Annotated in this window: 53 protein-coding genes, 1 pseudogene and 1 riboswitch (1 of these 55 cut by a window edge); of the genes and pseudogenes, 32 read left to right on the top strand and 22 right to left on the bottom strand. The window is 71.8% G+C overall.

Annotated features, from left to right (window positions below):
• From ABZW11_RS18160 to ABZW11_RS18080, 17 genes are all read left to right on the top strand, one after another.
• A protein-coding gene (locus ABZW11_RS18160; protein WP_355418363.1) for an MFS transporter crosses the window boundary here: on the top strand, positions 1-107 show its end. Its footprint begins 427 nt before the window's first position; 107 of the gene's 534 nt are visible here — the last part of the coding sequence; its start codon lies off the left edge, out of view; its stop codon occupies positions 105-107.
• A 76-nt stretch (positions 108-183) separates the two neighbouring features.
• Positions 184-861: a sigma-70 family RNA polymerase sigma factor gene (locus ABZW11_RS18155; protein WP_355418361.1), complete on the top strand. Its 678-nt coding sequence runs from the start codon at positions 184-186 to the stop codon at positions 859-861.
• A 140-nt stretch (positions 862-1,001) separates the two neighbouring features.
• Entirely contained in the window at positions 1,002-2,525 is a 1,524-nt protein-coding gene (locus ABZW11_RS18150; RefSeq protein ID WP_355418359.1) for an ABC transporter substrate-binding protein, read from the top strand.
• Between the two features lie 19 nt (positions 2,526-2,544).
• Complete coding sequence (locus ABZW11_RS18145; RefSeq protein WP_355418357.1) at positions 2,545-3,468, top strand: ABC transporter permease; 924 nt, start codon at positions 2,545-2,547, stop codon at positions 3,466-3,468.
• Positions 3,465-4,346, top strand: a complete 882-nt coding sequence (locus ABZW11_RS18140) for an ABC transporter permease (protein WP_355418355.1) — start codon at positions 3,465-3,467, stop codon at positions 4,344-4,346. Before ABZW11_RS18145 ends, ABZW11_RS18140 begins: the two co-directional genes overlap by 4 nt.
• Positions 4,343-5,803, top strand: a complete 1,461-nt coding sequence (locus ABZW11_RS18135; RefSeq protein WP_355418353.1) for an ATP-binding cassette domain-containing protein — start codon at positions 4,343-4,345, stop codon at positions 5,801-5,803. Before ABZW11_RS18140 ends, ABZW11_RS18135 begins: the two co-directional genes overlap by 4 nt.
• A gap of 24 nt (positions 5,804-5,827) precedes the next feature.
• Positions 5,828-8,140, top strand: a complete 2,313-nt coding sequence (locus ABZW11_RS18130; RefSeq protein WP_355418351.1) for a heavy metal translocating P-type ATPase — start codon at positions 5,828-5,830, stop codon at positions 8,138-8,140.
• Positions 8,141-8,588: 448 nt separating this feature from the next.
• On the top strand, positions 8,589-9,773 hold the full coding sequence (locus ABZW11_RS18125; protein WP_355418349.1) for a SagB/ThcOx family dehydrogenase: 1,185 nt from the start codon (positions 8,589-8,591) through the stop codon (positions 9,771-9,773).
• Complete coding sequence (locus ABZW11_RS18120; protein ID WP_355418347.1) at positions 9,770-11,005, top strand: MFS transporter; 1,236 nt, start codon at positions 9,770-9,772, stop codon at positions 11,003-11,005. The genes ABZW11_RS18125 and ABZW11_RS18120 overlap by 4 nt, the downstream gene beginning before the upstream one ends.
• A 14-nt stretch (positions 11,006-11,019) precedes the next feature.
• Positions 11,020-12,060 (top strand): ABC transporter substrate-binding protein, encoded by a 1,041-nt coding sequence (locus ABZW11_RS18115; RefSeq protein ID WP_355418345.1) that lies wholly within the window; start codon positions 11,020-11,022, stop codon positions 12,058-12,060.
• On the top strand, positions 12,057-13,145 hold the full coding sequence (locus ABZW11_RS18110) for an iron ABC transporter permease (protein WP_355418343.1): 1,089 nt from the start codon (positions 12,057-12,059) through the stop codon (positions 13,143-13,145). Before ABZW11_RS18115 ends, ABZW11_RS18110 begins: the two co-directional genes overlap by 4 nt.
• A gap of 5 nt (positions 13,146-13,150) precedes the next feature.
• The gene (locus tag ABZW11_RS18105) at positions 13,151-13,921 is read left to right on the top strand and encodes an ABC transporter ATP-binding protein (RefSeq protein ID WP_355418341.1); all 771 of its coding nucleotides are present in this window, start codon (positions 13,151-13,153) and stop codon (positions 13,919-13,921) included.
• Positions 13,922-13,993: 72 nt separating this feature from the next.
• A riboswitch (cobalamin riboswitch) is annotated at positions 13,994-14,114 on the top strand.
• A gap of 40 nt (positions 14,115-14,154) precedes the next feature.
• Complete coding sequence (locus ABZW11_RS18100) at positions 14,155-14,520, top strand: hypothetical protein (protein ID WP_355418339.1); 366 nt, start codon at positions 14,155-14,157, stop codon at positions 14,518-14,520.
• 119 nt (positions 14,521-14,639) lie between these two features.
• Positions 14,640-15,314: a DUF998 domain-containing protein gene (locus ABZW11_RS18095; protein WP_355418337.1), complete on the top strand. Its 675-nt coding sequence runs from the start codon at positions 14,640-14,642 to the stop codon at positions 15,312-15,314.
• 332 nt (positions 15,315-15,646) lie between these two features.
• Complete coding sequence (locus tag ABZW11_RS18090; RefSeq protein ID WP_355418335.1) at positions 15,647-16,741, top strand: hypothetical protein; 1,095 nt, start codon at positions 15,647-15,649, stop codon at positions 16,739-16,741.
• A gap of 103 nt (positions 16,742-16,844) precedes the next feature.
• Positions 16,845-17,795 (top strand): histidine kinase, encoded by a 951-nt coding sequence (locus ABZW11_RS18085; protein ID WP_355418333.1) that lies wholly within the window; start codon positions 16,845-16,847, stop codon positions 17,793-17,795.
• Between the two features lie 32 nt (positions 17,796-17,827).
• Positions 17,828-18,454, top strand: coding sequence for a response regulator transcription factor (locus tag ABZW11_RS18080; RefSeq protein ID WP_355418331.1), 627 nt, complete (start codon positions 17,828-17,830; stop codon positions 18,452-18,454).
• 271 nt (positions 18,455-18,725) lie between these two features.
• Here the strand turns inward: ABZW11_RS18080 and ABZW11_RS18075 are convergent, their stop codons facing one another.
• Positions 18,726-19,106: a DUF6223 family protein gene (locus ABZW11_RS18075; RefSeq protein ID WP_355418329.1), complete on the bottom strand. Its 381-nt coding sequence runs from the start codon at positions 19,104-19,106 to the stop codon at positions 18,726-18,728.
• Between the two features lie 89 nt (positions 19,107-19,195).
• Complete coding sequence (locus ABZW11_RS18070) at positions 19,196-19,567, bottom strand: DUF6223 family protein (RefSeq protein ID WP_355418327.1); 372 nt, start codon at positions 19,565-19,567, stop codon at positions 19,196-19,198.
• A 191-nt stretch (positions 19,568-19,758) separates the two neighbouring features.
• On the opposite strand from ABZW11_RS18070, the gene ABZW11_RS18065 reads away from it, so the two are divergent.
• Entirely contained in the window at positions 19,759-20,946 is a 1,188-nt protein-coding gene (locus tag ABZW11_RS18065) for a sensor histidine kinase (protein WP_355418325.1), read from the top strand.
• Positions 20,943-21,605 carry a response regulator transcription factor gene (locus ABZW11_RS18060; protein WP_355418323.1) on the top strand — a complete coding sequence of 221 codons (663 nt, stop codon included), beginning with the start codon at positions 20,943-20,945 and terminating at the stop codon, positions 21,603-21,605. The genes ABZW11_RS18065 and ABZW11_RS18060 overlap by 4 nt, the downstream gene beginning before the upstream one ends.
• Here ABZW11_RS18060 and ABZW11_RS18055 read toward each other — a convergent pair.
• The 5 genes from ABZW11_RS18055 to chrA all read right to left on the bottom strand — a co-directional run bounded on the left by ABZW11_RS18055 (position 21,589) and on the right by chrA (position 24,796).
• Entirely contained in the window at positions 21,589-21,783 is a 195-nt protein-coding gene (locus ABZW11_RS18055; protein ID WP_355418321.1) for a hypothetical protein, read from the bottom strand. The genes ABZW11_RS18060 and ABZW11_RS18055 overlap by 17 nt on opposite strands.
• 183 nt (positions 21,784-21,966) lie before the next feature.
• A complete protein-coding gene (locus tag ABZW11_RS18050) occupies positions 21,967-22,449 on the bottom strand; it encodes a carboxymuconolactone decarboxylase family protein (RefSeq protein ID WP_355418319.1) in 483 nt (160 codons plus the stop codon).
• The gene (locus ABZW11_RS18045) at positions 22,446-22,862 is read right to left on the bottom strand and encodes a MerR family transcriptional regulator (RefSeq protein WP_355418317.1); all 417 of its coding nucleotides are present in this window, start codon (positions 22,860-22,862) and stop codon (positions 22,446-22,448) included. The genes ABZW11_RS18050 and ABZW11_RS18045 overlap by 4 nt, the downstream gene beginning before the upstream one ends.
• 44 nt (positions 22,863-22,906) lie before the next feature.
• Entirely contained in the window at positions 22,907-23,647 is a 741-nt protein-coding gene (locus ABZW11_RS18040; RefSeq protein ID WP_355418315.1) for a MarR family transcriptional regulator, read from the bottom strand.
• A gap of 15 nt (positions 23,648-23,662) precedes the next feature.
• Complete coding sequence (gene chrA / locus ABZW11_RS18035) at positions 23,663-24,796, bottom strand: chromate efflux transporter (protein ID WP_355418313.1); 1,134 nt, start codon at positions 24,794-24,796, stop codon at positions 23,663-23,665.
• A 221-nt stretch (positions 24,797-25,017) separates the two neighbouring features.
• Between chrA and ABZW11_RS18030 the strand changes: the two genes are divergently transcribed.
• Entirely contained in the window at positions 25,018-26,397 is a 1,380-nt protein-coding gene (locus ABZW11_RS18030) for a pyridoxal-dependent decarboxylase (protein WP_355418311.1), read from the top strand.
• Between the two features lie 14 nt (positions 26,398-26,411).
• Here ABZW11_RS18030 and nhaA read toward each other — a convergent pair whose 3' ends face one another.
• Complete coding sequence (gene nhaA, locus ABZW11_RS18025; protein WP_355418564.1) at positions 26,412-27,650, bottom strand: Na+/H+ antiporter NhaA; 1,239 nt, start codon at positions 27,648-27,650, stop codon at positions 26,412-26,414.
• A gap of 95 nt (positions 27,651-27,745) precedes the next feature.
• Positions 27,746-28,336, bottom strand: a complete 591-nt coding sequence (locus ABZW11_RS18020; RefSeq protein ID WP_355418309.1) for a TetR/AcrR family transcriptional regulator — start codon at positions 28,334-28,336, stop codon at positions 27,746-27,748.
• Between the two features lie 71 nt (positions 28,337-28,407).
• Between ABZW11_RS18020 and ABZW11_RS18015 the strand changes: the two genes are divergently transcribed.
• Positions 28,408-29,055, top strand: coding sequence for a class I SAM-dependent methyltransferase (locus tag ABZW11_RS18015; RefSeq protein ID WP_355418307.1), 648 nt, complete (start codon positions 28,408-28,410; stop codon positions 29,053-29,055).
• 195 nt (positions 29,056-29,250) lie between these two features.
• Here ABZW11_RS18015 and ABZW11_RS18010 read toward each other — a convergent pair whose 3' ends face one another.
• From ABZW11_RS18010 to uppS, 7 genes and pseudogenes are all read right to left on the bottom strand, one after another.
• Positions 29,251-29,919, bottom strand: a complete 669-nt coding sequence (locus ABZW11_RS18010; RefSeq protein WP_355418305.1) for a response regulator — start codon at positions 29,917-29,919, stop codon at positions 29,251-29,253.
• Positions 29,916-32,453, bottom strand: coding sequence for a DUF4118 domain-containing protein (locus tag ABZW11_RS18005; RefSeq protein WP_355418303.1), 2,538 nt, complete (start codon positions 32,451-32,453; stop codon positions 29,916-29,918). The genes ABZW11_RS18010 and ABZW11_RS18005 overlap by 4 nt, the downstream gene beginning before the upstream one ends.
• A 1-nt stretch (position 32,454) precedes the next feature.
• A complete protein-coding gene (locus tag ABZW11_RS18000; RefSeq protein WP_355418301.1) occupies positions 32,455-32,745 on the bottom strand; it encodes a potassium-transporting ATPase subunit C in 291 nt (96 codons plus the stop codon).
• A 9-nt stretch (positions 32,746-32,754) separates the two neighbouring features.
• A pseudogene (locus tag ABZW11_RS17995) lies at positions 32,755-33,207 on the bottom strand (potassium-transporting ATPase subunit B); the annotation flags it as partial.
• Positions 33,208-33,242: 35 nt separating this feature from the next.
• Entirely contained in the window at positions 33,243-33,332 is a 90-nt protein-coding gene (locus tag ABZW11_RS17990; protein WP_355418299.1) for a K(+)-transporting ATPase subunit F, read from the bottom strand.
• A gap of 257 nt (positions 33,333-33,589) precedes the next feature.
• Positions 33,590-34,999 (bottom strand): oxygenase MpaB family protein, encoded by a 1,410-nt coding sequence (locus tag ABZW11_RS17985; protein ID WP_355418297.1) that lies wholly within the window; start codon positions 34,997-34,999, stop codon positions 33,590-33,592.
• On the bottom strand, positions 34,996-35,718 hold the full coding sequence (uppS, locus tag ABZW11_RS17980) for a polyprenyl diphosphate synthase (protein WP_355418295.1): 723 nt from the start codon (positions 35,716-35,718) through the stop codon (positions 34,996-34,998). Before uppS ends, ABZW11_RS17985 begins: the two co-directional genes overlap by 4 nt.
• 487 nt (positions 35,719-36,205) lie before the next feature.
• Between uppS and ABZW11_RS17975 the strand changes: the two genes are divergently transcribed.
• Positions 36,206-39,400 (top strand): BTAD domain-containing putative transcriptional regulator, encoded by a 3,195-nt coding sequence (locus ABZW11_RS17975; protein WP_355418293.1) that lies wholly within the window; start codon positions 36,206-36,208, stop codon positions 39,398-39,400.
• On the opposite strand, the gene ABZW11_RS17970 is transcribed toward ABZW11_RS17975, so the two are convergent.
• The 4 genes from ABZW11_RS17970 to ABZW11_RS17955 all read right to left on the bottom strand — a co-directional run bounded on the left by ABZW11_RS17970 (position 39,401) and on the right by ABZW11_RS17955 (position 43,068).
• Complete coding sequence (locus ABZW11_RS17970; RefSeq protein WP_355418291.1) at positions 39,401-39,658, bottom strand: hypothetical protein; 258 nt, start codon at positions 39,656-39,658, stop codon at positions 39,401-39,403.
• Positions 39,637-41,520, bottom strand: coding sequence for an ABC transporter ATP-binding protein (locus ABZW11_RS17965; protein ID WP_355418289.1), 1,884 nt, complete (start codon positions 41,518-41,520; stop codon positions 39,637-39,639). The genes ABZW11_RS17970 and ABZW11_RS17965 overlap by 22 nt, the downstream gene beginning before the upstream one ends.
• A gap of 91 nt (positions 41,521-41,611) precedes the next feature.
• On the bottom strand, positions 41,612-41,755 hold the full coding sequence (locus ABZW11_RS17960; RefSeq protein ID WP_355418287.1) for a hypothetical protein: 144 nt from the start codon (positions 41,753-41,755) through the stop codon (positions 41,612-41,614).
• 116 nt (positions 41,756-41,871) lie between these two features.
• Positions 41,872-43,068 (bottom strand): lanthionine synthetase LanC family protein, encoded by a 1,197-nt coding sequence (locus ABZW11_RS17955; RefSeq protein ID WP_355418285.1) that lies wholly within the window; start codon positions 43,066-43,068, stop codon positions 41,872-41,874.
• Between the two features lie 70 nt (positions 43,069-43,138).
• Here ABZW11_RS17955 and ABZW11_RS17950 point away from each other — a divergent pair, with 70 nt between their 5' ends.
• Positions 43,139-44,026: an MsnO8 family LLM class oxidoreductase gene (locus ABZW11_RS17950; protein WP_355418283.1), complete on the top strand. Its 888-nt coding sequence runs from the start codon at positions 43,139-43,141 to the stop codon at positions 44,024-44,026.
• Here the strand turns inward: ABZW11_RS17950 and ABZW11_RS17945 are convergent.
• Positions 44,016-45,323: a lanthionine synthetase C family protein gene (locus ABZW11_RS17945; protein WP_355418281.1), complete on the bottom strand. Its 1,308-nt coding sequence runs from the start codon at positions 45,321-45,323 to the stop codon at positions 44,016-44,018. The genes ABZW11_RS17950 and ABZW11_RS17945 overlap by 11 nt on opposite strands.
• Before the next feature lie 52 nt (positions 45,324-45,375).
• Positions 45,376-48,441, bottom strand: coding sequence for a lantibiotic dehydratase (locus tag ABZW11_RS17940; RefSeq protein ID WP_355418279.1), 3,066 nt, complete (start codon positions 48,439-48,441; stop codon positions 45,376-45,378).
• Between the two features lie 115 nt (positions 48,442-48,556).
• On the opposite strand from ABZW11_RS17940, the gene ABZW11_RS17935 reads away from it, so the two are divergent.
• From ABZW11_RS17935 to ABZW11_RS17895, 9 genes are all read left to right on the top strand, one after another.
• Positions 48,557-48,766: a hypothetical protein gene (locus ABZW11_RS17935; RefSeq protein WP_355418277.1), complete on the top strand. Its 210-nt coding sequence runs from the start codon at positions 48,557-48,559 to the stop codon at positions 48,764-48,766.
• A gap of 114 nt (positions 48,767-48,880) precedes the next feature.
• Complete coding sequence (locus ABZW11_RS17930; RefSeq protein WP_355418275.1) at positions 48,881-49,711, top strand: AfsR/SARP family transcriptional regulator; 831 nt, start codon at positions 48,881-48,883, stop codon at positions 49,709-49,711.
• A 319-nt stretch (positions 49,712-50,030) separates the two neighbouring features.
• The gene (locus ABZW11_RS17925; protein ID WP_355418273.1) at positions 50,031-51,746 is read left to right on the top strand and encodes a hypothetical protein; all 1,716 of its coding nucleotides are present in this window, start codon (positions 50,031-50,033) and stop codon (positions 51,744-51,746) included.
• Between the two features lie 7 nt (positions 51,747-51,753).
• Positions 51,754-52,206 (top strand): roadblock/LC7 domain-containing protein, encoded by a 453-nt coding sequence (locus tag ABZW11_RS17920; protein WP_345405362.1) that lies wholly within the window; start codon positions 51,754-51,756, stop codon positions 52,204-52,206.
• The gene (locus tag ABZW11_RS17915; RefSeq protein ID WP_355418271.1) at positions 52,203-52,553 is read left to right on the top strand and encodes a DUF742 domain-containing protein; all 351 of its coding nucleotides are present in this window, start codon (positions 52,203-52,205) and stop codon (positions 52,551-52,553) included. Before ABZW11_RS17920 ends, ABZW11_RS17915 begins: the two co-directional genes overlap by 4 nt.
• The gene (locus ABZW11_RS17910) at positions 52,534-53,112 is read left to right on the top strand and encodes an ATP/GTP-binding protein (protein ID WP_355418269.1); all 579 of its coding nucleotides are present in this window, start codon (positions 52,534-52,536) and stop codon (positions 53,110-53,112) included. The genes ABZW11_RS17915 and ABZW11_RS17910 overlap by 20 nt, the downstream gene beginning before the upstream one ends.
• Positions 53,109-54,434 carry a cytochrome P450 gene (locus ABZW11_RS17905; RefSeq protein ID WP_355418267.1) on the top strand — a complete coding sequence of 442 codons (1,326 nt, stop codon included), beginning with the start codon at positions 53,109-53,111 and terminating at the stop codon, positions 54,432-54,434. The genes ABZW11_RS17910 and ABZW11_RS17905 overlap by 4 nt, the downstream gene beginning before the upstream one ends.
• The gene (locus tag ABZW11_RS17900; protein WP_355418265.1) at positions 54,338-55,564 is read left to right on the top strand and encodes a cytochrome P450; all 1,227 of its coding nucleotides are present in this window, start codon (positions 54,338-54,340) and stop codon (positions 55,562-55,564) included. The genes ABZW11_RS17905 and ABZW11_RS17900 overlap by 97 nt, the downstream gene beginning before the upstream one ends.
• A gap of 112 nt (positions 55,565-55,676) precedes the next feature.
• The gene (locus ABZW11_RS17895) at positions 55,677-56,633 is read left to right on the top strand and encodes a D-alanine--D-alanine ligase family protein (protein ID WP_355418263.1); all 957 of its coding nucleotides are present in this window, start codon (positions 55,677-55,679) and stop codon (positions 56,631-56,633) included.
• The last annotated feature ends 155 nt before the right edge of the window (positions 56,634-56,788 follow it).

Here is a 56,788-nt window from a genome sequence, read left to right as displayed (position 1 = left end):
ACCGCACGCCGTACTGGCCGGTGATCGCAGGCACCGTCGAGCCGGTCTCTCTCCGCTCCGCTCTGCTGGAGCACTCGCTGAGCGGGCGCGCACCGCCGACCGCCTGAACCCCCTGTTTCCCCTCTTCACCGGACGGATCAGCTCCGTCCGGCAGTCGTCGTACGCCCGAAACGGGAGTTCTCCATGCCAGAACCTGTTCCCGCAGCATCACGCCTGTCCGAGGTGAACTGCCGGCACGGCAGGCTGCTCGCCGCCGATCGCGTGTGCCCCGACCTGGGGCCGGGCGAGCAGTTCGCCGTCAGCGACGCCAATGCTGCCGTCACCGACGAGGACCAGCACCTGACCTCGCTCGCCCTGGCCGCCCGCGACGGCGCGCCGGCGGACGTGGCGGCCTTCACCGAGGCGGTGTACGGAGATGTGCGCCGATTCCTGGCCTATCTGACCGACGCGCAGTCGGCCGATGACCTCACGCAGGAGACATTCGTCCGGGTCCTGCGCAGTCTGCCGCGCTTCGCCGGGAGATCGTCGGCCAGAGCATGGTTGTTGTCCATCGCCCGTCGGGTGGTGATCGACCGGTTCCGGGCCGCGCGGGCGCGGCCCTTGGTGGCGGACTTGGTGGACTGGCAGGCCGCCGCGGAGCGGTGCCAGCCACATGATGTGCCCGGACCGCAGGATGCGGTGGAGCTCGCCGAACTGTTGGCCGAGGTGCCACCGGAGCGCCGCCGCGCCTTCGTGCTGACCCAAGTCGTGGGCCTGCAGTACGCCGAGGCCGCCGAAGTGCTGGGCTGCCCGGTGGGCACGGTGCGCTCCAGGGTGGCCAGGGCTCGGCACCAGCTGTCGGCGTCCTGGCTGGCCGCCTGAGTCGTGGCGAGGGCTTAGTTATCTTGCTGTGATCATGTCGGGGGAACCGGCGGGTCGATGCAGCCGACCTGTCGGTCATGAGAAGTTGCTGGTCGAGTTTGGGTTCCATGCGACACCGGAGGCTGGGAGCCGCATGCGCCATGGCAGTGCTCCTTCTGGTGACCGCGTGCGCCACGACGGCCGAGAAACCTGCCGGCGCCGCTGCGGACAAGAGGCTGACCATCGCGACGCCATATGCGATCGACGACCTCGACCCCATCACCAGCGGCTACTGGGGCGTCGAGTTCGGTTATGTCGAGCTGCTGATGCGGGCGTCGGCGAACGGTGTGCCGACGCCGTGGGTGCTGTCCGAGCTCGCGGCGGTGGACGACCGTACCTGGCGGCTCAAGCTGAACGACGGGGTGACCTTCGTCAACGGCAAGCCCTTCGACGCGAAGGCGCTCGCGGCGACGCTGGCGTGGAGCGCCGAGAACCAGCCTAGTTTCTCCCGGTCGGCGAACTTCGCCTCGGCCAAGGTCACCGGTCCGCTCGAGGTGACGATGAAGACGACCGCACCGACCCCGACGATGCCCAACCTGCTCGCGGACGAGTCGAACGTGCTCGTCATGGACGTCGATGCGTACAAGGAGCACGTGGCCGCCAAGAAGGGCGCCGAGGCACTGCTGAGCGCTGGTCTGTACACGGGGCCGTACAAGGTGACGAGCCTGGACGTCCAAGGCGCGGAACTGGCTCCCGTGGAGAAGTACTGGCAAGGACGACCCGCGCTCGACGGGGTCAGCGTCCGCTTCGTCGCCGAGGCGACGTCGCGGGTCCAGGCGGTTCAGGCGGGCGAGGTCGATCTGGCCCTGTACATGCCGGTGAGCGCCGCCCGCACCCTGCGGGGGCGTTCCGACGCGTACTTCCTCAAGGGCGAACCGACCGGCCTGGTGTTCGGGCTCATCTCACGCGTGGCGTCGCCGCTGATGCGGGACGAGGCCGTGCGCCGCGCGATCTACCTGGCCACGGACTATCGCGCGATCGCCGACGAGGTGCTGCTGGGACATGCCGGGCATGCCAAGGCGGTGTTCCCGCCCGGCTATCCGTACACGATCGAAACCCAGACAACCGACCTGAACCGCGCGGCGAGCGAGCTGGACGCCGCCGGCTGGGCCGTCGGCGAGGACGGCATCCGCGAGAAGGACGGCCGCCGCCTGGTCATCCGCATCATCTGCACGCCCTCCATGCCCGATGGCGTCACCATCGCCACGGCGATGCAGAGCCAGCTCAAGAGGGCCGGCATCGAGGTCAAGGTCGTCCAGGTCGACGACCACAGCGCGGCGCGGGACGGTGCGGACTGGGAGGTCTCGCTCTCCTCGTCGTTGTTGTCCTTCGGCGGGAGCCCGGACCAGGCCCTGGCGGAGCTGCTCGCCTCCAGCGGCACGAACAACTACGCCAAGATCGCCGACGATGAGTTGGACGCGCACATCGCCGAGTTGGGCAAGACGTCGGACGAGAAGCGGCGTACGGAGCTGCTTGGACAGATCCAGAAACTGGTCTGGGACCGCGGCTACTACGCGGTCGCGGCGCAACGGCTGCTGACCGTCGTCGTCAGCCCTGGATGGCAGGGGTACCGGGTGCCGGTGCCCAATCTCTGGGTCGACCACAAGACCGCGCCGGCGATCTGACGTCGTGCTACGGATCGCGTTGCGGCGTGCCGGTCAGGCGGCGCTGAGCGCTCTGGGCGGAGGCGTCATCGTCTTCGCCCTGCTCATCGCCGCCCCTGGTGATCCGGCACGGCGCATTCTCAACGTCAGGGGCATCGAGGAACCCGATCCTTCGCAGGTCGCGGCGGTTCGCACCGAACTGGGGCTGGATCAGCCTGTTCCGGTCCGGTTCCTGGACTGGTTCGCCGGGTTGTTCCGCGGCGAGCTCGGGTTCTCCTGGCGCACAGGGAACCCGGTGGCGAGCGAGTTCGCCGCACGCCTGCCCGCGACGATCATCCTCACGGCCGCGGCCTTGCTGATAGCCGTCGTTCTCGCGCTCACGCTCGGCATCCTCGCCGGATGGCGGCCACGCGGCTGGGCCGACCACTTTTCGCGGGCACTCAGCACCGTCGCGCTGGCGTTTCCCACGTACCTCATCGGGGTGCTGCTGCTGGACCTGGTGGCGGTGCGGCTGGGGTGGGGACGGGTGATCGCCGACGGTACCTGGGACACCGTGTTCCTGCCCGCGTTCACGCTCGCCCTCGCCTCCGCGGCGGTGTGGTCCAGGGTGCTGCGCTCCGCCCTGCTCGACCTCGACGCCGCGGGCTTTCTCCGTGTCTCCACCGCCCGGGGCGCGAGCGCGCTCCGGAACATGTTCGTGCACCGGCTGCCCAACGCCCTCCCGCCGTTCCTGACGGTCGTCGGGCTCGGCGCGGCCACGCTCGTCGGCGGCGCGCCCATCGCAGAGACCGTCTTCAGCTGGCCCGGCGTCGGCAAGTACACCATCGAGGCGATCACCGCGCGGGACATGCCCGTGGTGACGGCGTTCACGATGATCGCCGTCCTGGCCTACGTCGGAATGAGCCTGCTGGTGGATCTCCTGGTCATGATCATCGACCCGAGGCAGCAGGCGGGACGCCCATGACCGTGCTCTCGGCGATCCTCCGTCCCGGGCAGAAGACGGCAGCGATCGACACGGCCGGTGCCTTCTCCCGCTTGCTGGGGCGCTGGGATGCCCGGATCGCGATCCTGATCCTCGCTCTCGTGGGTGCCGCGGCGACCATCGCGCCCCTGATCACGATGGATCCGGACCTGCCGGACTACCCGAAGTCCCTCATGCCGCCCGACTCCGTACATCTCCTCGGCACCGATGAAGCCGGCCGCGATCTGCTCGCCCGCACCTTGTGGGGAGCCCAGCTCTCGCTGGGCTCCGCGTTGCTCGTGACAGTCATCACCGCTGCCACCGGCCTTGTCCTGGGAGTGATCAGCGGATGCGTCGGCGGAGTGCTGGACACCGTCGTGTCCCGCCTCGTCGACGTCCTGCTCGGCCTTCCGGGGCTGATCGTCACGCTGGGAATCGTCGGGCTACTCGGTCCCGGCTTCCTCAATCTGATCATCGCGATGTCCGCGACCGGATGGGCGGTCATGGCCCGGCTGGCGCGAGCCACGAGCCGGCAGACGATGCACCAAGGTCACGTCAGGGCCGCGCGGATGGCCGGTGCCTCACTGGGACGGGTCGCGTTCGAGCACGTGCTCCCGGCCGCCGCGAGCGGAGTCGCGGTGGTGGCCACCCTGGGGATCGGCGAGGTGGTCATCGCCCTGGCCGGCCTGTCGTTCCTCGGGCTCGGCGCGCAGCCTCCCACCGCCGAATGGGGCACGATGCTCGCGGACGCCAGGCAGACCCTCGCCTACGCCCCCTGGCAGATCCTCGGGCCCGGAACGGGCCTGGTCGCCACGGTGCTGGCCGCGACCATGCTGAGCGAGGCGCTCCGAGACGTGACGAGCCCGGGAGCCGGACAGTGAGCGATCCCGCGCTGCGCATCGAGAGTCTGAGCGTTCGCTATCCGAACGGATTCGAGGCGCTCCACGACATCTCCTTCTCCGTGCCGGTCGACGCCGCGGTAGGCATCGTCGGAGCCTCGGGGAGTGGCAAGTCGACGCTCATCCGCGCGATCCTAGGACTGCTTCCGAGCGGAAGCCACGTCAGCGGAGAGATCACCGTCGGCGGCCACGACGTCCTCCACGCCGACACGGCGACCATGCGCACGTGGCGGGGCCGCCTCATCGGCTACGTGGGCCAAGACCCGTTCGCCGCGTGCGACCCGCTGCGCAGCGTGCGCCACCACATCGAGGAGGCCTGGCACGCGCACCGGCTCCGCCCACCGGCGGACGCGGTCGCGCAAGGACTGGCGGCACTGGCCGTCGCCGATCCGGACAGGCGCGCCGGCCAGCGCCCGCACCAGTGGTCAGGGGGCATGCTGCAGCGCGCGACGACGGTCGCGGCGGCGGCCCATCGCCCGCTTGTCACACTCGCGGACGAGCCGACCAGCGCGCTCGACACCGACCTCGCCGACGGCTCGCTCACCCTGCTCAGGAAGAGCTGCCGTTCCCTCCTGCTGGTCAGCCACGATCTCGCCTCCGTCGGGCGGCACACCGATCATGTCGTGGTGCTCGATCGCGGACGAGTCGTCGAAGCGGGCGAGGCCGCCGTGCTGCTCTCCTCGCCGCGCAGCACGGTGACGAGCTCGCTGCTCGAAGCCTCCGCGCCCCGGCCGCTGCAGCGTCCGCCGGTCAACGGCTCCACGGCCGTAGAGCTTCGCTCGGTCTCGAAAGCGTACGACGAGCGGACGCCGGTCATCACCGGCACGGATCTCAGCCTCCACCGCCACGAGATCGTCGGTGTCGTCGGCCCCTCAGGATCGGGCAAGTCGACCTTGCTCAGGCTGCTGTCCGGCCAGGAACGACCTGACAGTGGCGACGTCCTTGCCGATGGCATGCCGCTGTGGACCAGAGGCAGGCAAGGCTCGCCACGACTTCCCCGGCGAGGCTGGATCATGCCGGTGTTCCAGGACCCCGTCACCAGCCTGAACCCGCGATGGGCCCTGTGGCGGACGATCAGCGAGCCACTCGTGCTGAGAGGCGAGCGGCTCAGCCGTCGCCAGCGGCAGGAACGTGCTCGTGCCGCGCTCGATGGGGTCGGACTCGGACACATCGACATCTCCCGGAGACCCGGTTCGCTCTCCGTGGGGGAATGCCAGCGGGCGGCGATCGTGCGGGCCGTGATCGCCGACCCCGGCGTCATCGTCGCGGACGAACCGACGGCGAGCCTCGACGCCGAGGCCGCGGCCACCGTCGCGGCCCTGTTTCGCCGGCTCGCTGACGAAGGCGCCGCGGTACTCGTGGTGAGCCACGACGAGCGGCGGCTGCGTTCCTACGCCGACCGCGTGCTCCGCATGCACCAGGGGCGGGCGACGCCTTGACCATGACAGCGTTGGGAGGTTTGAATGACCCGCATATCACCAGGTGAGGCCGTTCTTGGAGCCGATGGAGAGCCCGTCCAGCTCCTCATCGGCGGCATGACGTGCGCCTCGTGCGCCGCCCGGGTGGAGCGCAAGCTCAACCGGATGGACGGCGTGAGCGCCAGCGTCAACTACGCGACCGAGAAGGCGACCGTTCAAGCCGGCGGTGTCCCGGTGGAGGAGCTGATCCGGACGGTCGAGCGGACCGGCTACAGCGCCGAGGTGGTCACCCCGCAGGCGTCGGCCGTGCCAGAGGACACCGACGACCGGCGCGTGCGGATGCTGGGACGGCGCATGATCGTCGCCGTCGGGCTGGCCTTCGTGCTGATGGACTTGTCGATGGGGACGGCGTTCGTCCCGGAGTGGCGGTTCGCGGGCTGGCAGTGGGTGCTGATCGGTCTCACGCTGCCGATGGTCACCTGGTGCGCCTGGCCGTTCCACCGCAACGCGTTCCGCGCCGCCCGGCACGGCACCACCTCCATGGACACCCTGATCTCGACCGGGGTCATCACATCCACCCTGTGGTCGGTGTACGTCATCCTGTTCCCGATCGACGCCGGACCTGCCGCGCCGGGCCTGTGGGCGGTGCTGTCGGCGCCGGACAGCGCGTTCTATCTGGACGTGGCCGCAGGGGTGACGATGTTCGCGCTGGCCGGCCGGTATCTGGAGGCGCGGGCACGGCGTTCCTCCGGCGCGGTGCTGCGCCGCCTGGCCGAACTGGGCGCCAAGGACGTCAGCGTGCTGCGCGCCGACGGCAACGAGTACCGCATCGACGTGGCCGACCTGCGCGTGGACGACCTGTTCGTGGTCCGGCCGGGGGAGAGCATCGCCGCTGACGGCCGGATCGAGTCCGGGCAGAGCACGATCGACACCAGCGCCATGACCGGCGAGCCGGTGCCCATCGAGGTCACCGAGGGCGACACGGTGACCGGCGCGACCGTCAACCTCAGCGGGCGCCTCGTCGTCCGCGCCACCCAGGTGGGCTCCGGCACCCAGCTCGCCGCGCTGATCCGGCTCGTCGAGCACGCCCAGGCCGACAAGGCCGCCGTGCAACGGCTCGCGGATCGGATCTGCGGCTGGTTCGTCCCCGCCGTCTTCGTCCTGTCGGCGCTGACCCTGGCCGCGTGGCTGCTCGCCGGCGGCCAGACGCACCAAGCGGTCACCGCCGCGCTGGCCGTGCTCATCATCGCCTGCCCGTGCGCGCTCGGCCTGGCCATCCCCACCGCGCTGCAGGTCGCCTCCGGCACCGGCGCCAAGCTCGGCGTCTTCATCAAAGGCCACCAGGCCATGGAGTCCGCGCGGGTCATCGACACCGTCGTGCTGGACAAGACCGGCACTCTTACCCAGGGCCGCATGAGCGTGGTGGAACTCCTCGGCGAGGACACTCTGCGCTACGCCGGAGCCGTCGAGAACGCGTCCGAGCACGTCATCGCCGGCGCCATCGCCGCCCACGCCCGCGCCGAGCTCGGTGATCTGCCCGAGGTGAGCGACTTCGCCGCGCTGGCCGGACTGGGCGCGAAGGGAACCGTCGAGGGCCGGGAGATTCTCATCGGCTCGGCCCGGCTGCTGACCCAGCAGAACATCCCCATCCCAGCCTCTTTGGAGGAGGCGCGGACTCAGTGGGAAGGTCAGGGTCGCACCGTCGTCCTGGTAGCGGCCGACGGCACGGCCATCGGCGCGCTCGCGCTCGCCGACGCCGTCAAGCCCTCCGCTCCGGCCGCGATCGCCCGGCTGCACGTCATGGGGCTGCGCACCCTGCTGCTGACCGGAGACAACGCCACCACGGCCCGGGCCGTCGCCGCCCAGGCCGGCATCACCGAGGTCATCGCCGAAGTGCTGCCCGCCGACAAGGAGGCCACCATCGCCCGGCTCCAGGGCGAGGGCCATCGCGTGGCCATGGTCGGCGACGGCATCAACGACGCCCCGGCCCTGGCCCGCGCCGACCTCGGGCTGGCCGTGGTGGACGGCACGGACGTCGCACTGGCCGCCGCCGACCTCATCCTGATCCGCGACGACCTCGACGTCGTCCCCACGGCGCTCACCCTGGCCCGCGCCACTCTGCGCACCATCCGCGGCAACCTCGTCTGGGCGTTCGGCTACAACGTCGCCGCCCTTCCGCTGGCCGCCACCGGGCTGCTCAACCCACTCATCGCCGGTGGTGCCATGGCGCTGTCGTCGGTGTTCGTGGTCACCAACAGCCTGCGGCTACGCCGCTTCGCCCCGCCTCCCGCGCGCGACGACTTCCTCACCGAGCACCTGAACGACGACGAGGAGAAGGCGGTGAGCGAACAGGCCTGACCTGTCAGCGGGCGGCGTCCTCCATCTACGGGGAGGGCTGGAGCACGCGGTCGAACTCGCCCGACTGCGCCTTCTCGACGAGGCCGGCGAACTGCTCGGCGCCCATCTGGATCTGCTGGTTCCTGCCGGGGGATCTCTCCGGCCGCGTTCCCGGCGATCGACCTGCTGCTCGGCAGGCGCGTGCAAGTCTGGAATCTCCGGGAACTTCCCGGGTTCGCCAGCCGACTACTGGACTGTCCGCAACCCAGGACCGGAAGCCCTTGAGTCGCTTCCGGGAGAGGAGGATCGTTCATGAGTAAGTCGCTCAAGATCGTCGTGCGGAGGAAGAAGACCCGTAGCCGCCTGCTCAACAACCACGGCTAACGGTTCCGTCAGTAGGCAAGACGGTCGCCGCCGGGCATTCCCGGCGGCGACCGGCCGGGTCAGGTTGCCGTTGCAGGGAGCGCGCGTGACGCAGACGGAGTTCCGACGGGCACAGACGTTGATGATCTACTGGCACGACGGGGAGCTGACGGCCGAGAACTACCTGGAGAGCCGTTCCACCGACGAGGAGACCGACAACGCGGTCGCCGTGGACGCGCAGGCGGTGGCGTTACTGGAGCACTTCACCGACTGGTCGACCGCCGAGAAGGCAGCCGCCCGGCTCGGTGCGTACGACACCGAGTCCGTCCTGGAAGCCGTCCTCGCGCTGGCCGACGCGGGGCTGCTGGTCGACCGGGCCGGCGCTGGGCGCGAGGAGCGGTTCCTGGAGGCGTGGAGCCACTGGGGGGAGGAGGCCCGCTTCTTCCACTTCGGGACGCGCAACACCATCTACACCGGCGACAGCCTGGAACAACGCCGCAGCGACGCCCGCTGGGTGCGGGAGACCGGCGGGACGCCACCGGCCATCTTCAAGTCCTATCCGGACGCGCAACGCGTCTATCTGCCGCGCGCGTTCCTGCCGCTGACCGACTCGTTCGGGCAGGTGCTCACGCGGCGGCGGACCCATCGCGTCTTCACCGGCGAACCGGTGAGCCTGGCCCAGTTGTCCACGGCGTTGTTCTACACGTTCGCGCCGATGCAGCTCTACGACGCCGGTGATCTCGGGACGCTGATGCTGCGCACCAGCCCGTGCGGAGGCGCGCGCCACGAGCTGGAGGGTTATGTCGCGGTGCTCGACGTCCAGGACGTGCCGCCGGGGCTGTACCACTACAACGCCGAGGCGCACGCGCTGGAGCTCATCGATCCCGAGTTCGACCGGGAGCGGCTGCACCGGCTGACGTACGAGTCGGAGATGTGCACGCCGTCGGCGTTCGTCTGCTTCGTGAGCGTCGTGTTCGAGCGCACGATGTACAAGTACCGGCACTCCCGGGCGCTGCGCGTGACGTTGCTGTCGGCCGGCTACCTGGGGCAGACCTTCGTGCTCACCTCCACCGCGGTCGGGCTGGGCGCCTGGCAGAGCGCCGCGTTCCGGGACGAGGAGCTCGACGAGGCGCTCGGCCTGGACGGCTTCTCCGAAGGGGCGCTGTACATGTTCGGCGCCGGGCTACCCGTGCTGGGCGCGACAGGCATGCCGGAAGGGATCACCCGGGCCCGGCTCACCGATCCACGGCAGCTCGTCGCCCCGCACCCGGCCGGCTCGCGGACGCGATGAGCGGCGCGGCCTCGGCGTACCGGCGGCTGTGGCGGCACCGATGGGTGCCGTCACTGCTGCTGGTGGGCGTGTGCGCCCGGGTGCCGCTGCAGGCCTGCACCTTCGCCGTGTTGCTGCTGACGGTGGAGCGGACCGGCTCCTACGCGGTGGCGGGCGTGGTGACCGCGGCGGGCGGCGTCGCCTACGCCGCCGGAGTGCCGGTGCACGGCCGGCTCGTGGACCGGTTCGGGCAGACCTGGTCGCTGACGATCGCGACCGGCATCAACGCCGCCGCGTTCACCGGCCTGCTGATAACCGCCTACCGGGAACCCGCGACCGGCGCTCTGGCGGCGTGGTCGGCGGCGGTGGGACTGTCACTGCCGCCGGTGGCTGCCGCGGCGCGGGCGCTGTGGTCGCAGGTGATCGCCGACGAAGGGATCCGGCGGACCGCGCTGGCCGTGGACGCCATGGTGCTTGACGTCGCGCTGATCGCCGGGCCGCTGCTGGTCTCCGCCGTCAGCGCGGTCGCCGGCCCGGGCTGGGCGGTGGGCGGCTGCGCGGTGATCCTGCTCGGCGGCACGCTGTGGTTCAGCTCATTGCCGCCGTCGCGGTCCTGGACGCCGGCCCGCCGTGCGGGAGGGCTCGCCGGGCCGCTGCGGTCGATGGGCATCGTCGTGCTGCTGATCGTCACCGTGCTCGCCGGAGCACTGCTGGGAATCCTGCGTGTCGCCTTCGTGGAGTTCGCCGGCCAGACCACCGAACCGGCCGCTGGCGGCCTGGCGCTGGCGGCCTTCGGCGTCGGAAGCCTGATCGGCGGCTTGGTCTACGGCGCGCGGCCGTGGCGGTCCGACGCCTCGGTCCGGATGCGCATCATCCTCGCCGGGTACGCAGGCGGCGTCGTGCTGCTCGCGGCGGCCCCTAACGTGCCGGCGCTGGTGACGCTGTCGGTGCCCGCCGGGTTCTTCCTCGCCCCGCTGGTCATCTGCACCTTCGAACTCACCGGACGGTGCGCGCCCGAAGGCACCCTGACCGAGGCCTTCGCCTGGGGCATCACGGCCACCTTCGCCGGATCGGCGCTGGGCAACCTCGTCGCGGCGGCGCTCGTGGACGCGGGCACCAGCACGACCGTCATGTTCGTGGCGGCTGCGGGCTTCTCCGCGCTGGCGGCCGTCACCGCCGCCCTCGGCACGAAGCTGCTCACCGCCGAGCCGCCCTCGGTGGTCACTGATCAATCATCCGGGAAAGGCGCGTGATGCACCGCTTGTTCGTGATCACTTCGATGGCGGCGGTGCTGCTGAGCGCCGGTTGCGCGCCCGCCGCCCCGTCCCGCGTCCAGGAGAGCCAGGCGCCCGCCTTCACCCCCGTCAGGGTCTCCGACTGCAACGGGGTGGAGTCCGTCGTCAAGGCCCCGCCCCAGCGGGCGGTGGCGCTCACGCCGGCCGTGCTGGAGCTGCTGCTCTGGCTCGACCTCGGCGACCGGGTCGCGGCATTGGGGATGGCGCCCCGCCCGGGCAGCCTGCCGCAGCAGTTCTCTGCGCAGGTCGCCGCCATGCCGTCGCTGTCCGGCAAGTACACCGCGGGCAGCGGCTACAAGCCGGTGCCACGCGAAGAACTTCTGTCAATACAGCCCGACCTGGTACTCGGCGGCTTCAGCAGCAACTTCGACGCCCCGGGCGCCATGTCCCAGAAGGAACTGGCGGCCGACGGAGTCCCGTCCTACCTCGCCCTGTCCACCGCGTGCGAGTCGGCGCTGACCGGTCCGCAGACCGGCTTCGAGCTGGTGTGGCGGGACCTGGAGAACCTCGGCAAGATTTTCGGTGTGCCTGACCGCGCCCAGCGGGTCATCGCCGGGATGAAGCAGAAAATCGCCCCGGTGGAGACCAAATCCGCCCAGCTGAAGGACGCCGACCGGCCCACCGTGTTCCCCTTCGAGTACGACGAGGGCACCGCCACCCCCTACGCGCCCGGCAACCAGCAGGTGATCAACGCGGTCATCGGCAAGGCCGGCGGGCGCAACCTCTTCGCCGACCAGAACAAGGCCTACACCAAGGTCGGCTGGGAGGAGGTGGTCGCCCGCGACCCGCAGGTCATCCTGATCATCATCTACGACAAGGGCAGCCAGGCCGCCAACGACGCCCGCTTCGCCGAAGCCGAGAAGTACCTGCTCGACAGCCCGGCCCTGCGCGGCGTTCGCGCGGTGACCGGCAAGCGCTTCGCCCGCCTGATCTACGAGGCTGCCTCGGCCGGCGGCGTCCGCAACGCCGACGCCGTGGTCGACCTCGCCGCGCAGCTCTCGCCCGCCGGATGACGACCGTGCAGCCTGACCTGCTCTCCGCGCCGGCCAGGCCGGATCCAGCGCGCCGCCGGATCACCTGGGCGGCGTACGCCGTCCTGACCGGGCTGCTCATCGCAGGTTTGGCCGCCTCGATCCTGCTCGGCACCGTCGACGTGCCCGCCGGCACCGTGGCCCGCATCATCATCTGGCACCTGACCGGCCACGGCGACCCTGCCACGTGGACCGTCAGCCAGGACACCGTGGTGTGGAACCTGCGCCTGCCCCGGGCCCTGCTCGCCGCGCTGGTCGGCGCGGGCCTGGCCGTCTCCGGCACCGCCACCCAGGCGCTCGTGCGCAATCCGCTGGCCGACCCGTACGTCCTCGGCCTCACCTATGGCGCGGCCGCCGGCGCGGTGGCCGTCATCATCACCGGATTCGCTCCCCTCGGCGGCGTCTCGACCGGCGTGGCCGCCTTCCTCGGCGCGCTGGCAGCGTTCGCCGTCGTCTACGTCCTCGCCCGCGCTGGAGGCACCCTCGCCCCGCTGCGGCTGATCCTGTCCGGCATGGCCGTCACGTACGCCCTGTCCGGCGTCACCAGCTTCCTCGTCCTCCAGGCCGACGACCCCGGCACCACCCAGTCGGTGCTGTTCTGGCTCTTCGGCAGCCTCGCCGAAGCGAGCTGGGCCGCGCTCGGACTGCCCGCCGCCGTCCTGGCCGCCACCATGATCGCCCTGCTCGCCCAGGCCAGACCGCTCAACACGTTGCTGCTCGGCGACGAGACCGCCGCCGGCCTCGGCATCTCCGCCGCCCGGCTGCGCCGCCACCTGTTCCTGCTCATCGCCCTGCTCACCGGTGTGATGGTCGCCCTCGCCGGCGGCATCGGCTTCATCGGCCTGATCATCCCGCACGCCGCACGGCTGCTCGTCGGCAGCGACCACCGCCGCCTGCTGCCCGTGGCCACCCTCGCCGGCGCCGCCTTCCTCGTTCTCGTCGACATCGCCGCCCGCACCGCCCTGCACCCCCAGGAACTGCCGGTCGGAGTCGTCACCAGCGTCATCGGCGCCCCGCTGTTCCTCTGGCTCGTGCAGGTCCGCGCCCGCGACACCACCGGACTGTGACCACCATGACCACCCTGACCCTGCAGGACGTGCACATCACCCTCGCCGGAGCCCCCATCGTCACCGGCGTCGACCTCACCGCCGCCTCCGGTCGCTTCGTCGGGATCATCGGCCCGAACGGCAGCGGCAAGAGCACCCTGCTGCGAGCCGTCTACCGCCACCTCCCTCTCACCCGGGGCAGCATCACCGTGGACGGCGAGGACCTGTGGCGACTCACCCCCCGGCGCGCCGCCCAACTGGTCGCCGCGCTACCGCAGGAGACCCGCTCCGATTTCGACGTCACGACCTGGGAGATGGCCGCCATGGGCCGCACCCCGCACAAACGCCCCTTCGCCTCCGACACCGCCGAGGACACCAAGATCGTCTCGGACGCCCTCGCCCACGCGGGCGTCGCCCACCTCGCGCATCGCCGCTACAGCACTTTGTCCGGTGGCGAGAAGCAGCGCGTGCTGCTCGCCCGCGCCCTCGCCCAGCAGGCACCTGTCCTGGTGCTCGACGAGCCGACCAACCACCTCGATGTCCGTCACCAGTTCGAGCTGCTCGACCTGGTCACCTCGACAGGAGTCACCGTCGTCGCCGCCCTGCACGACCTCAACCTGGCCGCCGCCTACTGCGATCATCTCTACGTCCTGGCCGAGGGGCGTGTCGTCACGGACGGCCCGCCGCCAGACGTTCTCACTCCGCGACTGGTCAGGGACGTGTTCGGCATCGACGCACACGTCACCTCAACCCCGGGCACCGACACTCCCCACCTCATCTTCCGCCCCGGCCGGTGATCGGAAGTTCCCTGGACTGCTGGGGGAGGGGCGCATATGAGACGATGCGGGACGAAGGAGACGGCGGAACGAGGAAGCCCGTGTGTATCCGGCGCGGTCCCGCCACTGTGCTCGGTGAGCGATCCCCTACGTAGGCCACTGCCCGGAAAGGGGTGGGAAGGCCAGGAGCCTCCTCCACCAGGTCCGTGGTGACCGGGCCGGTCGCGCAGTCCTCCGGTTTGAGGGAGGAGTTGATGCCGGCCTTGGCCGGCGCCTCGCGGCTGCGGCCCGCCTTGTCGTCGAAGGCGCCGTCCCAGCCCATCGACTTCTCGAGCCCGAGCGCCGGCATGATCTCGGTCACGTGCTGGTTCATGGTGACCGCCCTGAGCGGCGCCTGCCGATGGATGTCGGCCATGCGCTGGATGCTGGGCGGCTTCGGCGGCACCACCTGGGACCTGGTGCCGCCAGGCGAGCTGCGGATCGAGAGCATCGGCGTGACCGCCGGCGAGCCCGTGCCCCGCATCCGTGATCACTTCCATCACGTCCCGATACGCCTGGGGCGACACCGCGGGCGTCATTCCCAGCTCCCACTGCGACACCGTGGTCACCTCGATCGGTGACCCATCGGGCCGCACCCGAGTTGACACTCCCGGCGAATCAGCCGTTCGGCAGATACCGCAGCACCTCCCGGGACGGAAGGATCGCTGTATGAAAGGACTTGGGACCTCAGGGAGGTGTGATGGCTGATGAGAAGGCGTCTGCTCGGACGCGTCGATTCTGGGACGGCCGGACCTCGAGCGGGATGTACCGGTCTGTGGCAGCCGGGGTCATCTGGCTGTCGTGCCTGCAGGTGTTTGTGGTGGACTTCGTTGTGCAAGCTGAGTGGGTGGCGCTGTACCCGGTCTCGGAGGGTTACCTCAGCGACTTGGGCAACACTGCGTGCGGACCCACCGCCTGTTCACCCCGGCACGCGCTGATGAACGGGTCCTTCCTCGTCCTCGGCCTGCTACTGGTCGCGGGTCTGCTCCTCGCCTCGGCCGCGCGGGGCGGGCGCGCGGGACGGGCGATGGTGGCGCTGGCCGGCCTCGGCTGGATCCTGGTCGGCTTGGCGCCAGAGAACGAGAACATGCTGCTCCATCTGGTAGGTGCGTTACTGATCTTCGTGTGCGGCAACGTCGGCATGATCGTGTACGGCCTGCGCCTGCGCGCCTTGGACCACCGCTTCGAAAGCGTGTGGAGCCTGTTCGCCGGAGCGGTCGGGGTGGCGGCGACGGCGCTCTTCCTCAGCGGTCAGTTCCTCGGACTCGGGCTGGGCGGCATGGAACGGCTGGCTGTATATGCGATCGTGGTCTGGGCTGCGGTGCTCGGTGTCACAACAGTGGTCTCCCGTCAGCCGACCGCAACACTTCGGTAGCGGCTGGTCCTCGCCGCGCCGGATGGGCGCGGTCGGCGGCTGACGTTCCTCCTAGTTTCGGGCGCGTACAGGACACCATGTTCTCCGTCCACGAGAATGCACCTGGGACTCCCGGCAGGGCGCCCCGTGGTGCGCCGCCGGGCTGCGTGAACCTCCCGGCAGGTCCGGGTACGGGTCCGCTGGTAGCACGTTGCCGGAAGGCAGCTTTCCCCGTTCGCGGTCGTCCGTCGTGACCTGCCTCTGTCTTTTCGCGGAGCGGAGGCGTCAACGGCAGGAGAAGATCTGCCGTTTGGCGGATAGGCGTGGCGTTGGGCAGGTTCGAGGCTTGAGCCATGAAGAATCTCATGGCGCGTTGGCCCCATTGGGCGGGGTACGCTGCGGCCGGTTGGTCGCTCGGTTACGGGGCGCTCGGGCTGTTCTGGGCGCTCGGAGGCGGAGTATTTCCCTTCGGCAGAAGCGACCCCGACTGGGAGCCTGGCCTGTCAGTGCTCGGGGAAGCGACCCGGGAGGCGGCGGCGCCGCTGATCGCGGTGCTCGGCGTGCTGGGGGCGGTCGCCGGGCTGGCTATCGCGAGAGGGGTACGGCGGGGGCGGGCCGTGCTGCTCGGGTTCGCCTGGCTGGTGGCGGTCACGCTGACCGTGGTGGTCACCGACAACCGGGTCTTGATGCTGGTGGCGTACACGCCGCTGCTGGCGGTGTTCGCCTTCACCGGGGTACCGGGCGGGCAGCCGATGTCGGAGCTGGTGCCGTGGTCACGGATCAACCTGTTCATCGTCCTGGTGGGCGGGCTGCTGTGGGCGCTGGCAGCCTTGGCGTACCAGCGGCGCACGGCGAGCGCGTGCGTTCGGTGCGGGCGGGGCGAACATGGTCCGGCGCGCTGGGCCACGCCCGAGGCAGCCCGGCGCTGGGGGACATGGGCGGTGGCGGTCGCCGCCTCCATCCCCGCGCTGTACGACGCCAGCCGCTTCGCTTGGGCCGCGGGCATCCCCCTGGGGGTCACCGAAGAGTTCTGGCGGTGGCTGGATGAGTCGGGGCTGCGCTGGGGCGGACTGTTCCTCAGCGTGATGGGCCTGGGAGGTGCGGTCCTCACGCTCGGGCTCATCCAGCGCTGGGGCGAGGTCTACCCGCGGTGGATCTGGTTCAAGGCGGGCAAGCCGGTGCCACCGATGCTGGCTGTCATTCCGGCGTCGATCGTGTCCGTGATCGTGTTTTCGGGCGGGCTTTCCTTCTGGCGGCTGCACATGGTCCACGGAGTGCTCGATGACTGGGACATGTGGGCGATCTGGGCGCCGTCGCTGGTGTGGCCGCTGTGGGCGGCTGCGCTGGCCGCCGCCACCCTGGCGTACTATGTCCGCCGCCGCGGTACCTGCCATGCGTGTGAGCGCGGGCGGCGCCGGGAGGTAGAGCTTGAAGCCGGACGTGGTTAGGCTCTCGGTTGTGCAGCCGGAACGTCGAGCGGAGGACCGGTACGGGCACGGGTCGCGACGTCGGTTCCGCGCCACCGTGCCCCGTCCGCTCCGCGTTGCCTGGGTGGCGGGGGCCGCCGGGGCAGCCTCGCTGATCGGCACGCTGGCGCATCCTCTGACCGGAACTGTCGGCCACAACGCCCTGTGGTTGGCGACCGAGGTGTCGGCGCTGCTGGGTCTGACCGCCGTCACCATCCGGCGCTCCCCCAGACGGCAGGCGACCCTTTCAGCGGGGTTGAGCGGCGCGGCGGTAACACTCATTCTGCTGCGCGCCGTGTGGCAAGGGCCGCCCGAGCTGGTGTTCGGTGCGTGCGCGGGATGGGCGCTCGGCGCCATGGCGGCTGTGGGACTCGGGCTCTACCTGCGCAGGCTGGACGACAATCGGCGGCGCTCGGTGGAAGAGGCTACCCGGGCACAGCGGCTGGGGCTGGCCCGCGACCTGCACGACTTCGTCGCCCACGATGTCAATGGCATGCTGGTGCAGGCGCAGGCCGCCCAGGCGGTCGCGGGCGCGCTGCCGGACCCGGTCGCCGAGGCGTTGCGACGTATCGAGGACGCCGGGCAGCGCGCGCTGGCCTCACTTGACCGTGCCGTGCACGCGCTGAACGAGCCCGGGCCGGGGATCGAGGGGTTAGAACGGCTGGCCGACGCGTTCTCGCCCGACGTACGGGTGAAGCTGGCCGTCGAGCCCGGCCTGGAGCTGGGGCAGGAAGCCTCGACGCTGGCCTACCGTGTGGCGACCGAGGCGCTGAATAACGTGCGGCGGCACGCGCCGCGCGCCACCACCGTGGAGGTGGAGATCTGTACAGAAGGGGATGTCCTGCGCGTGCGGGTGGAGGACGACGGCGGCGGTAGCTCGCAGAGCACCAGGATCGGCGGGTCCGGGCTCGCCGGCCTGGCCCACTTGCTGGCGGCACGCGGGGGAACGCTGGCGGCGGGCCCGCACAGGCGTGGCTGGCAGGTCATCGCGGCGATCCCCGCATGGCGACTCGTGCGCGGGCCTGGCACATCATGACACCTCTTAAGGACGAACGTGACGGGCACCGGATGACTACGCGGATTCTCATCGCCGACGATCAGGAGGACGTGCGGATCGGGTTCCGGCTGATCCTGGACGCACAACCGGACATGACCGTGGTCGGCGCCGCCGCCGACGGTGCGCGGGCGGTCGAGTTGGCCCGCCGCCTGCGCCCCGATGTGCTGCTCGCCGATGTACGCATGCCGGGCCTGGACGGGCTGGAGGTCACCAGGCAGCTCGCCGCCGAGACTCGGGTGATCATCGTAACCACCTTCGACCTGGACGAGTACGTCCACACCGCGCTGCGCGAGGGCGCCTGCGGCTTCCTGCTCAAACGCTCAGGCCCCACCCTGCTGGTGGAGGCGGTCCGCGCGGCGATGGCGGGCGACACCTTGATCAGCCCTCAAGTGACGGTGCGGCTGTTGCGCAGCCTGACTCACCGGCCCTCGACTTCGCTGGAGGATCCGCTCACTGCGCGGGAGTTGGAGATTGCCCGCCTGGTGGCGCGGGGACACACCAACGCCCACATCGCAGCTGACCTCACCATCAGTTCAGGAACTGTCAAAACGCACATCGCGCACATCCAGCGCAAGGTGGGCGCCGCCAACCGAGTAGGGATCGCGGCCTGGGCCTGGAGCAGCGGCCAGGTGACCTGACCGCAGAACCGGTCAGCTCCGCGATGAGTTCTGTCGGTGACTCATTCGTTGATGAAGCGGTCGTCGCAGTAGGTAGCCGAAGTCGGTCTCAATGATCTACCGGTTGCATGACCCGCTTCGCCGAGCGACCAGCGAGCAACCAGCCATGATCAATAACGAGATCCGAGGCTGGCGAGAACCGAGAAACCCCAGGTCGAACGCGGTATTGGTGAGTAGGGCGGGTGGGACTTGACCCCACCACCCACCGGACATCCGGGGTCCAGTTGGCGGGTCAGGTGGTCCGGCGGGAGCGGAGCAGAGCCAGGGTGCCGAGGACGAGGGCGATCAGGGCCATCGCCAGGTCCACGTAGCCGCCGACGATGCCGTACCCCGTGCCAGGACCGCCTTCTGCGGCGGCGATGATCCAGCCGCCGATGACCGCGGTGGCGAGCCCCGCCGTCAGAGCGATGGCTGCGCCTTTCCGACCGAAGCGGCCGGTGGAGCGGGCCAGGGCCAGGCCGCCGATGGCGATGCCGGCCAGGCCCAGCACTGCGCCCACCACGGACCAGACGCGTCCCGTGGTCAGGGCGTAGGCGTCGACGGGCTGGGCCAGGAGGTGTGCCGCTGTCGCATCGAGCGCGAGCGGGCTGGTCAGCGTGGCAAGGATGGACATGAGGATTCCTTCAGTCGAGTGAATGCCGAAGCGGGGTTTTTCTGGACCGCAGCGTCGATCGCAGCGTCTCGGTCGGGTCCTTGCCGAGGTCACCGGCTCATTTCGGGGCGGCGGACGCGGGTCAGGGCCAAGCGGCCCAGGAGGGCGCCGAGCAGCCCGAGTGCCAGGGCCATGGCCGCGCCGAACACGCCGTTGCCGGTGCCGAGGCCGCCGTCGGCGATGGCCAGTTTGACCGCGCCGTTGAGGCCGCCGACGACCCCCAAGGTCAGCGCCGCGATGGCTTTCCACCGCCGGGCGTTGCGCAGTGCCGGCCAGCCGATGATCGTGCTGCCCGCCGCCACCAGGGCGGCCACGCCGGCCCAGATTCGGTCAGGGGTGCCGAGGAAGGTGTCGACGCCCTGGCCGGCGCATTCTGCGGCCGACGTACGGACGGGTGAGGCCAGCGTGAGCAGGAGGGACATGGAACGTCCTTTCGCCGATGTTCTGGTGCCCATCGAGCATCGCGCCGGTGAGAGGGTGCCGCTTCGGGCAGTGGATGGCGGCTGCTACGCAGGTGCGCGTAGGTGGGTGCGCGGTCGGTACGTCCGTTGCCGTAGGTGGGCGGGCCTGCGGGGGGAGGTGGTTTCAGCGGCGGCGATCGTAGGATCGCGGCATGAAACAGTCGTGGCGTCTGCCGGTGGCGGTGCAGGATGCGTTACTCGCGCTCTTCATCACCGTCATGCAGGTGCAGGGCACGATCGTGCGCAATGGCGGTGAGGTCGTGCTGCGGCCGCTCACCGACCTCGGCAGTCTCGGGTACGTCCTGCTCGTCGTGAGCGGGCTGGTCGTCGCGGTTCGCCGGCGGTGGCCGGTGCCGGTGTTCGCCGTCGCTGCGCTGGCCAGCGTGGTCTACTACGTGCTCGATTTTCCCGATGGGCCCGGGTGGCTCGGGCTCTTTCTCGCCCTTTACACCCTGGCCGCCTATGGGGACGGGCGGCGGTCGCTGGTGATCGCCGGCGTGGGTGTGGCGGTGTTGTCCGCTGTCTGGCTGGTCGCTGCGGCCGATGTCGAGCCGGCGGCGGCCATCGGCTGGGTGTACTTCCGGATCGGAGCCTCCGTCATGAGCGTGGCGCTCGGTGAGTCCGTACGGTCCCGGCAGGTCATCGCCGCCGAAGCGCAGCGGCGGGCCGAGCTGGCCGAGCGGACGCGTGAGGAGGAGGCGCGGGCACGGGTGGACGCCGAGCGGCTGCGGATCGCGCGTGAGGTCCATGACACGGTCGCGCACGCCATCGCGATCATCAACGTGCAGTCCGGGGTGACGGCGCACGTGCTCGACAAGCGGCCGGACGTCGCGCGGGAGGCGCTGCGCGCGATCGAGCAGACGAGTTCGCGGGCGTTGCGGGAGATGCGGGCCATTCTCGGGGTGCTGCGGGATGAGGATGAGGAGGGGCGGGAGCCGTACCCGGGGCTGGAGCAGATCGGGGAGCTGGTCGCCAAGGCCCGCGCGGCCGGGCTTGACGTCGAGGTCCAGGAGAGCTCGCCCGCGACGACGTTGCCGAGCGCGGTGGGCGGTGCGGCGTACCGGATCGTGCAGGAGTCGATCACGAACGTCGTCCGCCACGTCGGTCCGACCCGGGTGACGGTGATGCTCGATCCCGGGCCTGAAGCCTTGCAGATCCGCGTGACCGATGAAGGCCGGGGCACCGTCGCGGATCCCCCTGACGAGTCCGGGCGGGGGATCGTCGGGATGCGGGAGCGCTGCCGGTTGCTGGGTGGGGAGCTCCATGCCGGGCCGAGGCCGGGTGGCGGGTTCGAGGTCAGGGCTCGGCTGCCCCTCGCGCCGACGGGGGTGCGGCTGTGATCAGGGTGTTGCTCGCCGATGACGAGGGGCTCGTACGGTCCGGGTTCAAGGTGCTGCTCGACCTTGAGGACGACATCACGGTCGTCGGAGAGGCGAAGAACGGCGCGGAAGCCGTCGAGAAGGCCCTGGCCACGCGTCCCGACGTCGTGCTCATGGACATCCGCATGCCCCAGGTGGACGGGATCCAGGCCACCGCCGAGATCGCCGGGACGCGCGGGCTGGAGCAGGTCCGCGTGCTGATCCTGACCACGTACGACACCGACGAGTACGTCTTCGACGCCCTGCAGGCCGGCGCCGGCGGGTTCCTGCTCAAGGACGCAGGACCGGCCGAGCTGCTGCACGCCATCCGGGTGATCGCCGCCGGCGACGCGCTGCTCGCGCCCCGGATCACGCGGCGTCTCATCGGCCGGTTCACGGCCCGGCGGACGGCCGTCCGGGTCGCGGAGGACCGGCTGGCAGTGCTGACCGAGCGTGAGCGCGAGGTGCTGGCCCTGGTGGGGGAAGGGCTCAGCAACCAGGAGATCGGCGCCCGGTTGTTCCTGAGCCCGGCGACCGCGCGGACGCACGTCAGCCGCGCGATGACGAAACTGGGGGCGCGTGATCGTGCGCAGCTGGTCGTGATCGCCTACCAGACGGGACTGGTCATCCCCTCGACGTGAGGCTATGAGCGCGGCCGGACAGCTTCGTGTCGCCCCGCGCATCGTCGGCGTCGAGCAGGACGGGAGGGCCGTGCAGGGAGAGGCACGCATCGCGTCGCAGGTCGTGGGCCTTCGTCGCGCCTGGCATGGATCCGAACCACAACTCGTCGAGGACGATGGACGCCTCGATGCCGCTCACGCGCGGCGAACCGTCCATGCGCAGCGTCGCGATGGTCTTGTGCGTGTGCGACTCGAACGACCGGCGTGACGCACGACGACGAGGACCTGGAATACCACCGCGCCCGGGTGGAGCTGTTCCACCGGCTGCGCCCCTGACGCGGTTACGAAGGCAGTCGGAAACCCGAGATTCTTCGGTCGCCGTCTAGGACTCCTTCAGGAGGCCGCGTTCGCCGAAGACCTTCTTGGCGACGAAGGTGGCGTTGATGGCCTTGGGCATGCCGCAGTAGACGGCGGCGTGCAGCAGGGCTTCGGCGATCTCGTCGCGGGTGAGGCCGACGTTGAGCGCCGCGTTGACGTGCACGTCGAGCTGGGGTTCGCAGCCGCCGAGGGCGGTGAGCATGCCGAGGGTGACCAGTTGGCGGTCGCGTGGCGACAGGCCGGGCCGGTTGTAGATCTCACCGAAGCCCCAGGCCACGACCTGGTGGCCGAGTTCGGGGTTGACGTCGGCGAGTGCGTCGATGACGCGCTGCCCGCTCTCGCCGTCGACGCGGTCGAGTACCTCGATCCCGCGCTCGAAACGGTCCTGGCGGGTCTCGGCAGGGCTGTCCGAGACGGCGGAGGTGGTGCCGTCTGCGGTCGCGACGGTCGGGTCGGTGGTGGGTCCCGTGGTGGGGTCGGTGGTCATGGCTGATCCGTTTCCGGCTGCTGGTCGAGCAGCGTCTCGTAGTGCTTGATCTTGTCGCCCAGGGCGGCGGCGTTGCGCAGCAGGCCGCGGATGCGCTCGTCGAGCTCGGCCTGGTGTTCGCGGAGCAGGGCCAGCCGATCCCCGAGGGTGGCGTCGCCGGCGGCGCGCAGCCGGGCGTACCGCTGCATGTCGCTGATCGACATGCCGGTCTCGCGCAGCCGCAGCAGGAACTCCAGCCAGTCCAGGTCGGAGGCCGCGTAGCTGCGCTGGTTGCCGGGGGTGCGGCCGACTCCCTCGATCAGCCCGGCGCGCTCGTAGTAGCGCAGGGTGTCCGGAGTGAGGCCGGTCCGCGCGGCGACCTGGGCGATCGTGAGGGTCGGCTGCTCCTGTGGCCGGGCATGTCCGTCACTCATGGGACGAACGGTAGAAGGTGGAGCGCGCTCCAAGTCAAGCCGGGTCAGACGCTCAGGGTGTGCAGCAGGAACCGGATGCGGGTGGTGAGGTCGTCGGCCGTACGGACGAACGCCGGGTAGCCGCCCTGGTCGGGGGCCGCCGGGTCGGGGAGGCTCCAGTGTGTCGTCTCGGGGGCGCCGGGGAACTCGGGGCATACCTCGCGGACCCGGTCGCACAGGGTGATCACCCGGTCGAAGCGGTGGCCGGTGAACTCGCCCAGGTGCTTGGGGCGGTGGGCGCTCATGTCGAGTCCGCGTTCGTGCATGACGCGGATCGCGTCGGGATGCAGCGGCTTGGGGGCGCTGCCCGCGCTGGCGGCCTCGGCCCGCGACCCGGCCAGGTGCCGCAGGAGCGCCTCGGCCATCTGGGATCGGGAGCTGTTGCCGGTGCAGAGGAACAGGACGCGGAGGGGAGCGGAGCCGTCCTGGGGAGGGGGCGGCGCGGCGGGGATCAGGCGGAGGCCGGGATGCAGCGCGGCGCCGGCCCGCATGAGCAGGGTGCGGCAGGCGGCGAGGTCGAGGCTGTAGTACGTGTCGCGCTTGTCGGCCGAGCTGCGGCGCATGGTGATCAGGCCGCCGGCGCGCAGTTGGCCCAGATGGTACGAGGTGAGGCTCTGCTTCTGGCCTACCAGGGCCGTGAGCTCGCGTACCTGCAGATCGCTGCGCGCCAGCTCGTTCAGCAGCCGCCACCGCACCGGATGCCCGGTCAGGCGCAGGACCTCGGGCGGCGAGAGAGTGTCGCTCACTTTCAGCACAATACATCAAACCAGATTGATGAGAATGCCGATCGCGGCGCCGCCTGCGATCAGCCAGGCGTTGTTGAGCTTGGTGCGCCACAGCAGGAGCAGGCTGATCAGGGCGATGGCCACCGTCGGCAGGTCGATGAGGGCGGTGCGGGCGAGCTGGTACGACACGCCGGCCATGAGCGCCAGCGCGGCGGCGTTGACGCCGTCGAGCAGGGCGGAGGTCCAGCGGGAGGCGCGGAGCCGGTGGGTGATCCTGGTGAGCAGGCCGACGAAGACGAAGGAGGGCAGGAAGATGGCGGCGGTGGCGAGGAACGCGCCGATGGGGCCGGCGACGAGGTAGCCGATGAAGGTGGCGGTGGTGAAGACCGGTCCTGGGGTGACCTGGCCGATGGAGACGGCGTCGATGAGCTGGGCTGAGGTGATCCAGCCGAGCCGGTCGACGAAGTCGCCGCGCAGGAAGGCGAGCAGGACGTAACCGCTGCCGTACAGGACCGAGCCGATCTTGAGCATGGTGAGGAAGAGCTGGGTGAGCTGGCCGCCGGTGGGGTCGGGGAAGACGGGGGTGCCGAGCATGGGGACGGCGAGCAGGCCGTGCACGCCGCCGGGGCGGCGCGGCAGGTGGGCGGCTGCGGCCAGGAGCGCGCCCGCCGCCAGGATGAGCAGCTCGTTGACGCCCAGCAGGTACGCCGCCAGCGCCCCGGCCGCCACCGCCCCGAGCCACCAGGACGTGATCACGGCCCTGAGCAGGCCGAACAGGGCGTGGGCGATGATGGCGATGACCACGGGGACGATGCCGTACAAGATGCCCTCGACGGCCGGGGTCCTGCCGTAGGTGACGTAGGCCCAGGCCAGGCCGGTGACGATGAGGGCGGCGGGCAGGATGAAGCAGACGCCGGCCAAGAGCAGGCCGCGCCGTCCCGCGCGGTCATGGCCGAGGTGGATGGCGAGTTCGGTGGAGTTGGGGCCGGGGATCAGGTTGGTGGCGCCCATCAGGTCGGCGAAGCGTTCGTCGGTGACCCAGCCGCGGCGGCGTACCAGCTCGTCGCGCATCATCGCGGTGTGCGCGGCCGGGCCGCCGAACGCGATGGTGCCCAGTTTGAGGAAGAGCAGCGCCACCTCCCGCGCCGCGCCGCCCTGGCGATCGTCCACCCCGCCGTCCTTCCGCTCACCCTCGCTGTCCGGGTACATCAAACCAGATTGATGTACCGCCGCATCACGGCGACCCCCGGCGGCGACGCCGCCGCGACAGGAGGCTCCCTTCATGGCCACATCCGACCAGTACGCCGGCGTCCGCTACCTCGTGGACGACGCCCAGGCCGCCCGCCACCCCGCACTGATCAGGTCGGCTCGCCGCTCTCTACCCTGGCCCCATGGACCCACGACTCAGGGACGATCTCGCCGACCTGCCCGGCCTGCTTCACGAGGCTCGCGAGCACGCCACCCGGTTCCTGGCGGGGCTGGGGGAGCGGCCGGTCGGGCCGCCCCCTGCGCCGCAGGAGACGGCCGCGTTGCCGGAGCGCGGAGCCGGGACGAGGGGTGCGCTGGAGGTGTTCGAGCGGCGCTGGGCGGCCGGGTTCTCGGGCGGTGCCGGTCCCCGGTATCTGGGGTTCGTCGTCGGTGGCAGTACGCCGGCCGCGCTGGCCGGTGACTGGCTGACGGCCGCCTACGACCAGAACGCCGACAGCGGCGTCGACTCCTCGGCCGCCGACCTCGAACGCGAGACCGTCGCCTGGCTGCGCGACCTGTTCGGACTGCCGGGCGCGCACGAGGGGGCGTTCGTCAGCGGCGCCACCATGTCGAACGCCACCGGCCTGGCCATCGGCCGCGAGTGGGTCGGGGAGCGGCGCGGCGTCTCGGTGGCCGAGCAGGGGCTGGCCGCGCTCGGGCCGGTGAAGGTGCTGTCCGGGACGCCGCACGCCAGCATCGGCAAGGCGCTGTCGATGCTCGGGCTCGGCCGGTCGGCGCTGCGCAGGGTCGGCGTCCTGCCCGGCAGGGAGGCGGTGGACGTGGACCGCCTCGAAGCGGCGTTGCGCGAGCTGGACGGCGAGCCCGCGATCGTGGTCGCGAACGCCGGCACGGTCAACACCGTGGACTACGACGACCTGCGGGCGATCGCCGAGCTGCGCGAGCGGTATCCGTTCTGGCTGCACGCGGACGCCGCCTTCGGCGCCTTCGCCGCGCTCTCGCCCGACCACGCCCACCTCGTGGACGGCCTGGGCGAAGCCGACTCGATCTGCCTCGACCTGCACAAGTGGCTGAACGTCCCGTACGACAGCGCCGCGCAGTTCACCCGCCGCCGCGACCTCCAAGCGCGGGTGTTCCAGAACTCGGCCGCCTACCTCGGCCCGCTCGGCGACCGGCCCGACTCCCTGCACCTCACGCCGGAGAACTCGCGGCGGCTGCGGGCCCTGGCGGCCTGGTTCACGCTGGCGGCGTACGGGCGGGAGGGCCACGCGGAGATCGTCCGGCGGGACATCGCGCTCGCCGCCCGCCTCGGTGAGCGCCTGGCCGCGATGCCCGCGTACCGGCTGCTGGCCCCGGTCCGGCTGAACGTCGCCTGCTTCACCCTCGCCGACGCCCCCGAACGGGCCGCCGAGGTGGCCCGCGCGGTCGCGGAGTCCGGCGAGGCGTTCGTCACCACCACCGAGTACGCGGGCGTCCCGGCTCTGCGGGCGGCGTTCTCCAACTGGCGCACGACCGAAGCCGACGTCGACCGCGCGGCCAAGGCCCTGGAACGCGCGGCCGGCTGAGCACGGAGCCCGCTTCAGTGCCGCTGGAGAGCGGCGGCGTGCGTACGGGCGCGCAGGCGCAGGATCACCATGGCGACCAGGGCCGCCGCGACCGACCCGGTCAGCACGGCCACCTTCACCTGCGCCACCTCCGCCGCACCGAAGGCCAGCTCCCCGATCAGCAGCGACACGGTGAACCCGATGCCGGACAGCACGGCGAGCCCCGCCATGTCGATCCACCCCAGCCCCTCGTCCAGCGTGGCGCGGGTGAACCTGGCCACCAGCCACGTCGCGCCCAGGATGCCGAGAGGCTTGCCGATGAGCAGCCCGGCCAGGATGCCGGCGGCGATCGGCTCGGTCAGCGTGCCGGCCAGCCCGCTCAGCCCGCCCAGCGACACCCCGGCCGAGAAGAACGCGAACACGGGCACGGCTACGCCGGCCGAGAGCGGACGGAACCGGTGCTCGAAGTGCTCGGCGAGCCCGGTCGCGTCCCCGCCTGAGTGCGCCGCGACGGGAACGGTCAGCGCCAGCAGCACCCCCGCCACGGTGGCGTGCACTCCGGAGGCGTGCACCAGCGCCCACGTGGCGAAGGCGAGCGGCGGCAGCAGCCACCAGGCCCGTACGCCGCGCCGTACCAGGACCGCGAAGACCGCCAGCGGGACGAGGGCGCCCAGCAGCGGCAGCACCGCGAGGTGCGAGGTGTAGAAGAGGGCGATGACGACGATGGCGATCAGGTCGTCCACCACGGCCAGGGTCAGCAGGAAGGTCCGCAGCGCGTCCGGCAGGGCGCGGCCGATCACGGCCAGCACCGCCAGCGCGAACGCGATGTCGGTGGCGGTCGGGATCGCCCAGCCCGGCGCGCCGCCCGCGCCGCCGGCGATCGCGAGGTAGACCAGCGCGGGCACGACGACCCCGCCGAAGGCGGCGGCCACCGGCACCGCGGCCCGCCGCAGGTCGCGCAGGTCGCCCGCGACGAACTCGCGCTTCAGCTCCAGCCCCGCCACGAAGAAGAAGATCGCCAGCAGGCCGTCCGCGGCCCAGGTGGCCAGGTCGAGATCGAGGTGCAGCGCGGCGGGGCCCACCTCGACGGCGCGCAGGTCCTCGTACGTCTGCGCCCACGGCGAGTTGGCCCAGACGAGCGCGACGAGTGCGGCGGCCAGCAGCAGCGCGCCGCCGATGGTCTCCTTGCGCAGGATGCCGGCGATGCGGCGGGCCTCGGAACGGTAGAAGAGATTCCGGGCAGGGCGGGATGGCGTGGTGAAGGTGCCGGGCATGAAGCTCCGCTCGTGGTCGGGGGAACAGGACGTACGCTCGCCGACCAGGCTTCCCGGCACACCACGTAAAACATATCAAACTACGCAAACATCGCTCAGCCCCTGGAGAGGACGGCGTCCACCAGCGCGTCGGTGAACTCCTGCGTCACGGGCTGGCCGGTGACCAGGACGCGGTAGTAGACCGGCCCCATGATCTGGTCGACGGCCAGGTCGATGTCCATATCCGGGTCGAGGTCGCCGCGGGTGAGCGCGCGTTCGAAGGGGAGCCGGTCGTAGCCGCGCTGCTTGCCGAGGTGCTCGGCCTGCAGCCGGGCGGCGAGCGCCGGGTCGTGCTGGGCCTGCGCGGTGAGGGCGCGGAACACGGCGCCGGCGTCGGAGGCGGTGAGGAAGGCGGCGACGTTGCGGGCGTGGGTGCGCAGGTCATGCCGCAGGTCGCCGGTGTCGGACGGGATGAGCGCCTCGGCGGCGTCCTGGACGAAGGCGTCCATGAGGATGTCGTTCTTGGACGACCACCAGCGGTAGATCGTCTGCTTGGCCACGCCCGCCCGCTCGGCGATGCCCTCGATGGTCAGGCGTGCGTACCCGACCTCCACCAGCAGGTCGTCGACCGCCTCCAGCACGCTCCGGCGCGCCTCCTCGCTGCGGCCGTACCGGTTGCCGCGGTGCTTCTGCGCGGTGCCGCCCATGGGCTCCCTCCTTCGACGCGTCCGACCTTAGCAGTTTGTCTAGACGCAACGTTGCGTCTACAGTAGCTGCCATGAACACCTTGACGAAGCCGGACATCACGCGACTCCTCGACCGGCTGTTCACCGCCGCCGACCGCGAAGAGGCCGACCCCGCCCCCTGGCCGCTCGACATCCCGTACGCCGAGGCGACCGCGCGGCAGCGCGCCGACGCGCTGGCGGGGGAGTACATGCCGATCTCCAGGGCGGGCGGCCGGCTGCTGTACGCGCTGGCGCGCAACGGCCGCCCCGAGACGATCGTCGAGTTCGGCACCTCGTACGCCATCTCCACCCTCCACCTGGCCGCCGCGGTCGCCGACAACGGCACGGGCCACGTCTGGACGACCGAGCTCAGCGACGTCAAGGTCAAGGCCGCGCGCGCCAACCTGGAGCAGGCGGGACTGGCCGAGCACGTGACGATCCTGCCCGGCGACGCCCTCGAGACGCTGGCCGAGGTGCCGGGACCGATCGGCCTGCTGCTGCTCGACGGCTGGAAGGAGCTGTGCCTGCCGGTGCTGCGGCTGCTCGAAGACCGCCTGGCCCCGGGGGCGCTCGTGGTGGCGGACGACATCACGTTCGCGAGCATGGCCGACTACCTCGCCTACGTCCGCGACCCCGCGCACGGCTACATCTCTGTCGCCTTCCCCGTGGAGGACGGCATGGAGGTCAGCTGCCGCCCCTAGTGCTTTGCCGTTGTGGCAAACGGCTTTGCGGATCACGCGCCGCCGCCCCGACCCTGGTCACTGAGCGGCCCCCACCGACAGGAAGCCACAGTGAACCCACACTCAGCGCCATGGGCGGCCTCCCCGCCCTGGGCTGACCCACCGGGGAAGGGAGCTGGGGGCGCTCGTGTGCAGGATGCCGCCGGACGGCACGGTTCAAGGGGTGTAGCGGTAGCCCATGCCGGGTTCGGTGATCAGGTGCCGGGGGTGCGCCGGGTCGGGTTCGAGCTTCTTGCGGAGCTGGGCCATGTACTGGCGCAGGTAGTGGGTCTCCTTGACGGCCTGGCCGCCCCAGACCTCGGTGAGCAGGTAGCGCTGCGGGATCAGCTTGCCGGGGTTGCGGAGCAGGATCTCCAGGATGTGCCACTCGGTAGGGGTGAGCCGGAGCCCGCCGGAGACGGTCTTGCCGGCCAGGTCCACCGTGTGCTCGCCGATGCTGATGCTGGCCGGCTCGGTGTCCTGGACGGTGACGCGGCGGGAGACGGCGCGGATGCGGGCCAGGAGCTCCTCGATGCTGAACGGCTTCGTCACGTAGTCGTCGGCCCCGGCGTCCAGAGCGTCGATCTTGTCCTGGTTGTCGGCGCGTCCTGACAGGACGACGATGGGCACCCGGGTCCAGCCGCGCAGGCCGTGGATGACGTCCGTCCCGTCGATGTCGGGCAGGCCGAGGTCGAGGACGACGAGGTCGGGGTGCCACTGGGCGGCCTGGCGCAGCGCCGAGGAGCCGTCGGCGGCGACCTCGACCTCGTAGTGGCGGGCGGCCAGGTTAATGCGCAGGGCACGCAGGATCTGCGGCTCGTCGTCGACGACGAGGATCTTGGTCATGACGGCTCCAGCCTGCCGTGGACGGGCATGCTCACCATCATCGTCAGCCCTCCTCCCGGTGTCTCCTCGGGGGTGAGGGTGCCGCCCATGGCCTCGGTCAGCCCGCGGGACAGCGCGAGGCCGAGACCGACGCCGGTGCCGTTGTCGCGGTCGCCGAGCCGCTGGAACGGCAGGAAGACGCGCTCGCGGTCCTCGCGCGGGAGGCCGGGGCCGCGGTCGATCACCCGGATCTCCACCTTGTCGTCGTGCCGGCTGCCCGTCACGAGCACCTTGGCTTCCGGCGGGCTGTGGCGGACGGCGTTGGCCATCAGATTGACCAGCACCCGCTCGAGCAGCGCGGGGTCGGCGACGATGTCGGGCAGGCCGGCGATGAGGTCCCCCTCGATGCGATCGCTCAGGGCGCCGAGGTCGTCCACGGCTCGGGGCACGACCTCCTCGAGCGCGACGGGTTGCAGCGACAGCCCGAGGACGCCGGCCTGCAGGCGGCTCATGTCGAGCAGGTTCTCCACCAGCCGGTGCAGCCGGGTCAGGGATTCGTCGGCGGTGGCGAGCAACTCGTCGCGGTCCTGCCGCGTCCAGGCCACCTCGTCGTTGCGCAGGCTCTCGACGGCGGCCTTGGCGGCCGACAGCGGGGTGCGCAGGTCGTGGCTGACGGCGGCCAGCAGGGCGGTGCGCATCCTGTCGGCCTCGGCCAGGGGCCCGGCCCGTTCGGCCGCCTCCTGGAGCCGTTCCTGGCGCAGGGCCACGGCGGCCTCGGCGGCGAACGCCTCCAGCACTCGCCGGTCGCTGGCGTCCAGCAACCGGCCGCGGGCGGCGAGCACCAGGTCGTCCCCGATGGCGACGTCGGTGTCGGCCATGGCGGGCGTGGTGCAGGGGGCGGCGCCGGAGGTGGCGACGATCCGCCAGGCTCCGGGTGCGGACTGGTCGTCAGGGGTCGGTTCGCCGGCGCGTTCGAGCAGGGTGACCGAGTCGAGGCCGAAGGTCTCGCGCAGCCGTCCCAGGAGTGAGGGCAGCGCGGCCTCACCGCGCAGGACGTGACCGGCCAGCGTGGACAGGACCTCGGCGTCGGCGCTCGCGCGGGCGGCCTGGCGGGTACGCCGGGCCGCCACGTCCACGATCGTGCTGACGGCCGCCGCGACCAGGACGAACACCACCAGGGCGAACAGGTTCTCCGGCGCTGCGATGGTGAGCCGCCCGGTGGGCGGGGTGAAGAACCAGTTGAGCAGGAGCGAGCCGCCGACGGCGGCGACGATCGCCGGCCACATGCCGCCGACGAGGGCGACGCCGACGACCAGGCACAGGAACAGCAGGATCTCGCTGGGCAGGGAGAGCACGTCGCGGAACGGGGACAGGGCGGCGGTCAGCGCGGGCATGCCGGTCACCGCCACAGCCCATCCGGCCAGCCGGCGGGTGCGGGTGAGGGCGGCGCGGCCGCGTTCCGGCCGCCGGCGGCCCCGCTTGGCCTCCTCGTGCGGGACCAGGTGCACGTCGATGGAGCCGGACAAGGAGGTGGTCTCCACCCCGACACCGCGCGAGAGGATCTGCGCGAACCGTCCTCTGCGTGAGGCGCCCAGGACGAGCTGGGTGGCGTTGACGCCGCGGGCGAAGTCGAGCAGCGCCCGGGGGATGTCGTCACCGACGACCTGGTGGTAGCTGCCGCCCAGGTTCTCGGCGAGCGTGCGCTGCCTGGCCAGGTTCGCAGGGTCGGCGCCGGCCAGGCCGTCGGCGCTGGTGACGTGGACGGCCAGCAGGTCGGCGCCCTTGGTGCGGGCGGCGATGCGCGCGGCCCGCCGCACCAGCGTGTCGCCCTCCGGGCCGCCGGTGAGGGCGACCACGACGCGTTCGCGGGTCTCCCAGGTGCCCTCGATGCCGTGGTCGGCGCGGTAACGGCCGAGCTGGTCGTCCACCTTGCCCGCGACCCACAGCAGCGCGAGCTCGCGCAGCGCGGTGAGGTTGCCGACGCGGAAGTAGTTCGCCATGGCGGCGCTGACCTTCTCGGGCGCGTACACGTTGCCGTGCGCCATGCGGCGGCGAAGCGCCTCCGGCGACATGTCGACCAGCTCGATCTGGTCGGCGCGGCGCACCACCTCGTCCGGTACGGTCTCGCGCTGCGGCACGCCGGTGATCTCCTGGACGACGTCGTTGACCGACTCCAGGTGCTGGATGTTCACCGTGGAGACGACGTCGATGCCGGCGTCCAGGATCTCGTCGATGTCCTGCCAGCGCTTGACGTTCTTCGAGCCCGGCACGTTGGTGTGGGCCAGTTCGTCGATCAGCGCCACCGCCGGCCGGCGCGCGATCACGGCGTCCACGTCGAGCTCGGTGAAGGTGGCGCCGCGGTGGACGACCGGCTTGCGCGCGATGATCTCCAGACCCTCCAGGAGATCGGCGGTGCGGGGACGGCCGTGGGTCTCGACCAGGCCCACCACCACGTCACGGCCGCGCTCCCGCGCGCGGCGGCCCTCGCCGAGCATCGCGTACGTCTTGCCGACCCCGGGCGCCGCCCCGAGGTAGATCCGCAGCCGTCCCCTCATGTCACCTCCCGTCGAGTGCGAGGTTGAGTTCGAGCACGTTGACGGCGGGCTCGCCCATGAAGCCCAGCGCCCGGCCGGTGGTGTGCCGCCGGATGAGCCGTTCGACCTCGGCCCGGTCGAGCCCGCGCTCGCGGGCGACGCGGGGCGCCTGGAGTTCGGCGTAGGCGACGGAGGTATGCGGATCCAGGTGCGCGACGCCGGTGACGGCCAGCGGGCAGACGATGCCGAGCAGCATCGTCAGGACGGCCACCGCCCTCAGCGCGGCCATGTGCAGGTGAACCCAGCTGGGCATAGGGTCCATTTAACTCATCCCCGGGAGGAACTGAACGAGCAGGTCGGCGAGCTTGATGCCGATGAAGGGCGTGACGACGCCGCCGAGCCCGTAGACGTACAGGTTGCGGCTCAGCAGCTTGGACGCGCCGCCCGGCCGGTACCTGACACCTCTGAGCGCGAGCGGGATCAGTGCGACGATGACCAGCGCGTTGAAGATCACCGCGGACAGGATCGCGGGCTGCGGGCTCGAGAGGCGCATGACGTTGAGCGCGTCCAGGCCCGGGTGGGCCGCGGTGAAGACGGCCGGGATGATCGCGAAATACTTCGCGAGGTCGTTGGCGATCGAGAACGTGGTGAGCGCGCCCGGCGTGATGAGCAACTGCTTGCCGATCTCGACGATCTCGACGAGCTTGGTCGGGTCGGAGTCGAGGTCCACCATGTTCCCGGCCTCCTTGGCGGCGGACGCGCCGGTGTTGAGGGAGCCGATGAAGAGCGTCCCGGCGAGGGCCGTACTCATCAGAAGCGCTCCGGGAACACCAGGGCCGTGACCATGAGGATCACGAGACCGGCGGCCACGACGAGACCGGTGGCGTTGACGGCGCTCACAGCCGCTCCACCGCCCGCAGGACAAGCCCGAAGATCACGAAGATCGCGAACGTCAGGGCGACGAAGATGACGTCGGCCATCCTCACTCCTCAGCTCGCTTGATGGGATCGCCGCCCCCGGAGGGGCGGCGCAGATCAAGCAAACGTCGGAAATGGGGGGAGTTTCGCCGTTCTTGACGGGATTCATACGGCAGCGGCCCGAATATTGACGACCTCGCTACGCCTGCCGGCGCTCGGGCACCCGGCGACTCCTCCCGCTCAGCCTGAGGTGAGCAGGGACGTGTAGGCGCTGGAGTGCTGCTGGCCGGACATGAAGGAGACGAACTGCCGGACGAACGCGCTGCGCGAGTAGCCGGCGCCGCTGCCGGCCAGGTCGCGGTGGAAGGCCGTGCGGAACAGGTTGCGGTATTCGCCGGCGTCGATCTTCTCGTCGTCGTCGGTGTCGGTGACGTCGAACAGCACGTCGGCGATCCTGATGAGGCCGGTGCCGGGCAGGCGGGCCGCCGCGGCGGCGTACTCCTCGCGGGTGACCCGCCCGTCGCCGTCGCGGTCGAGCGCGGCCTGCAGCTCGGCCCACCACGCGGCGTACGCCTGGAACAGCCGCTCCTCCTCCTGCCCGCCGAGGTCGAGCCGGGTGGCGATCTCGCGCGCCATGGCGGCCAGGTCGGGCCAGCGCAGGCAGCCGTCGCCGGTCTGGTCGAGCACCTCGGTGAAGAACCGGTCGGCCGAGCGGGTCACCTGCTCGCCCTCGTCGTCGCCGGCAGGGGTGAGCAGGCGTACCAGGGCCGCGGCCTTGCCGGCCTGCCGGCGTACGGTCTCCCACGGGCCCTCGCCGTCGTGGTCCAGAAGGTTCATGAGAAGGTCCACCCGCGTCCAGCTCCGCGGCAGGTGGCGGGTGGCGAGGGCGGAGCCCAGGTAGGCGGTCTGCATGAGCGTGCGGGCGCCCGGCAGGTCGGGCAGCGCGACCCGCCTGCTGAACGCCTCGGGGAGCGAGGCGATGGTGATCGCCGTGGCCAGCGGGCTCGCCACGGCCCGGCCCGCCGTCCACAGCGCCGGGTGGGCGCGCAGCACGGGCGGCGCGGGCACGTTCGCGAAGAGCCGGTAGAGGATGACGCCGACCGCTTCGTTGTTCTCCAGGCGGTGCTCGACGATGTCGTCGAAGTAGGGCCAGAACTCGGGCAGCGTCGCGGGCAGGTGGTCGGCGGTGCCCTCCATCAGCGCGAGGAACGTCCGGTGTTCGTCGTAGAGGCGGCGCATCGCGTCGGCGCCGAGCGCGTCGCCGCTCAGCCGGCACATCGTCACCGACGAGTCGAACAGGGTGGCCACCACCCACGCGCGCGCCTCGGGGTCGGTCGCGTCGTAGGGGCGGCCCTGGGCGTCGGTGCCGGAGATGCGGGCGTGCAGGCGGTTGAGCCGGGCCGCCTCGCGGTCGCGTACGCGCGGGTCGGGGTCGAGCAGCCGCCGCGCGCTCGTGACGGTGTTGCGCAACCGCCGCCACGGATGCGTCAGGAACGTGGAGTTCTCCATCAGCGCCGCGCCGATCTGCGGATGGGCGGCCTCCAGCAGGGTGGCCCTGGTCACCGCGAGCCCCCAGCGCGCCTCGGAGGCCAGGGTGCGCAGGAGCGAGTCGGGGCCGAAGACGTCCTGCTGCGGGTCGGTGTGGCTCAACGAAGGCCCTTTCCTGTCACGGTGGTGGGGTGGACGTCGCCGAAGCGGCGCCGGCGACGCAGGTAGGCGTCGAGGCATTCGGCGAAGTGGGCGGCGCGGAAGTCGGGCCAGAGCACCTGGGGGAACACCCACTCGGCGTAGGCCACCTGCCAGAGCATGAAGTTGGAGATGCGCTGCTCGCCCGAGGTGCGGATGACGAGATCGACGTCGGGGGTGTCGGGGTAGGGCAGGTGGGCGGCGAAGCCTGCCTCGGTGACCTCGTCGGCCGGCGTCGCGGACCTGATCAGCGAGCGGGCGGCCTGCACGATGTCGCGGCGGCCGCCGTGGTCGAAGGCGACGGTCAGCGTCATGCGGGTGTTGTCGCGGGTGAGCGTCATCAGGTCGGTGATGTCGCGGACCAGCGGGGCCGGGATGCGCGGGTCGCTCATGCCGAGGAAGCGGCAGCGGATGCCGCGCGTGTGCAGCGCGGGCGCGTGCCTGCGGATGGCGCGGCGGACGAGCCGCATGAGGACGTCGATCTCGCCGGCCGGGCGCCGCCAGTTCTCGGTGGAGAAGGCGTACAGGCTGAGCCAGGTGACGCCGGCGGCGCGGGCCGCCTCGATGACGTCCATGACGGCGGCCTCCGCGGCCTCGTGACCCGCGGTGCGCGGCAGCGAGCGCTGCTCGGCCCAGCGGCCGTTCCCATCCATCACGCAGGCCACGTGACGCGGCACGGCCATGACCACCCCCATAGCTGAGTGTTACTGTCCCCATACTTTAAGTGATTCTCAGGCGGGGAGTGACAGGTCCTGGATGCCCTTCGGCGCGAAGATCATTCTGTTCGACATGGATCGAACCAACCTCGCAGGCTTCCTCCGGTGGCGGCCGAGAGCATCGCCCCGGAGCCCGCGGACACCGCCGCCATCAACCAGAGCAGCAAGCTCGGACAGCGAACGCGGACGGCACCGGCGAGGTCCTGCTGGACGCCTCCGACGGCATGCAGGGCACCACGGCCGTCGCCGTACGGGGAGACCGCGCGTACATCACCAATGGCGCCACCATCATAGGCAGGGACTCCAACCTGCTGGTGGCCGACCTGCGCCGCGGCTGAGCAGCGCGGCGCGCCCGGTGATGGGGCAGAATCTTTGGTGTCCGGGTCCTGCAGCGTCGATGACGGTAGGAGCAGGTTTGGCACACCGCGAGCGGCCGTTGGACGAAGGGGACCGGGTGACCCGGTTCGGCATTCTGGGTCAGCTCGACGTGGTGCGCGCGGGCCGGCGGGTCGCGGTCCCGGCCGCCAAGCAGCGGATCGCCCTGGCCACCCTGCTGCTGGATGCCAACCAGTACGTCTCCAGCGACCGGCTCATCGGCCACATGTGGCCCGGCTCCGCCCCCGCCAACGCGCAGGCGGCGCTGCACACCCACATCGCCCGCCTGCGCCACACGCTGGACTGCGACGGAGAGCAGCTGATCCAGACCCGCCAGCAGGGATACCTCATCAGGCTCGAAACCGACCAGCTCGACCTCACCCGGTTCCGCGACCTCGTGAGCAGGGCCGGCGACGCGGCACGTTCGGCCGATCCCGGCGAGGCCGCCCTGCTCCGCGAGGCGCTCGACTTATGGCGCGGCCCCGCCCTGGCCGACATCCCGGCGGAGTCGCTGCGCCACGACCACGCCGCCCGCCTCGACGAGGAGCGGCTCAGGACGCTGGAACGCTGGCTCGAGCTCGCCCTGCAGGACGGCCGGCACGAAGAGGTCGTCCCCGAGCTGATCGCCGCGACGACCGCGCAGCCCCATCGCGAACGGCTGTGGGCCCAGCTCATGCTCGCCCTCTACCGCTGCGGCCGCCAGGCGGAAGCCCTGCGCGCCTACCAGACCGTCGCCGGCCTGCTGAGGGACGAGCTGGGCGTCGACCCAGGCGACGAGTTACGCCGGCTGCACCAGGCGATCCTGACCACCGACCCCGCACTCGTCCCGCGCCCCGCGGCCGAGGAGCCGCCGCCGGGGCTGCGCCCGCGCCAGCTGCCCACGGACATCGCCGCGTTCACCGGCCGCGACGACCAGCTCAGAGCTTTGGACGGGCTCCTGCCGGTCACCGGCGGCCGGGCGACGGGACCGGTCAGGATCGCCGTGATCACCGGAACCGCCGGTGTCGGCAAGACCGCCCTGGCCGTCCACTGGGCCCATCTGGCTCACGAGCACTTCCCCGACGGGCAGCTCTACGTGGACCTGCGCGGCTTCGCGTCGGGCCCGTCCCTCGACCCCGCCACCGCCCTGGAGACGCTGCTCCTCGGACTCAACGTCCCGGTCGAGCGTATCCCCACCGAGCTGGACGCCCGCTCGGCGCTCCTGCGCAGCGCGCTCGCCCAGCGCCGCATGCTGCTGGTCCTGGACAACGCGCGCGACGCCGGGCAGGTACGTCCGCTCCTTCCCGGCTCCGACTGCGTCGTCCTGATCACCAGCCGCGACCAGCTGCGCGCGCTGTCCGTGCACGGCGACACCGTCCACCTGCCCCTCGCCGTCATGTCGCCGGAGGAGTCCACGAACCTGCTCGCCTCCGTCCTCGGCGCCGGCCGGGTGCGGGCCGAGCCCGAGGCCACCGCGGAGCTGGCCCGCCTGTGCGCGCACCTGCCCCTGGCCTTGCGCATCGCGGCCGCCAACCTCGCCGTCGACCACTACCAGAGCGTCGCCGGGTACGTCGCGGAGCTGCGCGCCAGAGGTCCCCTCACCACGCTGCGCATCGAGGGCGACGAGCAGACCGCGATCCGCGCCACCCTGAACCTCTCCTACGCCGCCCTGCCGGGCTCCGCGCGGGCGGCGTTCCGGCTGCTCGGTCTCGTGCCAGGGCCTGACTTCACGCCCGAGGCCGCCGCGGCGCTGAGCGGCACCCCGGTCGAGGAGGGCCGGCGTGAGCTCGACCGGCTGGCCGGCGCCCACCTGATCTACCGCAACGCGCCCGGCCGCTATCGCTTCCACGACCTGCTGCGCCTGTACGCCGCGGAGCGCGCCCGCGAGGAGGAGGGCCCCGAGACGCTGGAGCGGGCCAGGCAGCGGTTGTACGGCTGGTACCTGCTGAACACGCGCGCCGCCGGCGGCCGCCTCCATCCCTCCTGGTCCAGGCTGCCGCCTCCGGCGACGCGGGCCGACGTGCCGGTAGCCGCCTTCGACGACCCGGGGCCCGCGTCGGAGTGGCTGGCCGCCGAGTACGGCAACCTCGTCGCCGCCATCCACCAGGCCGTCTCCGCAGGCCCCCGGAGGTTCGTGTGGCTGCTCTTCGACGCGATGCGCAGCTACTTCTGGATGAGCCGGCGCATGAGCGACTGGCTCTCCTGCGCGGAGGCGGCGGTCGCGGTGGCCGGCGAGGAGGGCGACGCGATGGCGATGGTCGCGGCGCTGCGCGGCCTGGCCGCCGCCCACTCCTACCAGAAGCCGCACGAGGCCATCCCCCTGTACACCCGGGCCCTGTCGTACGCCGACGAGGCCGGATGGCAGGAGGGCAAGAGCGCCACCCTGTCCAGCCTCGCCAACACCTACTGGCGGCTCGGGCAGCTCGCCGACGCGGCCCGCTGCCTGGAGGACGGCATGCGGCTGGACAGGCGTACCGGCCTGACGAGCATGCAGGCCGTCAAGCACACCAATCTCGCGGTGGTGCACACCCAGCTCGGCAACCTGCACGTCGCGTTCGACCATCTCCAGGAGGCCCTGCGGCTCAAACCGGATCACGACGGCGCCAAGCACACCAACCTCGGCGAGGTCTGCCACCTGCTGGGCCGCTTCGACGAGGCGCTGAAGCACCTCCAGGTGTCGCTGGCCCGCATGGCGGCCCGCGGGAACCACGCCGGCGAGCCCTACTGCCTCGTCGTCCTCACCGATCTGCACAGCGACCTCGGCCGCCACGCCGAAGCGCTGGGCTTCGGCGAACGGGCGCTGACCCGCAGCCGCGACATCGAGGACCGTCATGCCGAGGCGCTGGCGCTCACCGCCCTGGGCCGGGTCCACCACAGCGCCGGCCGCCCCGCACAGGCCGTGGACCACCACCGCAGGGCCATCGAGGCGGCTGGCGAGGACAACCTGTTGCCCAGGATCGCCGCGCTGATCGGGCTCGCCGACGCCGTCGAGGACCACGACGAGGCGGTTTCCTGCGCAGGGGAGGCGCTCCGGCTCGCCCGCGAGCGTTCGTCCCGGCTCCTGGAGGGCCAGGCGCTCACCGCGCTCGCCGAACGCGCGCTCACCGCAGGAGACCGCGCCACGGCGGTCCGGTACGCGGAGCAGGCCCTGCGCGCCCATCGCGACACCGGCCACCGCCTGGGCGAGGCCCGCACCCTGCGCACGCTAGGCGACGCCGGGCACGGGCCGGAGTTCCGCAAGCTCGCCGCCGAACTCTTCGCCGAGTTAGGCGTCACTCAGGCGTCCGACTCCTGATCAGCTTTCCGTGAACCACTCGAACCACCAGCCGGTGGCGTCGTTCCAGTAGCAGGGGCTGACATAGTGGTCGATGTCCCATTCGCGCTTGGCCTTGTTGCACTCGCCCAGGGTCGGGAACGGCCCTGTCCTGCCGTACGGCGGATCGGCCTGAACGGCCGATGCGGGAGCGTGGCTGGTCGCGATGGCCGGTACCGCCGGTACGGCCACGGCGGCGGCGATGAACGCCCCGGCCGTCAGCTTTTTGATGAGTCCCATCGGTGAGCCTTCCTTTCTGGTTGCGACGGATGTTCCGTCGTGGCGGTGCCCCCGGTCAGGTAGCCGGAGGCCTGGAGGGTGAACAAGCGGCTGTAGGCGCCGCCGGCCGCCATGAGGTCCTCGTGCCGGCCGCATTCGGTGATCGAACCGTCCGCGAGGACGACGATGAGATCGGCCTCCCGTACGGCGCCGAGCCGGTGGGAGACGAGCAGGCTCGTCCGGCCGGCACGGATCTCCCGCAGCCTGGCGTGCACGTCGTGCTCGGCCTGCGCGTCGAGCCCCGCGCCGGGTTCGTCCATGATCATCAGGTCACGCCCGGCCCGCAGGAATGCCCGCGCGATGGCGATCCGCTGCCACTGCCCGCCGGACAGCAGCACGCCGGCGCTCTCGTCGTCGCGGTCGGTGAGCGTGAGGAACGTCCTGGTCAGCAGGGTGTCGTAGCCGCGCGGCAGGCTCCGCAGCACCTCGTGGACGCCGGCCCGGCGCGCCGCCGCCTCGATCGTGGGCAGGTCGCCTGCCGCCGACAGGTCACCGACCGCGATGTTGTCGGCGGCGGTGAAGTCGTAGGTCATGAAGTCCTGGAACACCGCGCCGATCCGGGCACGAAGCTCGCCGGCGGGCACGTCGCGCACGTCGACCCCGTCCCACAGGATCGAGCCGCGTACCGGGTCGTAGAACCGGCACAGCAGCTTGACCAGGGTGCTCTTCCCCGATCCGTTGAGCCCCACCAGGGCGACGCATCGGCCGTACGGGATGAACAGGTGCACGCCGCGCAGGATCCACGGGTGGTCGTCGCTGTAGCGGAACCACACGTCGCGCAGCTCGACTCCCCGCCGCAGAGCGGGCAGGCGCCGCGGCGCGGCCGCCTGGGGCAGGTCGGGTTCGGCGCGGAGCACCGCCATGTAGTGCCCGAACGCCAGAAGCTGGAGATGGACGCCGCCGGCGGCCGACACCGCACCCCCGAGCGCCGTGTGCACGCCTCCCAGCGTGCCGACGAGCATGGCGACGTCCCCGATCGTGCCCTGCCCGCCGGCCACCATGGTGATCATCCAGATCAGGCCGAACCCGGAGACGACTGCCGACATCAGCACCAGCGCGCCGTGCGTGACGAGCTCGCGCCGGTCCATGGCCTGCTGGGCCGCGTTGGCCGCCCGCACCTCGGCGCGGATCCGCCCCCGCAGGAACGCCCCGAGGCCGAGCAGCCGTACCTCCTTGGCCGCGTGCCCGCCTCCCAGCAGGTCCTGGTAGAAGAGCTCGCGGCGCTGGGCCGGGGTGATGGCCTGCGTCATCCCGGCCCGCCGGCGCGACAGGCGCAGCTCCATGAGCACCATCGGCAGGCCGGAGGCGAGGACGACGGCGGTGATGAGAGGGCTGACCACGGTCAGCGAGCCGAGCAGGCCCAGCACCGTCATCACGTTGCGTCCAACGCCGATGGCGGACTCCAGCATGCTGCCCGGCGCGGCGGCGCTCTGCTGGGCGAGCCGCAGCCGATCGAGGAAGGCCGGATCCTCGAACCGGACGAGCCCCGTCTGACGTTCCAAAGCGGCGAACAGCTCATCCCTGGCCGTCAGGGCCATCCTGCGGTTCGACTCGGCCACGAGGTAGCGGCCGGCCTGCGGGCAGACGGCGCTCAGCAGCCCGGCCCCGGCCAGGCCGGCCGCCAGGAGCCACGCGGTGTCCCGCGAGCCGGGCGCCGCCAGCCCGTCCACGGTCATCTTCGTCAGCCACACCGTCACGATCGGTGCGGCGACGGAGACGGCCGTCAGCCCGAGGTGGCCGAGCAGCCGGCCGGCGGCCGCGCGGCGCGCCAGCGAGACCGCCTGTGCCAGGCCGGACACCATCGAGATCCTGTCCGTGCTCATCCCCGATCCTTCGAGTGAGGTCGCCGGCGGGACGTGACCCCGCCGGCGTGCCGATCTCAGCGGTGAGTCACCGGCCGGTCGTGAGGTGCGGTCATTCCGACTTGTGGGTCTGGGTGACGAACGGCGTCTCACCGTCGTCGCCGGCGGCCTGCGCCACCGACGCCGCGCCCACTACGGCCGCCGCCGCTATGAGCACGGCTCCGACCATTGCGGCGGCACTGGAGATCTTGCGCATTACGGTCCTCCTTCTCCTTGTGTTGCGGACGCGTGCCAGCATCGCCGACGGCCCTGTCGACGCCCTGTCGGCGCCCTGTCGCGGCGGTGACGCCGGCGCATGGCTGCCGAAAGGGCTCACACGAGCAGCAGCCGGGGCCAGGCCGGCATCTGCTCGCCGCCCGCCGCCAGCAGCGCCAGCGCGACCCCCGCGGCGCCCCTGAGCAGGCCGGGATTGTCGACCCGGCGCCCGTCGGCCTCCACGTCGGCGTAGCCGAGCAGCGACTGTGGCCGGAAGCGGCCGAGCAGCGCTCCGGCGTGGCCGGCGGCGGCCGAGCGGAGCACGGGGTCGCCCGTGTCCGCGGCGAAGGCCGCCGTGAGCAGCCATCTCCCGGCCAGGCCGTGGCAGAGACTCGGTGAGGGCACCGGTACGGGACCGTGGCAGCGCAGGCGTACCGCGTCCACCGCGAAGCCGCGGATGTCCGCGTCGTCCAGCGCCTCGCCGGCGTGGAAAAGGGCACGGGCGATGCCGGCGTCCCCGTGACACCACGAGCCGCCGCCCGAGCGTCTGCCGTCGTCGGGGCGGGGGCCGAGGTCCACGCGGGCCGGCCACATGCCGTCGCGGACGTGATCCATGAGGAAGCGGGCGCCCCACCGTACGGCCGCGGCGGCGTCCCGGTCCGGTGTCCGCCGGTGCAGCAGGGAGAGCGCGGCGAGCACGCCCGCCACGCCGTGTGCCAGGCCGAGGTCCACCACGGGTCTGCCCGGTTCCAGGAGATAGCCGAGGTTGTCGATCCCGCGCGGGCTCAGCAGCCGGACGAGCGGGCCGGTGACGGCGGAGCAGGCCGCGTCCACGGCGGGGGTGCGCTCGCGTACGACGAGGTATCCCACCCAGCCGGAGATCCCGGAGACCACGTCGTAGTAGCTCGGCCCGGACGGCAGCCGGCCCGGCAGGCTCCCCATGAGCGGCAGCATGGCCGCGTCGAGCGCCTCGGTGAGGTCGCGGTAGCGGGAGCCGCCCCGGCTGCAGGCCCACACCGCCGCCGCGTACCCGACACGGCCGGAGAACAGCGCCAGCGAGCCGTCGGGCCGGCCGGCCGTCTCCAGGCCGGCAGCGAGGAACTCGTGCGCCCGCGCGTCCCAGCCCTCCCCGGGGCGGGCCTCGTCCAGCGCGGCGCACAGCAGCGCCAGCCCGGCGTCGCCTCTGGACAGGCCGTCCCGGCTCCAGCCGGCGACCTGCGGCCTGAGCGTGGTCCGCGCCAGGCGGGCCAGGGACTCCTCTCGCAGCGCCGGGTCGATCACGAGCCGGGCGACCCGGCCGGCGGTGTCCTGCATCGTTCCTCCCGCTGAGGCGGGATAGCCGGCCGGCATCGGATTCTTAGCGGACGTTCCTACGATTCGGCCCATGGCGCGAAACCTCCTGTCGATCCTCGATCTCGTTCCTCTGACCCCCTCCGCCGGCCCGGCCGCGGGGCTGCGCGCCAGTACGGAACTGGCCCGCATGGCCGAGTCGCTGGGCTTTCACCGCTACTGGGTGGGGGAGCATCACGGCGTGGCAGGCGTCGGCGCCTCCGCGCCCGCCGTGCTGATCGCCCACCTCGCCGCCGCGACCTCGACGATCCGGCTGGGCGCCGGCGGGGTGATGCTGTCCAACCACGCCCCGATGGTCGTCGCGGAGCAGTTCGCCACCCTCGAAGGGCTGCATCCTGGACGCATCGACCTCGGCGTCGGCAGTGCCGCCGGGGCCACCGCCGAGGTCGCGCAGGCGCTGCGCCAAGGCGCCCAGGAGAGGTTCGCCGGCAAGCTCGCCGACCTTTCCTGCTTCCTCGGCGGCGCCTTCCCGCCCGGTCATCGTCACGCCGGCATCCGGGTGAGCCCCGCCGCCGCGCCGGCGCCTCCGCTGTGGCTGCTCGGCGCGAGCGAGTCCAGCGCCCTCCTCGCCGGGGAGCTCGGGCTGCCGTACGCCTTCGCCCACCACCTGAACGCGGCAGGAGCAGAAGGCGCGCTGGCGGCGTACCGGGGCTCCTTCCGGCCATCGGCGCGGCAGAGCCGCCCGTACGCCCTGGTCAGCGTGGCCGTCGTGGCCGCCGACACGGGGGCGGGCGCGCACCGGCTGGCGCGGGACGCCGGCCTGCCCGGCGGCGCGCTCGTGGGCGACGGCCCCGCCGTGCGCGCGGCCCTGAAGGTCATGCGGGACGAGCTCGGCGCCGACGAGCTCATGATCGTCACGAACGTCGTCGACGCGGCGGCCCGCAGGCGCTCGTACACCTTGCTCGCGCCCCTCACCCGATGAGCAGGGCGGCGTCCCACCGGCTCGTGGGAGTGCCGCCGATGGCGTAGGCGTGCAGGGCCAGTGCGGTGCCGCCGGATCCGTCGAGCAGCCCGGCACCGTCGGCGGGCGGCTCGTCCGCCGCGATCGGGTAGCGGAACCCGAACGGCAGTGCGGGGTCGAAGTGCCCGATCGTGTGCCGGGCGGCGAGGCCGGCCACCAGGTGGGCGGCCTCGTCAGCGCCGCCGGCGCCGTCCGCGGCGATCCGCCGGGCGATGTGCAGCAGCCCGGCCCAGCCGTGACACAGACCGGCCCCCGCCAGGTGCAGCCGCCCGGCCGGCCGCTCGATCAGGGAGCGCATGGCGTCGTCGGCGACGCGCGACCAGTCGGTTCGTCCGAGGGCGAGCCCCGCGAGCTGGATGGCGCGGGCGATGCCGGGGACGCCGTAACACCAGGTGGCGTTGCACACGACCGGCGGCTCGTCGTGGCCGAGCCATTGGCCGAGGGTGAGCGTGCCGGGCCAGCCGTCCGGTCGCCGCCATCGCAGCAGGACGTCCGTGATGGCGGTGATCGCCCGCCGCTGGCCCGGCACCCGCCGGCCTTCCCGCCAGGCGATGGCGAGCAGCGCGAGCGGGCCGGCGATGCCGTGCGCGAGCCCGAGGTTGGCGTGGCCGTGCGCGTAGCGGGGGTCGTGCCGGGCCTGGAACCACGGCGGCCCCGTGACCCACCAGCCGGGCACCTCGTGGCCGGCGACCTCGGCCGGCTCGTCCGTGAGGGAGACCAGGAAGGACAGCACCTCGCGCAGGGCGATTCCGCCGGGGTCGGCCATGAGGAGGTAGCGGCCGAGCCCGGTCAGTCCCTGGATGACGTCGTAGCCCGCCATGGTGAGGGTCGCCGGCGCCCGCCGGGTCAGGCGCTCGACGCGCAGGAGGGCCAGGTCGGCCACGTACGGGTCGAGCTGGGCCAGCAGGAGGCGGTAGTCGTCCGGGGTGGCGGCCGTGGCGCGGGCGGCGAAGGCCAGGGCGGGCAGGCCGTCGTACAGGGCGCCGCCGTCGGAGGGAGGCTCCTGCGCGATGGCCCGCGCCAGCAGGGCGTGCGCCGTCCGGCGGCCCTCCGGCCGGGTCGCCGCCAGCTCGGCGTGCAACAGGGCGGCGGCCGGGAGACCGGTGCTGAGGGACAGACCTGAACGGCCCGTCTCCCTGCGTACCGACCGCTCGGCCAGGCGCTCGACGGCGTCCACGTCCGCCAGCCGCCCGGCCAGCAGCGTGGTGATGTCCGCGGCGGTGCCGCGCAGGTCGTTCGTCGTGCCCGCGCTGCTCATAGGGCGTGCCTCCTGTGCCTGGCCGGCAGCGTGGTGACGTCGGCGGTGGTGCTCATCCGGCATGTCTCCTGCGCCCCGCGTCGGCGTCGAGGACGCCTCTGAACGTGGCCAGCGCGTGCCCCTCCGCTTCCCGGTCGAGGCCGAGGAGCCGGTTGGCGTGCATGTGCTGCACGCTCCTGACGATGTCGAGCCGTTTCCGTGTGTCGGTGGCGGCCAGCTCGGCGGCGTAGTCCGCGAGCGCCGTGCGGCGGCGGCGCCAGGTCTCGACGAGCTGCGCGCCGCCCGGCTCGGCCGCCAGGGCCTCCCAGTCGCCATGCGGGTCGATGAGCCGGACCGCCGCTCTCCTGTGCCGCTGGAAGACGGCGTGATGGTCGCCCTTCGGGACGAGGTCCAGGTAGCCGGCGGCCCAGTCGTCACCGCCGAGGTGGCGGGCGATCTCCATCAGGTTCATCGCGGCCACGGACCACGGATCCCAGGGGAGCACGCCGTCGCGGAGCAGGCGCAGTTGCCGCAGCACGGAGTCGCTGTCGGCGTGGAAGAGCCGTTCGGCCGCCGGCATCGCCTTCTCGCCGCCGTAGCGGACGTACTCGGGCTCGTAGGTGTCGAGCGTCATCCGCCGCAGGGCGCCCGCCGCGCAGCCGGCCGCCACCCAGTCGTGCAGCGCCGGCAGCACCTGGCCGGTCAGTACGCCGGGGGTCCCGGCCAGACGCAGCCGCACATGGGGATCAGGGTCGCGGTAGCGCAGGAAGTGCCAGTGATCGAGGGCGGGGCCGACCTGCTCAAGCAGCGCGGGCAACCGGTCGACGAGCAGCTCGTCCTGGTGCTCCTCGATGAGGTAGAGCTTGGCGTAGAGCCACTCCCCGCCGGCGTGGTGGCGCCGCCGCGGCCAGTCGAGCGTGACGGCGGGCGGCGTGGGCGGCGGTGTGGCGGACCGTCCGGTCAGCGGCACGACGATCTCGTTGCCGTGACCGTCGCACCACCCCGTCCCAGGTGAGCCGCCACCCGGTGGTTCCGCCAGCACGGCCGCGCGGTCCCTGTCCAGCTCCCGCCTGAGCAGCCGCTGGTGCGGGGCGACGGTCAGATCGAGCGGGAGCCGCAGGTCGTGCGAGACGACCTCGACGTGGTCGGGCACCGACCAGCGCCCCCGCCAGGCGCGCAGCGCCTCGCGCCAGCCGTCCCACGACAGGCTGGTGTCGCGCAGCTCGGGGCCGGGCAGCCAGCGGGCCGAGAACAGCACGGTACGCCCGTACCGCACCCGTGGCAGGTACGGCAGATCGGCGAGGCCGTCCCACGACCAGGCCGAGACGCCGCCGGCCCGGCGGGAGGCGATCTCGCCGAGCAGCCGTGCCACGTTCGGCTGCCGGTACGGGTTGAGCATGTTGAAGGACATCGGGACGATCTCGCGTCCGAGCGGCGTGGCATGGACGTACAGGCGGTGGAGGTCGGCCGTGACGACCAGGTCGTCGAGACCCAGCACGCCGTCTCGCCCGCGGTCGGTGTACATGCCGAGCGCCACCTGGTGCGGCAGGACCGGCGGCACGTGGATGACGTTGCCGGAGCGTTCCTCGTTCGGCTGGTAGAACAGCTGCACGGGCACCGCGCCCTGACCCGTGTCGCCGGGCGGCGCCACGACCTGCCGCAGCCGGTCCGCCAGGCCGCCGAACATGGCGGTGAAGCGGCCGAAGAACGAGCCGGGGCCGATCGAGCCCAGTCCGGCCGCCACGACCAGCCGGAAGTCCCCGCGTGCGATCTCGGCCATGGAGCCGGCCAGCAGGGAGACGCACACGTCCAGGTCAGGGGCCGGCCTGGAGGTGCCGTCGTGGCGTACCAGCGCGGCGATCGACTCCTCGTCCAGGACGACCTCCTCGTGTCCCGGCCCGATCATCTCCATGGCGAGCTCCGCGAGCCGCCGTCGCCGCTGCGTGTCCGCCGGCGGCGGGCGATGAGTGAGCCGGCGGGAGCCGGCGGGCAACGCGTACGTGGCGGGCGCGTCCAGGCCGCGGGCCGGATCCAGCAGCTCGCGCAGCGGGACGGCGCAGCCGACGCCGTAGCGTTCCACGAATGCCCGGTGGTATTCGGCGTAGTGCTCTGGCACGTCGTCGGGGGTCATCCGCCACAGCAGGTCCACCGCGCTCTCCAGCTCGCGCAGCACCACGCCGGGCAATCTCACCTCGGCTCCGGCGCGCAGGTCGACCTGCAGCGGCCGCTCGCTCGCGTGCAGGCGCGACATCGAGGAGCCGAGCGAGCGCAGCCGCGCGGTGCCCGCGCCCGGCGGGCTCGAGGCGTACGCGCCGATCGCGGCCTGGATGTCGCGCAGCGCCCTGGCGCGGCCCGCGTCCAGGCGGTCGATGACGTGTCCCAGCGGGTCGGCGCTGTGCGGTGGCGGCGGCAGCTCGCTGACCAGGAACTCCTGCTCCAGGAGGGCGTCGATCAGGCCCGCCGCGGTGTCCTCTGACACGCCGGGGAACGCTGCGCGCAGCTTCGTCAGGAGGACCTCGTGGGGTACGGGCCGGTGGGCCGCCTCCATGCACAGGCGCACCGCCTCGGTGCCGCGTACCGACGCCTCGAAGCCGGCCCCCTTGCCGTCGGCGGCGCGTGTGTACGGCAGGACGAGCCGGTCGCCGCGCCACGTCGTCAGGTCGTTGCGGACCAGCAGGAGCCGCGCGCGGACGTCGGGCAGGCGCTCCCACTCGCGCACGAGCCCGAGCAGCCAGTCCATGGACGGGCGCACGGCCTTCACGGGCGGCCCGGCCCTGAACTCCGCGGGCCCGTCGAACCGCACGACGGTCACGGCGGCCATGAGCCCGAACGGGGTCGGCCTGGACGACATGCGCAGCAGGTATTTCGTCACGGCGTAGGCGGCACGGCGCAGTTTCGGGAACGGGACCGGCCCGCCGCCTTCGATCGTGGCGAGATCGCGCGCGAGCGAACCGCTCGACACTTCCAGTGCCTCACGTACGAAGGGGTCGGCGACGATCTGCTCGATGTACGCCCGCAGCCGGCCGGACGCGGCGGGATCGTCGAAGTCAGGGCAGGTCAGGGTGATGTCGGCCGCCCCGGGTCGCCGGGTGGGAGTCCGCAGCAGCCCGAAAGGGGCGCCGCTGAAATTCATGGGCATGCGCCGACGCTAGAAACGCCCGCTAACATTTCCCTGTTATTTCCATGAATTGCGGAAGTGTGGTTGACAATTGCTTTTCCGGGTGCCAGCCTCCGATTCTGAGAAAGGAGGAGAAATGACTCGTAGCAGCGATGTGAACAATGGGGCGTTCGACTTGCAGTTGCGCGTGCTGCCTGCTCGGGGCGGGGTGACGGCGGCTCAGGAGATGACCGTCCCCACCGCGATCTCCTGCAATGAATGCGTGTCCGTCGTGGGTTCCAACACGTGCTGGAGCACCTGCAAGGACACCTGCTGCCCGGCACAGACCCAGACCAGGGTCTGCTGATCCGAACGTGACGGGCGCTCCCGGCGGCCGGCGCCAGAGGTGGCCGGCCGCCGGGACAGCGGGACGACGGAGTGACGACAGGCGGCGGAAAGCGCCGGCGGATCTCCTTGAAGGATGAAGCGTTCATCGCAGAGTCTCGTCAAGGCCCCGGAGCCGTCCATGGCCGCCGTCCCCGCCCGCCGCTTCGGCGTGCTCGGCACGTTGCGGCTGGACATCGGTGGCGCAGCGGTCGCCGTCACCGCCGGGAAGATGAAGGTCGTGCTCGCGGCGCTGCTGCTCAACGAGAACGAGCCGGTGACCGGAGACAGGCTGATCGAGTACATGTGGGACATACCCCCGGCCTCCGCGCGCACGCTGCTGCACTCGGTCATCCTGCGGCTGCGCAGGATCGCCGGCGACCGCGAGTTCATCCTGACCCGCGGATCCACCTACGTCCTGAAGGTGGAGCCGGGCGAGCTCGACCTGCACGACCTCGCCGCGCTGCTGGAGCAGGCGGACCGGGCGCGCGCCCGCTCCGACGTCGCCACCGAGCACGCCTGCCTCACCCGGGCCGTCGAGTTGTGGCGTGGGCCGACGCTGGCCGACGTGCCCTCGCCGGCACTGCGGCTGGGGATCGCCACGCGGTTCGACGAGATGCGGCTGCAGGCACTGAACCGGCGCATCGACCTGGACCTCGCCCTGGGCCGGCACGCGCAGGCTGTCAGCCGGTTGCGTGAGCTGACGCACGAGCATCCGTACAACGAGCACTTCTGGGCGCAGCTGATGACCGCGCTGTCCCGCTGCGGGCGGCAGGCGGAGGCGCTGGGCGCCTATCACGAGCTGCGCCGCGTGCTGGGCAGGGAGCTCGGCATCGAGCCGGGGCCTGACGTCAGGGCCGTCTTCCTGTCCATTCTGGGGCCCCGCCGTGACGGGGCGCCACGACTACGCAACGTGACGAGCGGTTGACTCTCGCGGGTGTGGCGGTCTGCGGGAGAGGGATTCGGGGCACATCAGGAGATCGGGCTCTTCCAGCGGTAGGGACGGATCGGCGCATCTGCGCAGGTCAAGCCGATGACTGCGGCGATGGTCACGCATTGTGATCATGGGAACGCTACCAAGCCCTTTTCGTCCCGTTTTAAGGGCATTTATGCGCATTCATAGGTGCCGTCCACACTATTTGACTATCTTGGTCTCCCCGGAATACTGGGTGGGCGAACGGCGCCGGTTCGCCCTTTCCCCCTAGCTCAGGACTGTCATGCCGTCAGATTTTGTCAGCGTCGCGATAGTGGCAGGCGTCGTCGCCATCGCTCTCGCCGCCGTGCTGATCTACCGAAACCGCGTCGGCCGTGAGCTCGCGCAGACCCGCGCGCAGCTGACCGAAACCCGGCGCGCGCACGAACGCCTGTCCCGCGAGGGCAGCCAGTGGGAGCAGCGCCTGCGGCAGGCCGAACACCAGGCCAGAGAGGCCGAACACCAGATCAGGGAGGCCGAGCAGAAGGCCAGGGAGGCCGAGCAGAAGGCCAGGGAGGCCGAGCACCAGGCCAGGGAGGCCGAGCACCAGGCCAGGGAGAGCGAACGGCAGGCCCGCGAGATCGAACGGCAGGCCCGCGAGGCCGTCGAGGAGGCCCGCGAGCTGCGCGCCCAGCAGGACCTCGCCCGCGCCGAGACCGACCACCTGCTGACCACCCGCATCCCCGCCCTGGTCTCCCACCTGCGCGCCTCCCACGTCACCGTGCCAGGACTGCAGAACGCCAGACTGGCCGGCACCGACATCGACCGCCAGCACCTCGCCGTGCTCGACGCGATCTCCAGCGCCGTGCGCGAGGAGTCCGTACGGATCGACGAGGCCGCCCAGGCGATCGTGCGCGGCGCGATGTCGCGCGTGCAGACTCAGGCCCTGCGCGCCCAGGACCTGCTGTCGTCCGTCCAGCAGCGCTACAGCGGCGACGAGCACACCGACCTGCTGCGCGAGGTGCTCGGCCTCGACATGTTCAACGAACTCATCATCCGCCGCGCCCAGGCCACCGGCATCGCCTGTGGCGCCACCGCCGGCCTGTCGCGCGACGACACCTACCTCGTGGACCTCGTCGTCGGCGCCATCGCCCGCGTCGAGAACTTCGACCAGCGCATCGACGGCCCCGCCAACCACCTGCGCCGCCGCGTCGGCGTGGCCGCCAGGGCCGCCGAGCCGATCCTGTTCGTCACCTCCGAACTGCTCGCCAATGCCGTCCACCACTCCCACGGCACGCTCAAGGTGACCATCGCCGTCCACGAGACCAACACGGGCGCGGCCATCGTCATCGACGACGCCGGCGTGGGCCTCAACGAGGAGCAGTACGCCCGCGCCGGGCGGCTGCTCAGCGGCCGGCACTCCGTACGCCTGGTCGACCTCGGCAACCCGCCCCACACCGGGTGGGCCGCCATCGGCCGGCAGGTCGCGCAGTACGGCATGCAGGTCACGGTGAAGAAGAGCGCCTACGGCGGCGTCCAGGCCGTGGTGAGCGTCCCCGCGGGACTGCTGGTGGAGATGCCGGAGAACACCCGCCCGTCCGTGCTCGCGCCCGAGCCGGTCAGGGCCGTCATCGCGACGTCGCCGTACCAGCAGCGCCTGCCCGAGGCGGCGCCGGTGCCCGCCGCGATCGCCCCGCGCCCCATGCGCGCCCCCGAGCCGCCCGAGCCGCGGCCGGTGCGCACGGCCTCCCTGACGGACGCGCCCACCGACCCGGGCACCGGCACGGGCCCCGGCATGGGATCCGGGATGGGATCCGGCATGGGCCCCGGCATGGGCGGGGCCCCCTCGGACACCGGGATCGACGGCCTGCCAGGGCTGCCGCAGCGCCGCCGCCAGACGCCGCGGCGCGCCCCCACGGGCTCCGCCACCACCCCGCTCACCACCCCCGAGGAGGCCCAGAAGCGGTGGGGCGACTTCCAGACGGGCGCAGAAGCGGGCCGCCGCGAAGCGCTGCCGTCTCAGCACGACGACGCGACCGAAGGGAACTGAACCCTCCATGGACCACACCCCCGCCGCCACCCCCCGCCCGCGCCGCCGGCCGCTGACGCTCGACGTCTCCTGGGTGCTGTCACCGCTCCTCGCGCTGCCCGGCGTCACCAGCGGCGTGGTGCTGAGCCGCGACGGGCTCATCCTCGGCGGTTCCGCCAACGTGAGCGTCGAGGCGGGAGAGCGTACGGCCGCGATGACGAGTTCGGTGCTGGGAGCCGCCCGCGCCCTGTGCGAGGGGCTCAGCAACGGCGCCGACGGCGAGGTCGTGGACATCGTCATCTCCGCGGGCACCGGCTACTACTACCTCGCTCCCGCCGGTGACCGCGCCGCCATCGTCGTGGCCGCCACCGGCGCCGTCCAGATCGGGTCTCTCGCGTACGAGGTGCAGCTCCAGGTGCAGAAGCTCATCAAGGCGCTCAACGACGCCAGCGCCGCCAGGACGCCGGAAGCTCCGGCATGACCTCCGGACGGCAGCGGCGGCGTGTCGTCCCCGACTTCATGGCCGCCGCCAAGCTGGCCGTGCCAGAACACATCAGCGTCGAACGGACGACCCTCGTCTACGTCGCCCCCGAGGCGGTCCCCGGCGCGCTTGACCCACCGGGCTCCCATCTGGTGAACCTCCTGGAGGAGGGCCCGCTGTCCGTCTATGAGTGCGCGGCGCACCTGGGCCTGCCGTACTGCGTGGTACGGCTGCTGGTGGCGGGGCTGGCGGCCTCCGGCACGCTGCTGACCCGGGATCCGCCGCGCGCGGACGGACCCGACATAGAAATCTTGGAGTTGGTACTCAGTGGCCTCCGCGCTCTCTGAAAGCCGGATCAGCGCCGACCACATCCCGGTCAAGCTGATCATCGCCGGACCCTTCGGCGTGGGCAAGACGACCATGGTCAGCGCCCTGTCGGAGATCGAGCCCCTCAACACGGAAGAGGTCCTCACCCAGGCGGGCACGCTGGTCGACGACCTCACCGGCGTCAACGAGAAGACCACGACCACCACCGCGATCGACTTCGGCCGGCTCACCCTGCCCGGCGTGGTGCTGTACCTGTTCGGCGCTCCCGGGCAGACCCGCTTCCAGGTGCTGTGGGAGGAGCTGGCGCGCGGCGCGCTCGGCGTGCTGGTGCTCGCCGACACCCGCCGCATCGACGACAGCTTCGCCGTGCTCGACCTGGTCGAGAACGCCGGCATCCGGTACGCGGTCGCCGTCAACCACTTCCCCGACTCGCCCGAGTACCCGGCCGAGGCGCTGCGGCAGGCCCTGGACCTCGATCCGCGCACGCCGCTGCTGGTGTGCGACGCCCGCGACCCGGTCTCCGCCCGCGCCTCCCTCATCGCGCTGGTGGAGCACATCAAGGAACTGATGTCGACATGACTCTGCGTTATCTGCCCGACGCGGGCAAGCTGTACGGGCCCGAGTTCACCAACGACCCGCAGGCGGTCTACGCGCGACTGCGCGAGCGGCACGGACCCGTCGCGCCCGTGGAGATCGCCCCCGGCGTCCAGGCCCACCTGGTGATCGGCTACCAGGCCGCGCTCGACGTGCTGACCAACGCCGGCGGCCACTGGAGCAAGGACTCCCGCCCGTGGCAGGTCAGGCTGCCCGACACGCCCGGCGCGGCGGCCGCGCTCGGCATGCTCGCCCACCGCGACAACGTGCTGTTCGCCGACGGCGCCGACCACGCACGTTACCGCCGGGTGATGATCGACTGCTACAGCATGATCCAGCCGCACAGGCTGCGCGACATGGTGATCGAGGTCTCCGACTCGCTGATCCGCGGCTTCGCCGCGAAGGGCTCGGCCGACCTGGTCAACGAGTTCGCCAGGCCGATCCCGCTGCGCGTGTTCAACCTGCTGCTCGGCCGCCCCGACTCCGACAGCGCCGCGCTCATCTCGGCCCTGTACGACATGATGGAGGCCGACCCCGAGGCGGGCGCGCGCGGTGTCGAGAACTACTACCGCTACATCACCGAGCTGATCGAGTCGAAGTACGCCAACCGCGGCGACGACCTGACCTCGTGGTTCATCGACCACCCCGCCGGGCTGACCCAGCAGGAGGTCATCGAGGCGCTCGTCGTCACGCTGGCCGCCGGGTTCGACCCGATGGCGAGCCTCATCTCCAACACGATCTCCCGCATGGTCAGCGACGACCGCTACTACAGCTCGCTGACCAACGGCGCGCTCAGCACGTACGACGCGCTCATGGAGGCGCTGCGCGCCGAGCCGGCCATGGCCAACTACGGCCCCTACTTCTCCACCCGCGCGGTCGACTTCCACGGCACCTGGATCCAGCCGGCCGAGCTGGTGCTGGTCTCCTACGCCGCGGCCAACACCGAGCCGACCCACGTACCGGACGAGCTGCGCTCCGACGGCGGCTCCTACCTGGGCTTCGGGGCCGGCGCGCACCGCTGCCCCGCCTCCGACCCGGCGACGCTCATCGCCATGACCGCCATCGAGCGGCTCACCTCGTACCTGAGCGACCTCGAGCTGGACGTGCCGCGCGAGGAGCTCGAATGGCGGCCGGGACCGTTCATCCGCTCGCTGGCCGCCCTTCCGGTCAGTTTCACCCCCATCCGCCCCGACCAGCCTGGAGAATCCCCTTGGTCAGCGCAGAGCGCGTCGCCCTCGACCCCTTCGGAACCGACCTCCCCGGCGAGTCCCGCCGGCTACGCGACCTCGGCCCCCTGGTCCTCGTAGAGCTGGCCGGAGGCATCCCCGCCTGGGCGGTCACCCGGCACGACCTGCTCAAGGAGCTCGTGCTCAATCCGCTGGTCAGCAAGGACAAGCAGCACTGGCGGCTGTGGGAGGAGGTCGGCAGCCGGCCCGAGTGGATGTGGATCGCGGGCTGGATCGGCGTGCGCAACATGCTCAGCACGTACGGCGCCGACCACCGCAGGCTGCGCAAGCTCATCGCGCCGAGCTTCACCGCCCGCCGCAGCAAGGCGCTGCAGCCCGTCATCGAGCGCATCATCGCCGAGCTGCTCGACGACATGGCCGCCACGCCTCCCGGGCAGCCCGTGGACCTGCGGTCGGCGTACGCGCACCCGCTGCCGATGCGGGTGATCTGCGAGCTGTTCGGGGTGCCCGAGCACATGCGGACCGACATGGCCGAGATCATGGAAGCGGTCATGGACACCACCGCCACGCCCGAGGCGACGGCGGCCAACCTGCAGCGCATCGCCACCGTCCTGCCGGCGCTGGTCGCCTACAAGCGCGAGCACCCCGGCGACGACCTCACCACCGAGCTGATCGAGGCCCGCGACCAGGGCGACCGGCTCAGCGACGACGAGCTGCGCGACACGCTGCTGCTGCTCATCGCCGCCGGGCACGAGACCACCGTCAACCTGATCGGCAACGCCGTGCACGCCCTGCTGACCCACCCCGAGCAGCTCCGCCGGGTGCTGGCCGGGGAGATCATGTGGGAGGCGGCGGTGGAGGAGACGCTGCGCTGGGCGCCGTCCATCGCCAACCTGCCGCTGCGTTTCGCGATCGAGGACATCGAGATCGCCGGTACGCGGATCCCGGCCGGCGACGCCATCATCACCACCTACCTGGCGGCCAACCACGACCCCGCCCAGCACGGCGAGGACGCCGGCCGGTTCGACGTCGCCCGGGAGCAGGCGGAGCACCTGGCCTTCGGCGTCGGCGTGCACCGCTGCATCGGCGCGCCGCTGGCCAGGCAGGAGGCGCTCACCGCGCTGCCCGCCCTGTTCGCCCGCTTCCCCCACCTGCGCCTGGCCGAGCCGAGTGGCGAGGCGCCGCACGTGCCGTCGTTCATCGCGCACGGCTGGAGCGAGCTGCCGCTGCTGCTCGACGACCCGTCCTGACGCCGTGACACGATCATGACATCGCGCTGACGGCGCGCGGACATCGCCGCACCACAGTGATGGGGAGCCGCCCCCGGGGGGCTCCCGATCACTGCAGGAAGGCTGATGGATCGTGACAGAACGCGTACGCGTGGCCGTCTTGGGAGGCGGGCCGTCCGCCGAGCACGAGGTGTCGCTGCAGTCGGCGCAGGCCGTGCTCGACGCTCTGCCCGCCGACCTGTACGAACCCGTGCCGGTCATCATCGACCGGCGCGGCCGGTGGCCGGTGGAGCTGCGGCGCGATCTGGTGGACATCGTCTTCCCCGCGCTGCACGGCCCGTACGGCGAGGACGGCGTCGTCCAGGGGCACCTGGAGGCGCTCGGCCTGCCGTACGTGGGGTGCGGCGTGCTGGCCTCGGCCGTCGCGATGGACAAGGTCGCGATGCGGCGCGCGTTCATCGCGGAGGACGTGCCGGTCACCCCATCCGTGTGGTTCTCCGCCCGCGAGTGGCGCGCCACCACCGACCCGTGGGCGCTGGTGAAGCCGCTCGACTGGCCGATGTACGTCAAACCGGCCAACATGGGCTCCTCCATCGGCATCTCCCGCGTCACCTCCATGGACGAGCTGCGCGCCGGAGTGAAGCTGGCGCTCGCCCACGACCGGGTGGTGGTCGTCGAGCAGGGCGTGAGCGCGCGCGAGTTCGTCTGCGGCGTGCTGGGCGACCACGACGAGCCGGACGTCTCGGTGCCGGGCGAGCTGCTCGTGCCCGGCGACTGGCTCGACTACGAGGCCAAGTACCTCGGCCGGTCCGAGATCGCCACCATCCCCGCCGTCCTGCCCGACCGGATCGCGGGCGACATGCGCGAGCTGTCCCTGCGCGCCTACCGCGCGATCGGCGGCTACGGGCTGGCCCGGGTGGACTTCCTCTACGAGGAGGAGACGGGCCGCCTGTACGCCGGCGAGATCAACACGATGCCCGGCTTCACGGCGCGGTCCGTCTACGCCAGGTGCTGGGAGGCGAGCGGCGTCCCGTACCCGGAGCTGCTGCGCCGCCTCATCGACCTCGCGTTCGCGAGGAGCCGCGGATGATCCCCATGACGCTGCGCGAGATCGCCGAGGTCGTCGGCGCCCGCCTGCACGACGTGGCCCACCCCGGGACGGTGGTGTCGGGCCCGGCCGCGGTGGACTCCCGCGAGGTGCGGCAGGGCGGGCTGTTCGCCGCCACGGCCGGCGCCCACGTGGAC

Source organism: Nonomuraea sp. NPDC004580, from assembly GCF_040609855.1.
Taxonomy (GTDB): Bacteria; Actinomycetota; Actinomycetes; order Streptosporangiales; family Streptosporangiaceae; genus Nonomuraea; species Nonomuraea salmonea.
This window is presented reverse-complemented; position numbering and strand designations above follow the sequence as displayed.

Excerpts from the sequence above, each read along its gene's own strand:
- ABZW11_RS17935 (WP_355418277.1), top strand. The coding sequence starts at position 48,557 with ATGACTCGTAGCAGCGATGTGAACAATGGGGCGTTCGACTTGCAGTTG.
- ABZW11_RS18090 (WP_355418335.1), top strand. The coding sequence starts at position 15,647 with ATGAAGAATCTCATGGCGCGTTGGCCCCATTGGGCGGGGTACGCTGCG.
- ABZW11_RS18005 (WP_355418303.1), bottom strand. The coding sequence starts at position 32,453 with ATGAGGGGACGGCTGCGGATCTACCTCGGGGCGGCGCCCGGGGTCGGC.
- ABZW11_RS18130 (WP_355418351.1), top strand. The coding sequence starts at position 5,828 with ATGACCCGCATATCACCAGGTGAGGCCGTTCTTGGAGCCGATGGAGAG.
- ABZW11_RS18020 (WP_355418309.1), bottom strand. The coding sequence starts at position 28,336 with ATGGGCGGCACCGCGCAGAAGCACCGCGGCAACCGGTACGGCCGCAGC.
- ABZW11_RS17950 (WP_355418283.1), top strand. The coding sequence starts at position 43,139 with ATGGCGCGAAACCTCCTGTCGATCCTCGATCTCGTTCCTCTGACCCCC.
- ABZW11_RS18155 (WP_355418361.1), top strand. The coding sequence starts at position 184 with ATGCCAGAACCTGTTCCCGCAGCATCACGCCTGTCCGAGGTGAACTGC.
- ABZW11_RS17960 (WP_355418287.1), bottom strand. The coding sequence starts at position 41,755 with ATGCGCAAGATCTCCAGTGCCGCCGCAATGGTCGGAGCCGTGCTCATA.
- ABZW11_RS18010 (WP_355418305.1), bottom strand. The coding sequence starts at position 29,919 with ATGACCAAGATCCTCGTCGTCGACGACGAGCCGCAGATCCTGCGTGCC.
- nhaA (WP_355418564.1), bottom strand. The coding sequence starts at position 27,650 with ATGCCCGGCACCTTCACCACGCCATCCCGCCCTGCCCGGAATCTCTTC.
- ABZW11_RS18000 (WP_355418301.1), bottom strand. The coding sequence starts at position 32,745 with ATGCCCAGCTGGGTTCACCTGCACATGGCCGCGCTGAGGGCGGTGGCC.
- ABZW11_RS18100 (WP_355418339.1), top strand. The coding sequence starts at position 14,155 with ATGCCGGCCTTGGCCGGCGCCTCGCGGCTGCGGCCCGCCTTGTCGTCG.
- ABZW11_RS17970 (WP_355418291.1), bottom strand. The coding sequence starts at position 39,658 with ATGGGACTCATCAAAAAGCTGACGGCCGGGGCGTTCATCGCCGCCGCC.
- ABZW11_RS18075 (WP_355418329.1), bottom strand. The coding sequence starts at position 19,106 with ATGTCCATCCTTGCCACGCTGACCAGCCCGCTCGCGCTCGATGCGACA.
- ABZW11_RS18050 (WP_355418319.1), bottom strand. The coding sequence starts at position 22,449 with ATGACCACCGACCCCACCACGGGACCCACCACCGACCCGACCGTCGCG.
- ABZW11_RS18065 (WP_355418325.1), top strand. The coding sequence starts at position 19,759 with ATGAAACAGTCGTGGCGTCTGCCGGTGGCGGTGCAGGATGCGTTACTC.
- ABZW11_RS18120 (WP_355418347.1), top strand. The coding sequence starts at position 9,770 with ATGAGCGGCGCGGCCTCGGCGTACCGGCGGCTGTGGCGGCACCGATGG.
- ABZW11_RS17920 (WP_345405362.1), top strand. The coding sequence starts at position 51,754 with ATGGACCACACCCCCGCCGCCACCCCCCGCCCGCGCCGCCGGCCGCTG.
- uppS (WP_355418295.1), bottom strand. The coding sequence starts at position 35,718 with ATGGCCGTGCCGCGTCACGTGGCCTGCGTGATGGATGGGAACGGCCGC.
- ABZW11_RS18030 (WP_355418311.1), top strand. The coding sequence starts at position 25,018 with ATGGACCCACGACTCAGGGACGATCTCGCCGACCTGCCCGGCCTGCTT.
- ABZW11_RS18095 (WP_355418337.1), top strand. The coding sequence starts at position 14,640 with ATGGCTGATGAGAAGGCGTCTGCTCGGACGCGTCGATTCTGGGACGGC.
- ABZW11_RS18080 (WP_355418331.1), top strand. The coding sequence starts at position 17,828 with ATGACTACGCGGATTCTCATCGCCGACGATCAGGAGGACGTGCGGATC.
- ABZW11_RS18140 (WP_355418355.1), top strand. The coding sequence starts at position 3,465 with ATGACCGTGCTCTCGGCGATCCTCCGTCCCGGGCAGAAGACGGCAGCG.
- ABZW11_RS18110 (WP_355418343.1), top strand. The coding sequence starts at position 12,057 with ATGACGACCGTGCAGCCTGACCTGCTCTCCGCGCCGGCCAGGCCGGAT.
- ABZW11_RS18015 (WP_355418307.1), top strand. The coding sequence starts at position 28,408 with ATGAACACCTTGACGAAGCCGGACATCACGCGACTCCTCGACCGGCTG.
- ABZW11_RS17955 (WP_355418285.1), bottom strand. The coding sequence starts at position 43,068 with ATGCAGGACACCGCCGGCCGGGTCGCCCGGCTCGTGATCGACCCGGCG.
- ABZW11_RS18045 (WP_355418317.1), bottom strand. The coding sequence starts at position 22,862 with ATGAGTGACGGACATGCCCGGCCACAGGAGCAGCCGACCCTCACGATC.
- ABZW11_RS17945 (WP_355418281.1), bottom strand. The coding sequence starts at position 45,323 with ATGAGCAGCGCGGGCACGACGAACGACCTGCGCGGCACCGCCGCGGAC.
- ABZW11_RS17905 (WP_355418267.1), top strand. The coding sequence starts at position 53,109 with ATGACTCTGCGTTATCTGCCCGACGCGGGCAAGCTGTACGGGCCCGAG.
- ABZW11_RS18105 (WP_355418341.1), top strand. The coding sequence starts at position 13,151 with ATGACCACCCTGACCCTGCAGGACGTGCACATCACCCTCGCCGGAGCC.
- ABZW11_RS17930 (WP_355418275.1), top strand. The coding sequence starts at position 48,881 with ATGAAGCGTTCATCGCAGAGTCTCGTCAAGGCCCCGGAGCCGTCCATG.
- ABZW11_RS17965 (WP_355418289.1), bottom strand. The coding sequence starts at position 41,520 with ATGAGCACGGACAGGATCTCGATGGTGTCCGGCCTGGCACAGGCGGTC.
- ABZW11_RS17915 (WP_355418271.1), top strand. The coding sequence starts at position 52,203 with ATGACCTCCGGACGGCAGCGGCGGCGTGTCGTCCCCGACTTCATGGCC.
- ABZW11_RS17940 (WP_355418279.1), bottom strand. The coding sequence starts at position 48,441 with ATGCCCATGAATTTCAGCGGCGCCCCTTTCGGGCTGCTGCGGACTCCC.
- ABZW11_RS18070 (WP_355418327.1), bottom strand. The coding sequence starts at position 19,567 with ATGTCCCTCCTGCTCACGCTGGCCTCACCCGTCCGTACGTCGGCCGCA.
- ABZW11_RS18150 (WP_355418359.1), top strand. The coding sequence starts at position 1,002 with ATGGCAGTGCTCCTTCTGGTGACCGCGTGCGCCACGACGGCCGAGAAA.